The following is a 57,671-nucleotide window of genomic DNA, read 5'->3' as shown; positions in this document are numbered from 1 at the left end:
CTCAAGGATGTTTCCGGCTACAAGATCACTTACTACCTGGGAATCTGCACTTGCACCTTCATAGGCGAAACCGTATGTTTTTAAGTAGATCACTTTATCTGCCGCCTTCCAGGTTGCAAGATCATTTTTTGTAAACGGATTAACTCCACCATAATCCACCCAGGCAAGATAACCTTCCGGGGTTTGGATATAATACCAGCCGCCGTCTTTCTTGTAAACCTTCACAGGAGTTCCAAGAATTGCCTGTGTCACTAATTCTGAAGAATGCGAGGGTTTGGACCTTAAGTTGGCCACAGATATTTTTATCACCCCCTCTGTATTACCCTCCATTTCTGCGGAAGGAAGCATCTTGATACTGTCTGTAAACGCAATATTCTGAGACTGAAGTTTTTGTTTTAAAGCACTCACGGCCTCCGGAAGGTTGGACTCTCCTTTTAAAATATATCTTCCATTTTTATTATAAGATTCCACGTCAAATAATGCCACTCTTCCATCTGGTGCATATTCATTCTTTACGGCTTTAATATGTTGTTCAGATTCATTCACAGGTGTAGCCTGAGTGGTTTCAGGGGTACCAGATGAGTTTAATTCAGAGGTTTTACAGCCTCCTGCCATTAAAACAAGGCTAAGGGCCCCGATCTTAAAAATTCCTGCTCTGTTCATTTTATTCATTCTTTAATTCTTCAGTAAAAATAATCAATTTTGCGCCGGTCCCGTTTCGGTTTGGGAAATGTGTTTTTCCATCAGAGACCTTTACACCCTCTGCAATATCATTTTTGATAAGCAAGCCGCCATCCATATCCACGTAGTCAAGCAACGGTAGTAATTGGCCAATTGCAGAAATTCCCACAGTAGATTCTGTCATACAACCTACCATCACTTTCATTCCCAGTTTCCTTGCCTCCGCGATCATTCTTCTTGCGGGGGTTAATCCGCCGCATTTAGTCAGCTTTACATTCACCCCGTGAAAATATCCTGCACATTTGCTCACGTCAGCTTCTGTGATACAGCTTTCATCGGCAATTACCGGCAGGACAGATTCCTTATAGACTTTTTGCATTCCTTCCATATCCCCGGCCGGCAAGGGCTGCTCGAGGAATTCCACCCCCAGTTCCTTCATAATGGGTGCGTATTCGATGGTTTGATCTGCCGTCCAGGCGCAATTGGCATCCACCCGAAAAATTGCATCTGTATGTTTTCTAAGTTCCCGTATGATCTTCACATCTTCCTCTGTGCCCAATTTAATTTTGTAGAGTGGCCAGGGAAATTCCTTTATCTTTTGGACCATTACCTCAAGCGTATCAATGCCAATGGTATAATTGGAAAGCGGGAGATCCTTTAATTCCAGGCCCCACAGCTCATATAAAGGCTTTCCATTCCTTTTCCCGTACAGGTCGTGCATTGCGATATCAAGCGCACATTGGGCAAAGGAATTGCCTTTAAAATGCTTATTGGTGATCTCCCACAGTTCTTCGGGAGTTTTATGAATATTTTCGGCAATAAGAGGTTCAATGGCCTTTATTGAGGCACTCATACTTTCCACATCAACCCCGTAATAAGAAGTAGCTGCGGCTTCGCCATAACCCGTAAAACCACCATCTGAAAGTGCAACGATAAGAGTTTCCTGAAAATCCCTTGCAGTATGACTTATGCGGAAGGTATTCTTTAATTCTAATTTGTATTTATAGGTCTTCAGTTCCATTTTCTATTCGGCTTCAAATTCTTCGGAAATGATTTCCAATTTAGCAATTCCCTACAGATTTGGGAAACATAAATTCTTCAGATTACAAACTGCATAAACCGGACCAGCACTAAATTATTCGCTAACCTCCTCCGAAAACTGATCTCTTAAACACTGCCAGGTTTAAAAATTGCACTCAATTTTTCGGCAGGTTACTTACATTTCCGAATGTTATTCCGCAAATAATTTCTGGAAGAAATTATCTACACTTCTTTTACGGGTTGTTTACCTTTTAAAAGATATAACCCCAGGCAGGTTATGGCGGCATTTACTATTAAAATTTCAAATCCGAAGATATAACCATTGAACCAGGCGGCAGAATTGTAATCCAGGATCACAGATATGATTGGTGACAAAATAACTACCAGGGGGACATATTTATCATACACCGGCCTTTTGGAAAGCAGTCCAAAGGCAAATAATCCCAGCAATGGCCCATAAGTAAATCCCGCAACTTTAAATACCGCACTTACCACACTGCTGTCATTGAGGCTGTTAAAAATAATTATAACACAAAACATCAAGATGGTAAATCCTATATGCACCAGCATCCTTGTCCTGTTCTGGTTTTTTACTTCGTGCTTTTTTATATTCAAAATATCTACACAAAAGGAGGTGGTAAGAGAAGTGAGAGCAGAGTCGGCACTGGAGAATGCTGCCGCAATAATACCTAACAGGAAAACGATTCCCGCCAGCATTCCAAAATGGTTAAGTGCCAGCATAGGATAAAGCTCATCTGTCCTTGCCGGGATCCCAATTCCCTGTGCCAGGGCATATTGATATAAAAGAACTCCCAGGGCAAGGAACAGGACAGTTGCAATAAAAAAGGTGATAGAGAACCAAAGAATATTCTTTTGTGCATCGGCCGTATTGCTAATGGTAAGGTTCTTTTGCATGATATTCTGGTCAAGACCATTCATTGCAATGGTAATAAAGATTCCTGCCAGGAAAGTCTTAAAGAAATTTTGACCAGATCTCCAGTCCCATTCAAAAATGGTAGACATTTCACTTTCAGTAACAACAGTAAAGACCTGGGATATATTTAAGTCGAGGTGGTCAATGATCATTATAATACTTACTACCACCGCAAGCAAAAGAAAGGTAGTTTGAAGAGTATCTGTCCATACAATAGTCTTGATCCCACCCCTGAAGGTGTAAAGCCAAATCAATGAAATTGTGGTGAGGACAGTTACATAAAATGGAATTCCAAACGAGTCAAAGAATGCCAGTTGCAGGACAAGGGCTGCAAGAAATAACCTGAAGGAGGCTCCAATGGTTTGAGAGATAAGGAAAAAAGATGCGCCAGATAAATAGGAGTTTTGTCCAAACCTGTCCCGCAAATATTCATATATGGAAACCAGCTTAAGCCTGTAAAATAAAGGGATGAGCACCAGCGCGATAACTGCATAGCCCACCATATTTCCCATCACGAACTGCAAATAGGTCCAATTGGTGTTTCCCACTTCCCCGGGAACTGAGATAAAGGTTACCCCGGAGAGGGTTGCACCCACCATTCCAAAAGCCACCAGGAACCAGGGTGACTGCTTATTGGCAGTAAAAAAGGTATTGTTATCTGCTTTTCTTGAAGTGAAGTAACTTATTACCAGTAACAGGGCAAAATAGGCTATAATAACTCCAAATACCAGAAAAGGGCTCATAGACAGGTTATCTTATTTGAATTTCTTTTAGGTCACTTTCATTTCCACTCCTGTTCACAGCTGTTACTGCTATATGACTAATTGTTGCGCTGCGCCCTTCCTGCACTTTAGGTAATTCTACTGCACGTTCATTCTTACTAAGTACCTTATATTCCCAGGGACCGTTATCGTATTTGTAATACACCACCCATCTAAAGATATCCTGCGCATTATCGTGATTCCAGGAGACGTTCAGTTTGTTGACAACAAGTTGGGAATTTACAACCGGTACTTTAGGAACTTCTGCATCCAGCCAGGGGCTTGAAGGTACCAGGGCGGGTTTTTTATAAGCCGTTTCCAGAATTCCTTTGGATACATTTGGATATTTTAAAAGGGGACCAATGCTCCAGTGGATGGAACCTTTACTTTCAGGTAACATTCCCCTCGTGATCATAATTTGGCTTACCGTTTCAATAACGTTGGGTTCATCTCCCCCAAAATCTATATTTATACCGGGCCAGAGGTGACGGTTATGAGTATTTTCATTTTCCCACCAACCTAATAGAACAGGGAAACTTTGAGCAGTCTGGCCAATTTTCCAATATAGCTGGGGTGAGTAATAATCTATCCATCCTTTATTAAGCCACAAACGAGCATCTGCATAAAGTTCGCTAAACTGGTCCATTCCTTTAATAGATGCAGGATAACCCGGGCGGTAGATCCCGAAGGGGCTAATTCCAAATTTTACCTGAGGCTTTTCTGCCTTAATTTCTTTATATATCCTTTCTACAAAAAGGTTCACATTAGCCCGACGCCAGTCTCCCCGTGCAAGAGTGCCTCCCTTTGCTAAATAATCGTTATAACTTGCCGTATCCGGAAAATCTTCCCCTTTATTATAGGATGCATATGGGTAAAAATAATCATCGAAATGAACACCATCAATATCATACCTTTTAACAATGTCCATTACTACAGCAGCTGTGTGATCCTGCGTTTCCTGCAAAGATGGGTTCATCCACCACATTCCGTTCTTAAGACCGGTCATCAAATGAGGTTTTTGACTTACCAGAGAGGCTCCTGTTACTTTACCGCCGGTAGAATGATGAGCACGATATGGATTTAACCATACATGAAGCTCCATCCCGCGCTCATGTGCCGCGTGTATCCAGAACTGCAGGGGGTCATAAAAAGGTTCCGGGGCTTTGCCCTGCTCCCCGGTTAAATATATACTCCAGGGTTCAAGTATACTTAAATATAAAGCATCTGCCTGGGGTCTAACCTGGAAAATTACAGCATTATAGTTGTGCTGATGTAAGAAATCCAATAAAGCAATTGCCTCCCGTTGCTGTTCAGCAGTAGAAAGTCCCGCTTTACTGGGCCAGTTGATATTGGCAACTGTGGCGATCCATGCGGCACGGAATTCTCTCATAGCCGGGCTCTTTGGCCTTGTTATATACTCCTTTATATCTTCCGGCTCCGGGGCAGGAGGCGGCAGCGGACTTACAGGCGAAGCTTCTTCAACCACTACTTTTGGCATCTCAAGAGGTGCTTCAGGAAGAGATTCTTTTTTTTGATTTGTTACAGTCTTTTGGGAAGAACAGGCGGTGATAAAAGCAAGTATCACTAAAAAAATTGGCATCAATCTAAAAGGACGATACATAGGATGAAGGTATTATTGTTTGGATGCGTAATATTTAACTGTCAAAGATAAATGAGAAAAATGCACAAATACGCTTCTTGTGCAGGATGTTCATAAATATTCTTGCTTTCACGCAGGATCTTTAAAGTTTAATTTACGAATTCGTGTAAGAGCTTAACCTACAACGGAATTAATTTGTAGCCAGCTAAAATATAAACTTTAATAAATTTTTACCTTTAATTAGAACAAGATAGATGAATACAGCATTATTCTTTTATGTTGCTTATTTTTTTGAATGTAAAAAAATTACTTTTTTGCTCATTTATTTATATTGCTACCTCGCCTTCCATTTTAATCCGTTTTACAATCAATAATACTTTTTTAAAGCTAAAGTCATTTTTATTTGCTAATAAATATCATAACCATAAAAAACTTTTATAAAATTTTTAAAGAAGTTAGGAATGGTTTAATATTTTTTTATACATTTAAATTCTAAGCTTAACATTTAGTTAATATTCTGTTTCAATTAAGCCAAATATAAAATTTCAAACATTAATTCCGTATACAATATGCCGGTATTAAATTTTCTTGAGGAAACACGTTATGAAAAATTGTCTGTTGAAGTTTTTCCAGACAAAATTAAGGCATCTCAAAGAGTGGCTAGAGAGATTTCCCAAATAATCATTACAAAGAATTCAATAGGAAAAAAAACAGTTCTTGGACTTGCTACTGGTGCAACTCCTCTTCCTCTATATGAAGAACTGATCCGGATGCATAATGAAGAAGGATTGAGTTTTAAAAATGTAATAACATTTAATCTTGACGAATATTTTCCAATGCAGCCTACCTCTCACCAAAGTTATGTGTCATTCATGCATAAAAACTTATTCGACCATATTGATATTAAAAGAGAAAATGTTCATATTCCGGATGGAACTCTCCAAAAAGAAAAAATAGCAGATTACTGTCGCCAATATGAAAAATTAATTGAAGAGGTAGGGGGGTTAGATTTACAGATATTAGGTATTGGTAGGACTGGTCATGTAGGTTTTAATGAACCTGGATCTGCTCCGAATTCAGGAAGCCGCCTTGTAACACTAGATGATCTTACCCGCAGAGACGCTGCCAGGGATTTTGGTGGTAAGGAAAATGTCCCCACAAAAGCAATCACTATGGGAATTGGGACTATCCTAAAAGCTCGTAAAATAATTTTAATGGCTTGGAGTGGTAAAAAATCATCAATAATAAAAAAAGCTGTTGAAGGCGAAATAAGTAGTTCAGTTCCGGCCACTTTTTTACAATATTCAAATAAAGTTAAAATAGTTTTAGACAAAGAAGCTGCATCTGAGCTTACAAGGTATGATATACCTTGGCTAGTTAAGGATTGTTTATGGAATGAGCAATTAATAAAAAAAGCGGTGATTTGGCTTTCTTCAAAAATTGAAAAACCAATTCTAAAGCTTACAGACGAAGACTATAATAACAACGGAATGGCACAGCTAGTAACTGAACAAGGACCTGCCTACAATATAAATATTCAGGTTTTCAATACGCTCCAGCACACCATAACTGGATGGCCAGGAGGAAAGCCCAATTCTGATGATTCCCAACGCCCTGAGAGAGCACTGCCGACAAAAAAACGCAGCCTAATTTTTTCTCCCCACCCCGATGATGACGTTATTTCAATGGGTGGAACACTCATAAGATTAGTAGACCAAGGACATGACGTACACATCGCCTATCAAACCTCCGGCAATACAGCAGTTTGGGATAGAGATGTTTTAAGATATATGGAGTTTGCCATAGATTTCAACAAAAGTATCGGTGAAAATACATGTGAGTTAACATCTATTTACGATAGAACACGGAAATTTTTGAGTCAAAAAAAACCGAATGAAATTGACCCTTACGAAATTCAGAATGTTAAAGCCTTTATAAGAAAATCCGAGGCTTATGCAGCGGCCAGGTATGCTGGTGTCCAAGATTCTAATATCCATTTTTTGGAATTACCTTTTTATGATAGAGGTAAGACAGTAAATAATCCCAGTAAGGAAGAAGACATACTTATTACAATGGAAATATTGCAAAAAATAAAGCCTCATCAGGTATTTACAGCTGGAGATTTTGAAGATCCACATGGAACTCATATTGTATGTTTTGAAATTGTTTTAGAAGCTCTTAAAAGACTGAATAACAAAGAAACTTGGACAAAGGATTGTTGGTTATGGTTGTACAGAGGAGCCTGGCTTGAATTTAAAACGCATGATATTGAAATGGCGGTACCGTTATCTCCTCAGGAAGTAGAGTTAAAAAGAAACGCCATTTTTCAGCACCAATCTCAGAAAGACAAACCAGTGTTCCCTGGAGATGATGAAAGAGAATTTTGGTTAAGAGCACAAGAACGAAATAGAGAAACCGCTAGGAGTTATCATGAATTAGGCTTAGCAAACTATGAAGCTATGGAAGCATTCGTTAAATGGGAATTTCATTAATTTTTTTTGGAGATCCCTCATCTCAAATATTACTACCCATTTTTCGAACTGGTACAAAATTATAATTGAAAATTTTATTCATTAAATATAACCAATAGTCCACTTTATGAAAAATCAGATTTTAACCAAGTGCAGAACTATGAACTGCAGTTTCTGTCACAAAATTTTTATTTTGTCCCTCTTTTTATTCTTTTCATCTGAGAATTTTGCCAATGTGCCTCTTGTTGAAGAATTATTCATTGAGGATAAGCCTTATTTATCTCAACAAAGAAAAATTACTGGAACAGTTACTGATGAAAATGGAATGCCTTTACCTGGGGCAACTATTCAGGTTAAAGGAACTGCAATTGGAGCCATTGCAGATTTTGATGGTAATTTTGAATTGTTATTACCAGACAATAATAATATTTTAGTTATAACCTTTGTTGGATTCGAGTCTAAGGAAATTAATGTCACCGGTGAAACTGGAGTTAATATTATTTTATTACCTGATGCAGCTGCCTTGGACGAGGTAATCGTGATGGGTTATGGGACTCTTTCCAAAAGAAGGGTGACTGGCTCAGTAGCCTCAATCTCTCCTCAGCAAATCGCGGATATTCCTGTAACAAGTGTAGAAAACGCTCTTATAGGGCAGGTAGCAGGAGTTCAGGTTCAGGAAGTTACCGGCGAACCTGGTGCAAGTCCTAATATAAGGGTTCGAGGAGCGGGGTCAATATCAGCTGGTAATGATCCACTATATGTAATAGACGGAATCCCAATCTCAAGGAATTTGACATCTGTAGGTCTGCAAGGTGAATTAGCGAGACGTGGAGGTGCATTTCAAGAACCACCGGTAAATCCATTAGCTACAATAAACCCTAGTGATATTCTTTCAATGGAGGTTTTAAAAGACGCTTCAGCCGCGGCTATATACGGATCAAGGGGAGGAAATGGTGTAATTCTTATTACAACAAGAAATGGAGCTCCTGCTGAAAAGGGAGTTTTTTCTTTTAATTCATTTTATAGCTCTCAAAAAGTTGCAAATAAAGCGGATTTAATGAATGCTGAAGAGATCATTGATTTTACTAGAGACTCAAGAAACAATGCTTATTTGCAAGATGTTCCCGGGGCTTCTCTTTCAGATCCCATTGGTCCAGGACAAAGAGGAAACGGAAACTACGAACTACCCGAATCTTTTGTTAACTGGGATGGAACAGATACGGCCTGGCAGGATCTTATCTTTAGAACAGGATCAATTCAAAGTTACCATCTTTCTTATGCTTCACCTATAGAAAACAATACAAGCTTTTATGCTTCAGGAGCATATTTTACTCAAGAAGGTATAATTCCGGAATCCAATTTCGAGCGTTATACTTTTATGTTAAACGTGGACTCTCAGCTTTCCGACAAACTCAAATTGGATTTAAAATTCGCCCCAACCGTGACGGAAAATAATCGACAACCAGCCTCTGCCCCTACTTTGCCAGACCACCTGGTATTGTATACTCCGCCCTAGTTCATTCCCCTACGGTAAGACCTTTTAATGAGGATGGCACTATAAACCAGACAAATAATCAATCACATCTTGGTGCAGGGACAACTACTGCTAGTAACCCGTTAGCAATTATTCCAGCCATAGAGGACAAACTTTTTCAATTCCAAACAAGAGCTTCATTAGGTTTGTCTTACGAAATAATTCCTAATTTAACCTTTAAAACATTTGGTGGAACTTATATAAATTTATATAACCGTGATTTTTATCGAGCAAATTCTTTACTCTACAGAGATCAAACCGAAGGTGAGTCTTATGCCCAGGCCGCATCCTCAACAGATGTCAATTGGCTGTGGGAAAATACTGTAAACTGGGTCCAGGAATATGATGATCATTTCATAAACGCTGTTGCTGGAGTTTCAGTTCAAAAGGATAATCTTACTATTAAACAACTCCAAGCAGATAATTTCCCCGATGATCTAGTAACCACATTAAGTGGAGGCCAGGTTTTTGCCGGTACTTCTGTTAAAGAACAATGGTCACTAATTTCTGCTTTACTCAGGGTAAATTATAGCTTCAGAGACAAATATCTTTTTACCGGAACTATTCGATCAGATAAATCCTCCCGATTTGGAGCAAATAATCAAACTGGTTATTTTCCTTCTTTTTCCTTAGGCTGGAGGGTTAATGAGGAAGCGTTTTTAAATAATGTTGATGCCTTATCTGAATTAAAATTCAGATTTAGCTGGGGACAAACCGGGAATTTTGAAATTCCTAACTACGGTGCTATTGGTTTGCTGTCACCATCAAACTATAACTTTAATGGAAATATCGTAAATGGTCTTCTACAATCAACAATTCCTAACCCAAATTTGACATGGGAAAAAGCCACTCAAGCAAATTTTGGTATGGAATTAGGTTTATTTAATAATAGGCTATTCCTTCTAGCGGATTATTATAAAACAATTAATACAGATTTATTGTTAAATGTGAGCATTCCTTCTGTTTCTGGCTTTGAAACAACTCTTCAGAACATAGGAGAAGTTGAGAATAAAGGATTTGAAATTGCTTTAATAACCCGTAATCTCGTAGGTGAATTTCAATGGGATACTAATTTTAATTTTTCTACTAATAAGAACGAAGTTATTTCATTAGGAAATAATAATGAGCCTATTTATTCTTCCGGAAGTGCAGGAGTTAGGCATGTAACCCGTGTAGGTGATCCAATTGGAAGTTACTTCGGGTACGTAGTAGAAGGTATTTATCAATCTGAAGAAGATATTGCAAATTCTCCAAACGATACGCAAGCCCCAAATCCGGCTCCGGGTGATTTGAAGTTTAAAGATATAAACGGTGATGGTGTTATCACACCCGATGACAGAACAGTTACTGGTAGCTATTTTCCCGATTTTACTTGGGGTTTAACGAATACTTTTAGGTACAAAGGCTTTGATTTAAATGTTCTAATTCAAGGAGTAGAAGGGAATGAAATTCTAAATTTAACTTCAAGACACCTAAAAAACGGGGAAGGTAATTTTAATTCATATGCAATTTTTAATGACAGATGGAGATCACCTTCTGACCCAGGGAATGGGAATATTCCTAGAGCTGACCGTTTAACCGGTAACCATGGGAATAACAACCGGCCATCCTCATTTCAAGTAGAAGATGGATCTTTTATCCGCTTACGGAATGTTACATTAGGTTACACCCTACCAGAAACCTTTTTAGGAAACTCCTTTAATAAGGCCCGGATTTATTTAACCGGAACGAACCTCCTTACTATAACAGATTATTTAGGTTACAATCCTGAAGTAAGTAGTATTTCAATAAACAGTCTTACACCTGGTGAAGATTATGGAGCATATCCATTGACAACATCAATAACATTAGGTGTTAATTTAAACTTCTAACAAAAAAAATATGAAAAATATTAATATACTTTTCCTTTTAGGAATTCTTTTAGTTTCCTGTGAAGATTTTACAGAGCTAGCGCCCATTTCTAATAGAAATGAAGCTGAATTTTATCGTAATGCAGATGATTTCAATGTTGCTATAAATGCAAGCTATTCTGGGCTACAGGATAATGGTGTTTACGGTAGAGCTTATTGGACTATGTTCGAAATGAGATCTGAAAACACCGACCAAGGACCCGATGCTACTGGTTTGGCAAGACAATATACTGAAATTAATAATTTCACAGAAGATCCTTTAAATGAAACAGTTACTTCCGCTTGGGTAAACTCTTATAAGGTAATTGCCAATTCCAATGTCATCCTGAATAGGATTGAATCTGTTGAAATGGATAATTCTGTAAAAGAAAGAATTACAGGAGAAGCAATCTTCTTAAGATCTTTAATGTATTACCATTTAGCTGTTGCTTATGGAAATATACCCTTGCAATTAACACCATTTAACCCCGGAGATGAATTAGAACAAGTAAATGCTGACATCGTTTATTCTCAACTTATTACCGATCTGGAAAGGGCGGAAAATTTACTCCCGATTTCTTATCCGTCTTCAGAAAAAGGCCGAGCCACAAAAGGAGCTGCCGCTACTTTGTTAGCGAAAATTTTATTAACTGTAGACCAAAACAGTTCCGCGGAAGAAGTTTTAAGGCGGATTATTAATAATTATAATTATACGTTATTAGATAATTATGCAGATTTATGGGGCCCTCAGAATGAAAACAATGATGAATCAATTTTTGAAGTTCAATTTGTTAGTGGAGGTATTGGACAAGGAAGTTCTTTCACGAATGATTTTTCCCCTAGTGCCTTTTTACAAACTGGATCCGGTTTTGGGCGTAATAGGCCAACACCGGCAATAGTAAATTCGTTTGATCCCCAGGATGAAAGATTTCAGGTGTCTCTTGGCACTTCATATGAAAATGCCCAGGGAGAGACTGTAATGGCGAATTATATTCGTAAATACGAAAGTGATCCCCCTACCGAAAATGATTCAGATGTAAATTTTGTTGTTTTCAGATATGCTGATGTATTACTTATGCTTGCTGAAGCAATTGGAGAGTCTACCGAAAGTTATAATTTGATAAACCAGATAAGACAAAGAGCAGGTCTGGAGGGAATAGATGAAACTACTCCTGGTAGTTTCGAAGAAAAATTACTAAAGGAAAGACAACTGGAATTGGCTTTTGAAAATCACCGGTGGCCAGATTTGAGAAGATTTGGCTTTGAAAGAGAGGTTTTTGAAACAGCCGAACCTGTGGTTGATCCTTCTGACGTAAGGGAATTATTTTTCATTCCACAACGTGAAATGGACATAAATCCTAATTTCGTTCAAAATTAAATTCTAATTAGCCATATCACATCAGGACTTGTAACAAGTCCTGATGTGATATTTATTTTAATATTTAAGAAATATGAAAAAGCAATTTTTAAATATAATGGCAGGTACTTTTGTTTTTCTGATGGCAGTTAATGCAAAGGCACAACAAAAACCTGATCAACCCCTGAATATAATTGTTATTGGGGCCCACCCTGATGATGCTGATAACAAATTTGGAGGTACCGCTGTTCTATTTGCAGAAATGGGACATAATGTGAAATTTGTTTCTGTCACTAATGGCGATGCAGGGCATTATAATAAAGGTGGCGGAGCTCTGGCCAGGATTAGACGTAAAGAAGCAGAAAATTCAGCTAAAAAGCTCGGTATTAAGGAATATAAGGTCCTGGATAACCATGATGGGGAGCTATTACCAACACTTGATGTACGTCATCAACTAATTAGAGAAATACGAAACTGGAATTCAGATATTGTATTATCCCCCAGACCTGCAGATTACCACCCAGATCACAGATATACTGGAATATTGGTTCAAGATGCGGCTTACCTGGTAATAGTCCCTAATGTGACACCAGATACAGAGCCGCTTGAAAAAAACCCCGTATTCCTTTATTTGGAAGATCATTTTCAGAAACCATACCCTTTTCAACCAGATATTACAGTGGACATAACAAAGGTATTTGAGAAAAAACTTGATGGATTAGGTGCTCATCAATCCCAAATGTATGAATGGCTGCCTTGGACAGGAGGTAAATTAGAGGAGGTACCTCAACAAGAAGATAAAAGACGAGAATTTTTAGCTAAAAACTGGTCAGGGAGTATAACTCCTGCCGAGCGTGAGTCACTAAAAAAGTGGTACGGAGAAGAACATGCTACAAATGTTAAATATGCTGAATCTTTTGAAATTTGTGAATACGGTAGACGCCCTTCTACAGAAGAAATAAGAAATCTCTTCCCGATGTTAAGTAAGAAATTATAACTTATTATATGAAGAATTTTCTAATTCTATTTTTCCTGGCCAGTTTTGGAATATCCACTTATGGACAGAACAGTTTTGAGGAACCTTTGAGAATTATAGCTATAGGCGCTCATCCAGATGACACCGATCAACAAATGGGTGGTACAGCTGCTTTATTTGCTAAAATGGGTCACAAGGTAAAGTTCGTTTCTGTGACCAACGGCGATGCAGGTCATTTCAATAAAGGAGGTGGGCACCTGACTAAAATAAGAAGAGCCGAAGCCAAAGAGGCTGCAAAAAGACTTGGGATAGAAACTTATACCGTTCTGGACAACCACGACGGGGAATTATTACCCACTCTAGATATAAGACATCAGATTATTAGAGAAATTCGCAACTGGAATGCAGATATCGTTATAACTCACAGACCAGTTGACTATCATCCAGATCATCGTAATACTGGAATTTTGGTGCAGGATGCAGCATATCTGGTTATTGTCCCCAACATAACTCCGAACACGAAACCTTTAGAAAAAAATCCAGTGTTTCTGTACCTAGAAGATGACTTTGAAAAGCCATATCCTTTCCAGCCTGACATCGCAGTTGACATCACTTCGGTATTTGATTTAAAAATGGATGCGCACGATGCCCATACTTCTCAAATGTACGAATGGCTACCTTGGGTAGATAAGGAGCTTTCAGAAGTTCCGGAGAACATTAAAGAAAGAAAGGAGTGGCTTACAGACAGATGGACATTAGACATATCCTCTCAAGTCCGAAAGGCATTAAAAAAATGGTATGGGGAAGATAGGGGCGAAGAAATAAAATATGCCGAAGCTTTTGAAATATGCGAATATGGAAAACAACCAACTGAAGCAGAAATTTTAAGATTATTTCCAATGCTTAACAATAAAAAACAATGAAGAAAATCATACTATTAGCCGCCCTGCTAACCTTTGGAGTAACTATGAGCGCGCAAGAAAACGAAAAGAAAGTTTTAAATATCATCGCCATTGGTGCTCATCCAGATGACTGTGATTTTAAATTTGGGGGAACGGCCGCCTTATTTGCCAAAATGGGACACAAGGTCAAATTTCTGGCTCTTACAAACGGCGATGCCGGACACCAGAACATGGGGGGAGGTATTTTAGGTAAAAGACGCAGGGCAGAAGCAAAGCGTGCAGGTGAGATCCTGGGAATAGAATATGAGGTTCTTGATAATCACGACGGAGAGCTGATTCCTAACCTTCAGGTTAGACAGCAAGTAATAAGAAAAATAAGGGAATGGGATGCTGATATTGTATTAGGCCTACGCCCAAATGATTATCACCCGGACCATAGAAATGCAGGAATTGCTGTTCAGGATGCAGCATATCTGGTGATCGTCCCTAACGTAACACCAGACACTCCTCCTCTGGAAAAAAATCCTGTGTTTCTATATATGAACGATAACTTTCAAAAGCCAAATCCCTTTTCCAAAGATATAGCCATAGTCATAGATAATGTTTATGATCAAAAAATGGAGGCGCTGGCTGCCCATGAATCCCAGATGTTTGAATGGGGGCCATGGACAAACAAAATTCCAGAGTCTGAAATCCCTGAAGGAAAAGAAGAGAGGCTTACCTGGTTAAAAAATAATCGTTCTCCTAAAGCTTACAACGAATCAGAGGCAGCGGCAATAAATAAATGGTACCCAGGTATAAAAACCTCTGATGTTAGCCACGTAGAATTTTTGGAAATCTGTGAATATGGCAAACAGCCGACTGAAAAGGAGATTAAAGAATTGTTCCCAATGTTGGGAAAATTGTAAGCGAATTCTAACAAGAAAATTAATGAATAAAGTAAGCACCTCCCCTAAATATTATCACATTGTAGTACTGGTTATCGTGATATTCTTTGTAATATCCTTTATAACAAACATTCTCAATTCTATTATTGCAGATGTTAAAGAAAGTTTTGATCTAAGCCTAACTTTAACCGGGTTTTTACCATTTTCTTTTTTTATTGCCTATGGAGTGATGTCCATACCGGCCGGATTTCTTGCTGAAAAGTATAGCAATAAGATATTACTGTCTGCAGCATTTCTATTGATGGCGGTTACCTCTTTGAGTTTCGTTATATTTCCAGGGTATCTGGTCTTTTCTCTAACACTTTTTGTTTTAGGATGCTGTATGGCTGTACTACAAGTAATTATAAACCCTATGTTGCGAGTGGCAGGAGGTGAGGAACATTTTGCATTCAATTCTGTATTAGCACAACTTTTCTTCGGGTTAGCCTCTTTTGCAAGTCCTTTCCTTTACAAATATTTGGTCAATACCTCTGCTACGAACGTTGATAATACGGCAGCTTTATTAAGAAGCTTTGTGCCGGTGAACTTGCCTTGGGTAGCTCTCTATATCGTTTTTGCTGCAATTTCTTTGTGCTTATTGGTTATAGTATTAGTAACAAAATATCCAATTTTCATAAAAAATGAAGATGAACGGGCTGGGTCTTTTGATTCCTATCTGCAACTTTTAAAAAGCCGATGGGTACTGCTTTACTTTCTAGGTATCTTTTGTTATGTTGGCACCGAGCAGGGTGTCGGAAACTGGATCTCTCAGTTCTTATTGCAATATCACGATCTGGATCCAAGAACTGTAGGAGCTAATACAGTTGCATATTTTTGGGCAATGTTAACAGCAGGCTGTCTGCTCGGTCTCCTCCTTTTAAAATTTATGGATAGTAGGAAAGTATTAATTTTAGCTACTGTGATTACAATTCTAAGCCTAATAGCGGCCCTGACTGGCACAGCTAATATTGCACTCATTGCGTTTCCTCTAATTGGCTTTTTTATTTCTGTAATGTGGTCAATTATATTTTCTCTTGCCCTGAATTCAACCGCAAGTAATCATGGAGCATTATCGGGTATTCTGTGTACGGGTATTGCCGGGGGGGCAATCTTTCCATTTATTGTTGGATCAATTGGTGAAATTACGAGCCTCAAAACCGGGTTGTTTTTTCTAATTCTACCACTCATTTTTATCCTAACTATAGGTTTTTGGTCCAAACCTATCGTTAACAATAAAGTCTTCAGCTTTAAAAAACAAACAAAAACATTAGTATGAAAGTGATTGGGGTTGATATTGGAGGCTCAAATTTAAAAGCAGGAAGAGTTTCAAAAGGTATAATAGAGAAAAAATCATTAGTTCCTGTTAGGAAAGAAGCCTCTTCAAAACGAATATTGGAGGATCTGTATGATTGTATAGAGAGTGTTATAAACAAGGATTCAGAAAGCATTGGCATAGGAGTTCCTGGGGTTGTAGATCCGGTAACAGGGGTTGTTTATGATGTTCAGAACATTCCTTCCTGGAAAAAGATAGAATTGAAAGACCTTATGGAAGAGCGTTATAATTTACCGGTTTTTATTAATAACGATGCTAACTGTTTCGCCATGGGAGAAAAAATTTATGGAAAAGGCCGTAATTATAAAGACTTTATAGGCTTATCCCTTGGAACTGGCATAGGAATGGGAATTATTATTAATGAAAAATTGTACAGCGGGGTTCTTTGTGGGGCTGGTGAAATTGGCATGGTGACCTACAAGAATAGTATAATAGAGGATTATGCAGGCAGTTTTTTCTTTACCAACAATTACGGAATAAACTCTAAGGACCTTTTTTTTTCCGCCTCAAAAGGAGATTTATTTGCCATCCAAGCATTTAATGAATATGGTGCTCATCTTGGTGAGGTCATTAAAAATATACTTTATTTATATGCACCGGAAGCCATAGTCATTGGGGGTTCAATAAGTAAGGCTTATAATTACTTTCAAAAATCTTTGGAATTTTCACTCGAATCTTTTGCCTACCAAAAACAACTTGAAAATTTCAACATTAAAATATCAAATAAACCAGGATCTGCAATATTAGGAGCGGCATCCTTATGTTTTTAAAATTAAATTCAGAAAAATGAAGAATCTAATAATCATGATTGTTGCACTTCTGTGTGCAACTACTAATTTTGCGAAAAATATAAAACAATTACCTATAACAGTTGAAAATAATGTAAAAGGAGCCCCAATTACTATGGGAATTCCCTTTCCTCTAGGAGAATTATATTCAGTTGATAACATTCGGCTATTAAACAATCAAGGAAAAGAAATTCCCATTCAAACCACAGAAGTAACTACATGGTTACCGGCAGATGAAAGTGTAAAATGGATTTGGGTTTTCTTTTTCTCCGAAGAGTCTGCAAATTATACACTGGAGTATGGAGAGGGTATTTTACCCTCCAGGGTTTCCAATGGTATTATTTCCACCAACAACATGAGACCACAGGGCGGAATAACTGTCAATACAGGACCGCTTAAATTTTCGATTAATAAACAAGGTAATGGTTTTCTTGATAAGGTCTATTTAGATCAAAACGATGATGGAATTTTTGATGCTAATGAAATCATTGCATCAGCCCCAGACAAAAGAAGAGGGACGTTTTTGGATATTCTGGATGATAATGGGTTAGATATGTCAAAGGCTGTCATTCACGAGGTGTTTAGGGAAAAAGGGTCGGGTCCATTGCACACAATCTTTCGGATCGAAGGGACGTATGTCTATGAAAATGCCAATAACCCATCTCCATTTGAAATTCGTGTTCATGCTTATGCAGGAAAATCTTTTATTAGGGTGTTACACACCATTACCTATACCGGGAATCCTGACAAACATAAAAACCGGGAGGGAGATCATGCGAATATTGCAACGCAGAATAATATTATACTTTCTGAGGAAACTATGAACGATCCCGGATGGACTCAGCCCGATGACCAAATAGCAGGTTCAGGAATAACTTTCAACTACCACTTAGCTAATGACGTAAAGTTTATTACTTCCACTCATGAGGGTGATTGGTATAATAAAGCCTCTTCTAGCCTGTTTACACTTGATGATCCCGGAAATCAGAAAGTTGGTGTTTTACAAACGGGGCCTAAACAAAACAATCCGGAAAAAACTTCCTCCCCTACAAAAAGAATAGAAGGATTTAAATCTGAAATATATCGGGGGGGCCAATCTCTAAAAGATACACAAAGATCTAACGGATGGGTGGATATTTCAGATTTTTCAAAGGGCATAAGCCTTGGGATTAAAAATTTTTTCCAGGAGTATCCTAAGGAAATTCAAGTTGATCTTAAAACCAATTCATTAAATGGATATATCTGGCCTCCGGAAGTTGAGCCAATGAATTTTGCAAGAAAACATACGGAAAAGGATGGTGGGATGTTAGGAAATTTTGCGCAGGGAATCACGAAAACTACCGAATTCATATATTATTTTCATCAAGGATCTGATGCTGAAGAGATCGAAGCCATCATGGACTATTCGTTAAATTCTCCTGTGGCACATGCCGCGCCGGAATGGTACGCCGAATCAAAGGTTTATGGTAATATGGCTGCATACTCTTCAGCACATCAGGAATTTGAAAATGCATTACAATATAAATACGATTGGTGGTCTTTCAATCAGGATTGGGAGCCATGGTACGGGATGTTTGATTATGGAGATGGCAAGAACTATTATATTGCAGGAGAATGGCACCAGTGGAATAATAATGAACCCACTGTTGATTTTCAATTTTGGACCAACTTTATGAGAACAGGTAATCCAAAATATTATTATTTGGCAGAAGCAATGAGCAATCATACCATGGATGTTGATAATGTACACTGGCCAAGAAAGAGAACTTATTTAGGTCAAATAAATGATGCCATAGATTTCTGGAACTATGAGGATGAACCTGAATCAACACCTTACTTAGGTATAGGAAGAAGGCATGCGGAAGAGCATTGGTATTCTTTGCTAAGTGCACATGTATGGATTCAGGGTTGGATCGCTTCTTATTATTTAAGTGGAAATCACCGAGCTCTAGATGTAGCTAAAATGACTGGAGATACATATTTGAAACGTATTTGGGGAGATCACGATCTAAGGGGAAGAAGACTTTATCTTTCAGTTTTAAACCTTGTAGAATTATTTGATGCTACAAAATCAATGAAGTATGGAACAGAGTTAGATAAAAGAGTAGAAACAATGCTGGAGTTGCAAAAAGAACAGGGAGGCAACATCCTCATCGACAGGTATGGTTATAGCCAAACCTACGTTGCTCAAGGCCTGTATAAGTATTACCAGTTAACGGGTGATACCAGGATTAAAAAAGTTCTTGTAGACCACGCACGATGGGTTCTTAATGTGCCACCGTATAACCATGAGATGGAATCTTATTTAGCTACTATTCATCCACTATTGCTAGGTTATGAGTTTAGCGGTAATAAAATTTATCTAGAAGAAGCTTTAGAAAGAGCAGAGGTCCTAAAAGTTTCCAAGCTTTCAAAAAACAGTAGCGAATTTGAAAACCAGAAAGTGTACAGCGAAGCATTACTGGAGATTTCCAATTTACCAGAGAGCCAAGAGAATCCCCGGTTTACAAACTGGGAAATGAACCAAGGATTAAGAGTGTTCGGTTGGACCCATGCCTTCAATATTCCATACTTGCTTTACTGGCTTGAAAAAGAAAATTTAAAAACAGGTGACAATGTAGAAAATACGGAGACAAATAATTATAATGGAGCAAATTAGAAAAATAATCCCGCACTTTATCGAATTATCAAATTTTGAGAACGAAAAATGTCTTTAAACCAAAAAAACTTCTTCATTTTATTAGGTCCGGTTATATTTATAATTTTACAATTAAAAACTCCTGAAGCAATCCCACCAGCAGCTTATGATATGTTATGTATCACATTATGGATGGCAGTTTGGTGGGTTACAGAAGCTGTTTCGATAAGCGTGACGGCACTTTTACCAATTGTCCTTTTTCCCCTTACCGGAGCAGTTGATCTCTCAACAACAACCGCTGCATATGGAAATAAATATATTTTCTTATTCATGGGGGGATTTTTACTCGCAATTGCCATTCAAAAGTGGAATTTACACAAAAGAATTGCTCTTAACATTATTAGCTTGATTGGCACCAATATTTATAGGATTATATTGGGCTTTATGGTAGCAACAGCTTTCTTATCAATGTGGATTTCAAATACTGCAACGGTAGTGATGTTATTTCCTATGGGACTTTCTATTATTGCTTTAATGGAAGATAATCCTTCAACAACTGAGAACGAAACACAACGATTTGGAAAGGCACTTATGCTAGGCATGGCTTATGCTGCTTCTATTGGAGGTGTGGCTACCTTAATAGGTACACCTCCAAATTTAATTTTTGCAGGCTTTTTAAATGAGACTTATGGAATTGAAATAACCTTTTGGCAATGGTTCAAATTTGGATTTCCAATTTCTTTTATTTTATTGGGAATAGCTTGGATTTATTTAACTCGATATGCTTTTAAATTTAAGCGAAAAGGTTTTGCTGGAGGAAGAAAGGAAGTTAATGCCTTACTTGCTGAATTAGGACCTCTTAAAAAAGAAGAAAAATTAGTTTTGGTTGTTTTTACCTTAACTGCCTTTTTTTGGATTACGCGTTCTTTTATTTTTGTGCAGTTCTTTCCGGCCTTGGATGATACTATAATTGCAATGACTTTTGGAATTTTATTATTTACAATACCAGCAAATAATACTGGGGAAAGACTTATAGATTGGGAAGATGCAGTAAAACTACCTTGGGGAATAATAATATTATTTGGAGGGGGAATGGCACTGGCTGCAGGTTTTCAACATACGGGCTTAGCCGAATGGTTTGGCACTCAAATTTCTCTATTCCGCGACTTATCTTTATTTATACTGATTTTAATAATTGTGGCGGCAGTTAACTTTTTAACAGAGGTAACATCAAATACGGCCTCTACAGCAATGTTGTTGCCTATAATTGCTCCTATTGCCATTGCCTTAGGCATACATCCATTTATACTTTTGGTAGCAACCACTACGGCGGCATCCTGTGCCTTTATGCTACCCGTAGCCACGCCTCCTAATGCTGTTGTATTTGGTTGTAAATACTTAACCATTCCTAATATGGTAAAATCTGGTATCTTTATGAATCTAATTTCTATTATTCTCATTAGCCTAATTATTTATTTTTTGTTACCCTACCTTTGGAATTTTGATCCATTGATGGAGAATGGTAAAAATTTTATCCCAAAGTAAATTTGGATAATTGACAATTTAAATTCCTTATAAAACCGGTAATATCTTAATAATTGGATACCATTTTAAAATAAGGTTTTATTTTCTTCCTCTAGTTAGTAGTTACTCTTTCTTATATTTAATCATTAAATTAATGAAGTTTATAAATTTTATCTTAATAGTTTTCCTTTTGGTTTCCTGTGATAAATCAGAAAATCAATTTAATACCAATCGCATTATTCATAAGACAATTAAAGTCGCGGGAGGTGATTTATACGAAAAGGCCACTATAAATTTTATATTTAGAGGCGAAAAATATAAAAGTAGCAGAAATATTGGGAATTTTTATTATGATAGAATAGTATTAGATACTGCTGGAGTAAAAATGCAGGATATTATTACTAACAAAGGTTTCCAAAGATACAAAGATGGTAAAAATGTGACGGTCCAGGATTCTATTAAACAAATCTATAAAAATGCCTTAAATTCAGTGCATTACTTTGTTTTATTGCCATATGGTTTGCATTCCGAAGCGGTAGACAAGGAATTAATTGGAATGGATAGTATTGGTAACGATGAATATTATGAAATTAAAGTAACCTTTAATCAAAATGGAGTTGAAATGGAGCACGAAGACGAATATGTATACTGGATTAATTCCGAAAGCTATAAAGTTGACTATATAGCGTATAAATTTAAAACAAATGGCGGTGGAATTCGCTTTAGAAAAGCCTTTAATGAAAGGTATATAGGAGGAATAAGATTTGTAGATTATAAAAATTACAAATTTGAAAAATTATCTACTCCTCTAAAATTATTGGATTCTCTTTATACGAATGGAGAGCTTTCTCATGTTTCCACAATTAAGTCTGAAGATGTTAAGGTGAAGATAGAGAAACCGGATAGGTAAAATTTTAAATTGAATTTTATTTCTAATACATTACATAAAATTTATTGTGTGCCGTTTTTTAAGGCTTTTACCCTATTTGAAAAAAATCCTTCCATAACTGCTAATGTTACACCTAACAAGCTGGATTTCTTTCCTAATTCAGAAAGAGTTATAGCTGCATCCTCCTTAAGTTGAATTTTACAATACATGTTAATAGATTGTTGTACTGGAGTGGTGATAAATTGCCTAGCTTCTGCAATCTGTCCTCCTAAGATTATTTCTTCAGGATTGAAAATCTGAATTAGTATTGCTAATCCTTTACCCAAGTTAGTCCCAATTTCGGTAAGAAGATTAATGGCAAATTGGTCTCCCTCGTTTGCCGCTTTAATAATTAGACTGGGCTCCAAACTAATAAACTCATCACGAAAATTGCTTCCTAAAACAGATCCATGCCCAGCTCTTAATTTTTCTTCAGCTTTTTTAACAAGAGCAATTCCTGATGCTATAGTTTCCAAACAGCCAGTTTTACCACAGTAACATAATGCACCATTCTCTACAACTGGTATATGACCAAATTCACCGGCAAATCCAGATGTTCCTGTTTGAAGTTGGCCTCCCATTATTATACCTAATCCTATGCCCCAGTCCATTGAAACAACTAAAACATCCTTTTTATTTTTAGCAAGACCAAACCTAAATTCTGCGAGACAGGCGCTATTTGCATCATTAAATATAACTACAGGTTTAAAAAATTTTTTCTCCAAACAACTTTGCAACGAAGCAGTTTCTTGATCCTTAAGGAAATAAGTCAGGTTTCTTCCTTCCTCTATAGAAATTAATCCAGGCATACTAACTCCTACTCCCATAAGAATGTCAGTATCTATTTCAGATTCTGAAATCAAATCTTGGGCATGTCTATGCAACATATCTACAATTTCGGAATTTGCCGAAATAACAATAGGAATTGTTTTTTCAAATAGAATTTGATGAGTATTATTTATAATAGCCATTCTAATCTTAAACCTCTCAATATGAATACTAAGAACTAAGAAGGTGTTATCATCTAAACCGAAAAGATCCGGTCTTCTCCCTCCTGCTGAATTTCCTAAACCTTTTTTTACAACTAACTTTTCCTTTTGTAGCTGATTAAGAAGATTCATTGAAGTAGGTAAACTCATCTTAAAAACATTACAAATATCTGAATTAGTTCTAGGCCCATTAAAATAAAGGTACTTCAGAATTTTTATTTTTTGTAAGAGATTTTTCCTTTCTACCTTATTAATAGTGACAGTTAATTTTTTTTTAAACAAAAAACTTTGTATTACACCCATTTAAAATTTTTAACTAAAATTAATCTTTTTTTTTTTACTCCCACCCTATTCCTGTTAATGTAAACTTTCACATCATAATGCAATTTTTCATTTAGGAAAGAATTTACGATAATCCTGATTAAACGAGAGGTTAGAGAAAATTGGTCATTCAAATTCTTTAAGAGATTTATTATTATTCATTTGGTAAGAAAAATTTTCAATAAAATTAAAAAAATCTAAGAGATAATGGCCCTGATAAATTCTATTCTCTGTTTACCACCTCATTAAAGATAAAGCCAATAGGTTACCTTAAGAGTGATACTTCTATACCTTGGAATGAGAACATCATTGGTGAAGTAATTGTCATTATAGATAAGGAACATATCTGAAAGGGGTGCAAAACGCCACTGCAGCCTAGAATTGATCCCAAAGTTTTGCTCCTGATTACTGTACTGAACGATAGTCGCCCAAAAAAGTGATCGGGTGAAAGTTATGTCCACCTTGCTTCCCAGTAACCAGATGTCATTTGTTGCATATGGTTTAGGAAGCTCTACTTTATCATATCGCGCCTGCACCGAAAATAAATACTTCGGCTGCAAACGTATGTTAAAATCTAAGTTGGGTGTTAAAACCGTTCCATTAAAGAATTGTCCATAGTTGACTCCTAAATTATATGAAAAAAAATGTCGATTATCACTACTGTACCTCAACTGACCACTTGTATAATAATAATCTGTATTTGCAGGGAGAGGAGTTCCTTTGGAGCGTGTAGGTTCAAAATCTTCGAAGAGAAAGGTGTAGCGGTTAAAAAGGCTTGCCGTAACTTCTGAAGTGTTTTTAAATCCGATTTTCCAGGTGGAAATAATATTATAATCTGCCAACTGAAAATTCGACTTCGGTTTCCAAAAAAACTCCGGAACAATGCTGAAAATATGTGCATTTACGGAGCCTTTAGACGGGAAAAGCAAATATTCCATTTGGGGGTCAACTTTTAAAACTCCTTTCCTCGGGATAAATCCCAGGTCGCTTGTAAAATTATCTTGAAGCAGAAGTCCGCTCCCCCGAAATCTCCAGTGCTCACCGTTATAAGTAAGGTTGACTCCTGTGGAGAGATCATCTTCCAACACACCTGGGCTGAAGGATTTGTGAAGGTAAAATTTTCCATTCCAGCTGTTATCCAGATTGGCAAGGTTATAATCCAGGCCTACCACCCGATTAAATGTATTTGAGGTATGCTGGCGGTTTACTAAGACTGCACTTATAGAGGACCTGCTAAAAATTCTGTACTGTAAAGCAATTACCATATTATTGGTAGCTTCAATATCGTATTCCTCATCATTTCCCGTTTGCACGTTCAGCACTCCAATTCTAAAGTTATTATTAACTTTTCCGCTTAATCTTGCTCCTGCAATGATCTGGTTGGGACGATTGATTCCATCTCTATCCTTTGCTATTCCTATGCGGCGGGAGAAAAATGGATTGGCATCACTAAGATGGCCGAAATCTGAAAAAAGATCACTATTTTCAATAAAAAACTGCCGCCTTTCCGGTAGATTTATTTCGAACCGGGTAAGGTTTGTAACCAAGTTGTCAACTTCTACCTGAGAAAAATCAGGATTAAATGTGAGATCCAGATTTAGGCTGTTCCCTATTGCAAATTTGGCATCGCCACCCATTTTAAACTCATTTATTTCACTATGGAATTCATAATCCCTCTCTAAAGTGCCATTAACGTAAGGTATTATCGAAACAGGCGTCCTGCTTCTTTCAAGAGGTCTTTCAAAAATCATATCACCCATGAAAGCTAGATTAAATATAAATTGACTGCGTGGGATCCTCATCCAAGTATTCTGTTCATTACCCTGAGTATCGAAGTGGTAAGAATTAAATCTCCATTTAGTTGCTCCAGGCCTAAATTTAAAAGCTGAAAGAGGAATTACCCATTCACTTATATAATAACCATCATAGATTTTTGTCTCGGCATACCATTTAGTATCCCAGCTGGTAGTAAAGCCGCTAAGATCTGTTCCGCCTCCAGAAACAAGTGCTTCCCGACGCACCCCCCAAGGATTCACTCCGAAAAGAAAAGCATTATTCCCATCGTTAAAAGTATCAAACATAAGCGTAATGTTATCGCTTCCCCCTGCTCTAAAATCTCTCCTTAGGGATGGGATTACATACTTATCTCCTATGGAATTCACTTTGATTCCAATATAAAGATTTTGCTTATCGTACAGCATTTTAATAGTGCTTTGATTGCTGGACTGGACAGTATCTTCAGGAAAATATTGCCAAAAATCTGTTGCAGAGTCGGCCCGGCTCCATGCCGGCTCATCAAGGATGGCATCAGCCTGTATGGGTTCAGAAATAAATTTAACTACAAATTCTTTTTGCTGAGAGAAAAGATTTTGAAAGGAAATATAATATATCAAGAAAAGAACATATTTGGTCATAAGGCTTTCGGAAGAGCTAAAAGTTTTAAGGAGCTAATTTTAAATAAATATAAGATTTACAATTCATATTTATTAAAATTTATAAGAAGTATTCATATTAATCAAAATAAAAACAAAAAGTAACTTAACTTTTGTATTTTTATTTTTTTATTGAAAATTCAATTGTACTAAGTTTCTTAATAAGTTAAACTTTTATTTTTCATATCTATGGGCGAAGTGTATCTTGATAATGCGGCAACAACAAAACTTGATGACGAAGTTATCTTCCAAATAACTACTGTAATGAAAAGGTTTTATGGCAACCCATCCTCCATACATTCCTTTGGTAGATCCTCGAAAGAATTAATTGAAAATACGAGGAAATTAATTGCTGAAAATTTAAATGTTTCAGCATCAGAAATTATATTCACTTCTGGTGGTACTGAAGCAGATAATCTTATATTAAACTCAGCAGTTCGTGATTTGGGTGTAAAATGTATAATTTCTTCAGAAATTGAACATCACGCTGTATTAAACACAATAAAAAAATTAAGTGAAATTAAATCGATTAAGGTGGTTAATGTCCAATTGGATGAGAAAGGAGGCATTAACCTTGATCATTTAAATTATCTATTGGAAACTTCTAAACTCAAGACGTTGGTAAGTTTGATGCACGTGAATAACGAAATAGGAAATATTACAGATATTGAAAAGATTGGAAAGCTGTGTCAAAAATGGAATTCCTTATTTCATTCTGATATGGTTCAATCTATTGGACATTTTAATTTAGACTTTTCTAAAATACCAGTAGATTTTACTGCTGCAAGTGCACATAAATTTCACGGGCCAAAAGGTATCGGTTTTGCGTATATAAAAAAGGATAGAAATCTACAGCCACTTATTTTTGGCGGCTCACAGGAACGTGGAAAACGGGCAGGAACAGAAAGTCTTCAGAATATAGTAGGTATGGGAGTAGCACTGGAGAAGGCGGAGGCTAATCTTAAATCAGATCAAGAGTACATACTATCCTTAAAAGCCTACTTTATCACTATTCTAGAAAAGAATATTTCGGGAATTAAATTTAACGGATATTCACGAGATCTCGAAAAAAGTACGTATACCATTGTAAATATTTGTCTCCCTCTATCGGAGGAAAAAGCTTTGTTACTTCTATTTCACCTGGACTTAAAAGGAATTGCCTGCTCGTCTGGAAGTGCATGTCAAAGTGGGAATGATAAAAATTCACACGTTTTAACTGCTTTTCTATCTGACGATGAATTAAAAAAGCCTTCTCTCAGGTTTTCATTTTCCAAATACAACACAAAAGAAGAATTGGATTATGTTGTTCGGGTATTAAAAAACTATATAAAAGAACAATAAACCTTTTGATATATTTTTGATCACTCCATAGTGTTTAAATAAAGCAGAATAATCTTTGAAAATTTTTATTTAAAATTTTGTAAAACAGCACGGACACTTTTATACTCCAGGAGTAATTTTTCCGCAAACTTTTGGTCGATTCCCAGTTCCTCCATGATCATCCTGGTACCCCGACCCACTAATTTTTGATTGCTAAGCTGCATATCTACCATCTTATTTCCTTTTACTCTACCCAGTTTGATCATTACAGAAGTAGAGATCATATTGAGTACCAGCTTTTGAGCTGTTCCGGATTTCATGCGGGTACTACCGGTAACAAACTCCGGCCCCACCTCAATTTCTATGGGATATTTAACTGCCCTGGCCAGAGGTGAATTTTTATTATTGGTTATACAACCGGTTATAAGCCCATTCTTTGCAGCATCTTCTACCCCTCCAATTACGTAAGGTGTAGTACCTGAAGCAGCGATACCTATGAGCACATCTTTTTTATTAATTCCAAATTGCTGAAGGTCTTTCCAGGCCCGGGTAGTGTTATCTTCAGCATTCTCAACAGCCTTTCTAAGCGCGACATCGCCCCCTGCTATAAGTCCTATTACCACATCATCACTTACTCCAAAAGTCGGCGGACATTCTGAAGCATCAAGTACACCCAGCCTTCCACTGGTGCCGGCCCCTATGTAGAACAATCTTCCCCCCAATTCAATTTGACGAACTATAACATCTACCAGGGCTTCAATAGCGGGAATCTCCTTTTCGATAATCTCAGGAACTGTCTTATCTTCCCTGTTCATGTTTCGCAGCAGTTCCTCCGTGCTCATATGTTCCAGATCGTTATATCTGGAGCTTCTTTCTGTTGAGGGTTTGTTTTGATCTTCCATATTTCTTTATAGAGAGGTATTTTTTTTAACGGGCATAAACCCTTTAAAAACATTCATCCTTTTTTTATTAGTATTTTCTTTCCAACCAAGCTCTTCCGCGGGAAAATAATTGATCCCCATATTGATAAGTCTCTCTTCATGTTTTTTAAGTCGGGAAATAAAGTCGGTATAATTTTTTGTGGTATCCTCACTCCAGGCGAGTTCTGCCACTGCTATAATACGTGGCCAGAACCTGTTGTCCAGATCCTCATCTGTATGAACAAACTCTGTCCAAACCGGGGCTTCCAGCCCAAGGACATTATTATTTTCACTTTGAAAATTATATACTTCTTCCAGAGTCACCCCGCTTTTCTTGCACCAGTTGTTTGTCTTCTCCTGCCCCGGGATATTGGCGTGGTCAAAGTAAAAGCTGGTACAAATTGACTCAATCACCTTCACATCCACAACACTTTCCACCTCTCCATGCCATTGCTGACTAATAAGGGAACTATTGACCGGGGCTTTAGTTACTTCTTCCCATCCTATCGTAATCTTTCCTGTACTTCGCACAAGAGAATCGGCCTTTACCACAAATTCCTCGTACAGGTCGTCCTCGATTTCATCCCCTCCTATGTGTATCCAGGGGCCGGTGGTAATGGCTGCCATTTCTTCAATTACATCGGCTACAAAATCATATATTTCAGGTTTTGTAAGGCAGAGTTTGCTCCAGCCAACCTTAGTACCAGAGAATAATTGGGGAGGTGTGGCCATCTTGGGTTCAATATTCGAAAGATCATCGCAGCTCAATTCCGGGTAAGCCAGCAGTGCTGAATATATATGGCCGGGCATATCAATTTCCGGAATGATTATAACATTCCTTGCTGCGGCATAGGTTTGCAGCTCCATGTACTCCTCTTGTGTAAGGTAACCTGATCTTCCACCCTCCACTGCTCCTCTGGAACCCAAGTTGGTTAGTTCCGGTTTGCTTTTTATTTCAATTCTCCACCCCTGGTCATCTGTAAGATGAAGGTGCAGGCGGTTCATTTTATATAGCGCCATGCGGTCCACGTGATCTTTAAGATATTCCAGGTCAAAAAAGCTTCTTGAGATATCTACCATAGTCCCACGCCAGCTGTAGCGGGGGATATCCTTAATATAAAGTTGTGGTAGTTGAATCCTGTTAGTGGCCGCTGTAGCATTCTCAAGTGCTGCAGGAAGAATTTGCCTAAGGGTTTGAATTCCATAGAAAAGTCCGCTTTTAGTGGCGGCTTTTAAAAAAATTCCCTCATTGTTTATTTCCAGAATATATCCTTCTTCTCCCAGGCTTTGATATAAAGCAGCATCTGTATACAGGTTCCAAAATCCACAGGAGATACCTTCTGAAGGCTTCACCCGGAGATTTGCTTTCTGCAACATACCCAAAAGCCAGGAGGCAGCTTCTCCTGCTTCTGCTGTATTATAACAAACACTGCTTAATTCGGGAAGTTCAAGCGTGCTATCACTAATTTTTATTTCTGATGGTTTGGGTATTATGGAAAAATCCTTTTCTTCTATGACCAAAACATCTTCAGAAGTAGTTCCTTCAAAACCTTTGCAGGAACTAATAATTAAAACAAGAAACAACAATGAAAAATTCTTCATTTTAATTATTCATTTAAGATTTAAATACGACGTCCTATCGTATGCCCTTTAGTAGCAAAAAACAGGATGTATAGGTAACAAGGTATCAGGACCCAATAGGCCAGTTGCGGATCCCAGTCGGCGAAATAGCCATATACCGGTGGAAGTATAGCGCCACCTGCAATAGCCATTATTAAAAACGAGGATCCAACCTTGGTAAATCTGCCCAGTCCTGCAAGGGCCATAGGCCAAATTGCCGGCCATACAAGAGCATTGGCAATTCCTAGCAGGGCAATGGCCATTACTGAAATAAATCCGTCCCCAAATATTGCTATAAATCCAAAAAGAAGTCCCAGAATAGCGGAAACTTTGAGAGCGTTTTCCTGACTTATGTATTTTGGAATTGTAAAAATCCCTATAACATATCCCACGATCATAGCTCCCAGTGTAAAACTTGCAAAGAATTTAGCTTCATTAAGCGGAATGCCGTGTGCCTCATTGGCATAACTTATAATTGTATCTCCTGCAATTACCTCAACACCTACATAAAGAAATAAAGCAAACGTGCCCAGGAAAAGATGTGGGAACTGGAAAATACTTGTTTTATTTAGGTTTGCCTTTGCCAGTTCTTCATCTTCAGCATCTGCATCAACCTCTGGCAAAGATGAAAAATATACCAGGGCACTTAGGAGAAGAAGTATTGCCATCATCGCCAGGTAAGGAGTGATCACTCTTTGCGCGAGTTCATCCAGTGCCGCAATCTTTTCTGTTCCCTGTAAAGCATCAATGGTATCAACCAGGTTGTCACCTGTAGTAAAGAGGATAGCGCCCAGTACAATTGGCGCCAGTACCCCGGCAACTTTATTACAAATCCCCATAATGCTTATCCTCTTCGCTGCACTCTCTGCAGGCCCAAGAACAACCACATATGGATTGGAAGCTGTTTGAAGAAGCGCCAGGCCGGTTCCCTGCACAAATAGCCCAAGCAGGAATAATTCGTACGCCCTGGAATAGGCAGCGGGAATAAAGATGACTGCTCCCACCGCCATCACTATAAGCCCCAGGGACATCCCCTTTTTATATCCGGTTTTTTGAAGTACCCAGGCAGAGGGCAGCGCCATGACCAGGTAGGAAATATAAAAGGCCGTAACCACAAAATAGGACTGGAAATTATTGAGTTCACAGGCAATTTTTAAATAGGGTATCAAAACCGAATTCAACCAAGTTACAAAACCAAAAATAAAAAACAGGGCGCCAATGATAATAATCGAGCGCGTGGTTTCTCCCGGAGTTGTGGCAGGTCCAGTTGTAGTGGAAGGGTTTTTCATATATTCAGGGAATAGGGAAAGAAAAAGTACTTAAATAATTCTTTCTGCTTTACAAAGAAGGTGTGTTTTTTTAGAATTTCCAAATACTTCCATGCGAAGTAGAAAAAATTATTGGGGAAATCTTCTATAAATAACCGGCACCTATATACTGGTATAAAACAGCAAAGCAGCCCATAAAGAATATTTCTTCAATCCCTTTTAAAAAAACTATATTTGTAGCCTTAATTGAGATGGATTTTTACAGCTGCCATCTACTTTGAAAATGACAGATGAAGAACATACGTAACTTTTGTATAATCGCCCATATTGACCACGGAAAAAGTACCCTGGCCGACAGGCTGCTGGATTTTACGGGCTCTGTGACAGACCGTGAAAAGCAGGAGCAACTATTGGACAGTATGGACCTGGAACGGGAGCGTGGGATCACTATTAAGAGCCACGCCATCCAGATGAATTATACTTATAAGGGCGAAGAATATATTCTTAATCTTATTGATACCCCGGGCCACGTGGATTTCTCTTATGAGGTATCCCGTTCAATTGCAGCCTGTGAAGGGGCGTTACTGGTAGTTGATGCTGCACAAAGCATACAGGCCCAAACAATTTCCAATCTGTATCTGGCACTGGAGAATGACCTTACGATCATCCCGGTACTGAATAAAGTAGATCTTCCAAGTGCAAACCCTGAGGTTGTAAAGGATGACATTGTTGACCTATTAGGTTGTGATTATGAGGAGATCATTCCTGCCAGTGCAAAGACAGGTTTGGGCATTGAGGAAATACTTTCAGCAATTATAGAAAGGATACCGGCTCCTACAGGAAAAGTAGATGCACCTTTACGTGCCCTTATTTTTGATTCGGTTTACAACCCTTTTAGAGGAGTGGAAACTTATTTTAGAGTGATCAATGGTTCGATTAAAAAAGGCCAGAATATTAAATTTGTCGCTACAAATAAAGACTATTTTGCAGATGAGGTTGGTACCTTAAGATTAAAACAATTCCCACGCCAGGAGATCAAAACCGGGGATGTGGGCTATCTTATTACGGGGATCAAAGATGCCCGCGAGGTGAAAGTGGGTGATACCATAACAGATGCGAAAAATCCAACAACAGAAGCGGTAGCAGGTTTTGAAGATGTGAAGCCTATGGTATTCGCGGGAATTTACCCTGTGGATACAGAGGATTATGAAGACCTAAGGTCTTCTATGGAAAAACTCCAGCTTAACGATGCTTCGCTGGTGTTCACCCCGGAAAGTTCTGCCGCGCTTGGATTCGGTTTCCGTTGCGGATTTTTAGGAATGCTCCACCTGGAGATCATCCAGGAAAGGCTGGAAAGGGAGTTTGACATGACCGTAATTACCACGGTTCCAAACGTATCTTATCACGCTTATACCCATAAAAACCCAACAGAGGCCATCCTCGTAAATAACCCTACGGACCTTCCTGAACCATCTCGCCTGGAAAGAGTAGAAGAACCATTTATTAAAGCCAGTATTATTACCAAATCAGATTTTGTAGGCCCCGTGATGTCCCTTTGTATTGAAAAACGCGGACAAATCACTAATCAAACCTATCTTACACCTGAAAGGGTAGAACTCAATTTTGATATGCCCCTGGCAGAGATCGTTTTCGATTTCTATGACAGGCTAAAAACCGTTTCAAAAGGTTATGCATCCTTTGATTATTCCCCAATAGGTATGAGGGCTTCCAAACTTGTTAAGGTAGATGTACTGCTTAACGGAAGTGTAGTAGATGCACTTTCAGCTTTATTACACGTTGACAATGCCTACGATATTGGGAAAAAAATGTGTGAAAAACTGAAGGAGTTGATCCCCAGGCAACAATTTGATATTCCTATACAGGCAGCGATTGGCGCCAAGATCATCGCAAGAGAAACTGTAAAGGCTTTAAGAAAGGATGTTACAGCCAAATGTTACGGGGGAGATATTTCGAGGAAAAGAAAACTTCTTGAGAAGCAGAAAAAAGGAAAGAAAAGAATGCGCCAGGTTGGAAATGTAGAGATCCCGCAGGAAGCATTTATGGCGGTACTTAAACTTAATGATTAAAAGATAGAATCAATTTTAAAAATAAAAAAACACCGCAGGAGACTGTGGTGTTTTTTGTTTAACAATTTTCTAAATTAGCTCTATTGCGGGAATACCATGATCTTGGTATTTTCCCTGAAATAGTTTTCAAGTTTAATAGGAATTTTATCCAGTATTGGCTGGTGGGCTATAGATCCTTTTCTTGCCGTAATGAGCATTACAATATCCTCAGGCTGGATATTCTTGGAAATTATGAGGAAATCTTCCCAATCTGTAAATTCATTGAATTCAAAGGGTGCCCTTAGATTTAGTTTATCAACCAGTTCCTCAATGGCGGCCTGAGTTTCCTTGCCGCAATTCACAAGGATTGGTACGCTAAGTTCTTCAGCGATCTTAATCACTTTTTTCACCCACAATTCAAAACTTTCCATTTTTTCTGAATTGGGAGGTACGGCAAGGATAAGTTTTTGGTGAGTCGCCCATGGCCTTTCCACTCGGCAAAGGAATACTGTTTTCGGGGTTTTATTTATGATCCCGGCCATTTTATCACCAATAACAACCTCATCGCCGGAGCTTGTTGGCCATCCCATTACCAGGAAGTCGGCAATTAATTCCTTGGATTTTCTCGAAATCCCACTTGCGATATCTTTATCTATCGTGGCAGTAACATCTACAGAGGTTTCTGTGGCCGAGGCCTGTTTTACAAAATCCTCCAGTCTGGTCCTGGCCTGTGCAATATTGAGTTCTGCCTGTTCGTCATTGGGTACCACCGTAAGGATAGAAACGGGATTCTCTGAGCTTTTATCCTTTATCAACACTGCAAATTCCAGCAAATCTTCCAGGTTGACCATATTGGCCAGGGGCAACAGGATGCTTTCCATCTTGAAACTTTCAGATTTTTTGATCTCTTCAGGATCCACTTCCTTAGCTTCAGCAAGCATATTTTTAGCGGCATTCTCTGTCGCCAGGGTGGCCACGATCGAGGTGATGAGGATAAGGATGATCGTTCCGTTAAGTATATTTATATCAATTATCCCGGCATTGTAACCTACAATAATAACCGCAAGGGTAGCAGCAGCATGCCCACTGCTTAATCCAAAGATCACCTTACGTTGTGAGGCTGTATATTTATATACCAACTGGGTAAAGAAAGCAGCCAGCCATTTCCCTGCTATTGCCACTACAGAAAGGGTTATAGCTACAAGAATAGCCATATAGCCACTAAATATCACCCTGATATCTACCAGCATTCCCACACTTATAAGGAAGAAAGGAATGAACAGGGAGTTTCCCATAAACTCAATTCGGTTCATAAGGGCCGAGGAATGAGGAATAAGCCTGTTTAACGCCAGCCCCGCAAGGAATGCACCTATTATATCTTCAACCCCTGCCAGCTCTGCCATAAACGCTGCAAGAAAAACGACAGTAAGAACAAAGATGTAATGAGAGTGTTTCTCCTTTTCCATGGTTGTAAAGAACCATTTGGCTATTCTGGGAACGATAAAGAACATGATAGCCACAAAAATACTAAGAGAAATTACCAGCCTCACCCAGAAGTCATACGTAAGGCCACCTTCCTGGGCATTACCCATTATCACAGCCAGGATAATAAGTACCGCAGTATCTGTCAAAATAGTACCTCCCACAGTGATTGCTACAGCTTCGTTCTTGGAAACCCCCATTTTGCTAACAATTGGATATGAAATTAGAGTATGGGTAGCAAACATACTGGCTGTTAGAAAGCTGGCATTAAAGTCATATCCCAGCAGGTAAAAACATACAGGGAAACCTATTGCAAGCGGTAAAATAAAAGTGAAAAATCCAAACGTAAAACTCTTGTTCCTGTTAACCTTGAATTGGTTCATATCCAGCTCTAGCCCGGCAATGAACATAATGTATAATAAACCTATTTTAGAAAAAAGATCTATTGCGGCATTCTGTTCAAGTAAACCAACCCCAAAAGGGCCAATGATTATACCCGAAATAATGAGAACAATTATCCCGGGAATATTTATTCTCCTGAACAGTATTGGGGATATTAAAATGATAAGGAGGATGAGGGAAAATACCAGGACCGGATTACTTAACGGCAATTCGAATTCGTGGTATAAAATTTCGAGAAATTCGTTCATATAACTATATTTTGACCCCGAAGGTTTAGACCGGTTGTCAAAGTTAAGTTTTTAATTATTCTTGCTCCTGTACAATAAATGAAACCCTTAAAAAGAGGTGATTTTTAACTTTTTATACAGATTTGTATGACCATAAAACGGAAATATAAGTATTTTGAAGAAATAATTGATTAGCGCTTAATGAAGTTTTCGAGGATCAAAAAAGACCAATACTTTTAGTAATTTGCAGAAGACTTTTTTATCCCTCTTACAATCGGGTTTCACAGAAGGTAGGGGATCATAATAAAGCAGGTTTATTGAAGTGAGACCTTCCTTCAATAAGCTATAGGAGTAACAATTTAAATTATAATGTAACCATGAAAATATATCCTATTGAGGCCGGCAATTTCAAACTGGATGGCGGCGCCATGTTTGGCGTAGTTCCAAAAACGATATGGAATCGTACCAATCCCGCAGATGATAATAACCTTATAGATATGGCAGCACGTTGCCTCCTGCTGGAAGACGGCGACCGCCTTACCCTAATTGATACAGGAATGGGGGACAAGCAAAGTGATAAGTTCTTTGGGTATTATAACCTTTGGGGTGATGAATCCATCGATAAGTCCCTTAAAAAACATGGTTTTCACCGGGATAATATAACAGATATTTTTATGACCCATCTTCATTTTGACCATTGCGGCGGGTGCATAAAATGGAATAAAGAACGCACAGGATATGAGCCTGCATTTAAAAATGCAAGATTTTGGAGCAATAAAGAACACTGGCTCTGGGCCACACAGCCCAATGCACGGGAGAAAGCATCTTTTTTAAAAGAAAATATAATCCCTATGGAGCAAAGCGGGAGGTTGCATTTTATTGAAAGAGAGAAAGACCAGATGTATGTAGAGCCCGATCATTTTGGGTTTGGTGTATTTTTTGCAGATGGGCATACAGATAAACAAATGATCCCGCATATTAAGCATCTGGACAAAACTTTCGTTTTTATGGCAGACTTGTTACCAACTGCAGGTCATATACCTTTGCCATACGTTATGGGATATGATACAAGACCTTTGATAACCCTAAGTGAAAAGGAAAAGTTCCTGGATACAGCGGCTACAAAGGGTTATTATCTCATCCTCGAACATGATGCTCATAATGAGATCATTACCGTAAAGCATACTGAAAAAGGCGTTCGCCTTGACCAGGTTTACACTTTTAATGAACTTTTTAATTGATATAAAACTATGAGAATACCATTTCTTAAACCCCTTGTACTATCTGCTCTTGCCATAAGCCTTGCAGGATGTTCCAGTACAGCACCTACCATTGTTTCCACTCCTATTGAAAATATAGACGAAATACCCCTCAAGGTCTCAGATCTCACAGATGTCCAGCTACAGGGATGGGGTGGAGCCGACCTTGTGAATGACACTATTCCAGGGATGAGTGTTCAAAAAGCATATGACGAGATCATTAAGGATCAAAAAGGTCAAAAGGTGATTGTGGCCGTCATAGACAGTGGAGTAGATATTGACCACGAGGACCTAAAATCTGTTGTATGGGTGAACCGTAAGGAAATTCCCAACAACGGTATTGATGATGATAATAACGGGTACGTAGATGATATCCACGGTTGGAATTTCCTTGGAGATGCGGTAAAGGAAAATATGGAATATACAAGGATCTATAAGAGACTAAGATCCAAATATGAAGGAAGATCTGCCAGCAGCCTTAGCCAGCCTGAAAGGGAAGAATTCATCCTTTACCAGGAGGCAAAAGCTGAGTATGAGAAGGAATACCGGGAAACCGTTCAAACCCGTGACCAGTACATCCAAATTAAACAACAGCTGGTAGCGGCACATGCAGCCGTTTCCTCCCAGTTAGGAAAGGAAGATTACACCAAAAAGGAACTATCTGCAATGACTGCCACAACAGATCAAATGAGGCAGTATAAAATGATGCTTTCTCAAATCCAGAACAATGTAAATGAGAATATTCCAGAAGCGCTCAAGGAACTGGATGAAGCAATTGAATATTATGAAGACAGATTAGCTTCGCATTTTAACCTGGACCTTGATGGCCGTGCAATAGTGGGGGATGACCCTTATAATATCAATGATACAGATTATGGTAATAATAATGTAAAAGGACCAAGTGCAGATAAGGATGACATAAAACACGGTACCCACGTAGCAGGTATTATTGGTGCAAACAGAAATAATAATATTGGGATCCAGGGAGTGGCCAATAACGTGGAAATAATGGCTATTCGAGCTGTGCCAGATGGCGATGAGTATGACAAGGATATTGCACTGGCTATACGCTATGCTGTTGATAATGGCGCTACGGTAATAAATACAAGTTTCGGAAAATATTTCTCTCCAAATCCTGAATGGGTGAGAGAAGCTATAGAATATGCAGCCAAGAATGATGTTCTTATTGTCAATGCTGCCGGGAATGATGGACTAAATCTCGATGAGACCACCGTTTATCCCAATGATCAAACGCACAAGGAAACCAGGGAATTCGTTAATAATTTTCTTACAGTAGGTGCCCTTAATTTTGAATATGGATCTGGTTTAATAGCAAGTTTTTCCAATTATGGTAAAACAAATGTAGATGTGTTTGCGCCGGGTACTAAAATATGGTCTACAACCCCCAACAATCAATATGAGTTCCTGCAGGGAACTTCCATGGCTGCCCCTGCTGTAGCGGGAGTCGCTGCAATGATTAGATCATATTTTCCAAAATTAACCGCTGTACAGGTAAAACAAATTATAATGGACAGCGGCCTTACTACCAATGCTTCTGTATTGGTGGGAGAGGAGCAGGTTACAAGAAAATTTAGTGATCTTTCCACCTCCGGAAAAATGGTCAATTTATATAATGCGCTTATTTTAGCCGACAAAGTTTCAAAAAACAGATAATTATGAAGAATATTTTAGTAGCCCTTACCTTACTATCAGGCTGTTTTATTACAGCACAAAACAATACCGCTTACTGGCAACAGCATGCGGATTATAAAATGGAGGTAGATGTTGACGTGAAAAAGTTCCAGTACACGGGAAGCCAGGAACTGGTTTACACCAATAATTCGCCCGATACTCTTAGCAGGGTTTTCTATCATTTATTTTTCAACGCTTTCCAGCCTGGGAGTGAGATGGATATTAGACTGCAAAACATTGCAGACCCAGACAGGCGTATGGTTGTCAATAAGGGTACCAGGGAAAATCCTGAATATGAAAGCCGCATTGCCGTTCTTAATGAGGACCAAATTGGCTACTTAAGGGTAAATTCGCTTACCCAAAATGGTAATGCCGTAAACTTTGAGGAAGTTGGGACTGTGCTTGAGGTAGATCTTGCTCAGCCAATTCTACCGGGGGAAAAAGCTACCTTTAAAATGGAATTCCAGGGGCAGGTTCCCGAGCAAATTCGAAGATCTGGAAGAAATAGTGCAGAAGGCGTAGCCCTTTCTATGAGCCAGTGGTATCCAAAACTTGCAGAATATGACTTTGAAGGCTGGCATGCAGATCCTTATATTGGCCGGGAATTCCACGGGGTATGGGGAAATTTTGATGTAAAAATATCCATTGACAGGAATTACATTCTTGGAAGTACAGGCTACCTGCAAAATCCCAATGAAATTGGGTATGGTTATGAAGATAAAGGAGCCAGGGTTAACCGCCCAAAAGGTGACAAATTAACATGGCATTTTGTTGCACCAAAAGTCCATGATTTTACCTGGGCTGCAGATCCTGATTATATCCACACCACCCGTGTAGCAGAGGATGGTACTACCTTACATTTCCTTTATAAGAATAATCCCGAGATTAAAGAAAACTGGGAAAAACTTCCAGAAAAGACAGAAGAACTACTATTGTTCTTCAATGAGCAAATAGGGCCTTACCCATGGGACCAATATACAGTGATCCAGGGAGGAGATGGAGGAATGGAGTATGCAATGCTCACCTTGATCACCGGTGAGAGAAGTTTTGGCAGCCTCGTAGGGGTAACCGCCCATGAACTTGCACACGCCTGGTTTCAGCATTTACTTGCAACTAATGAAAGCAAGCACGAATGGATGGATGAAGGCTTTACCTCCTATATCTCAACCCTGGCGATGAATGAAGTAATGAATGAAAATAAGGAAAAACCATTCGAAAGAAATTACCAGGGCTATGTAAATCTTGCTACTTCTGGAGTGGAAGAGCCGCTTTCAACACATTCAGACAGGTATGATCTTAATTACGCTTACAGTGTGGCAGCTTACACCAAGGGATCGATATTTCTTTCTCAATTAGGTTATCTTATAGGGCAGGAAAACCTTGAAAAAACAATAAAGAGATATTATCACGACTGGAAATTTAAACATCCAACTCCCAATGACTTTTTAAGAGTTGCTGAAAAAGTATCGGGCGCTGAGCTGGACTGGTATTTAAGCGACTGGACACAAACCACAAAAACCATTGATTATGGAATTGGGGAAGTTTCAGGAGATGGAGATGCAACCCGGCTTAACCTTGAAAGAATTGGATCCATGCCTATGCCTGTGGATATTACAGTTGAGTATAGGGATGGAAGCAGGGAGAATATTTATATTCCGCTGCAAATGATGCGTTGGGAAAAGCCTGCTGAAGGCCTTGAGAACAGGAAGGTTGTTCAAAGATGGCCATGGGCGTACCCTACCTATGAGTTGGTAATAAACAAACCTTTATCTGATATAAGCCGAATCACTATTGATGATAGCGGATTAATGGCCGATGTTAACAGGGCTAATAATGTTTATAATGCTGAAGCTGAAAGAGTGAATTAACAAGAATCAATTTCAGAAAAAGTAAAAGATCCGTTTTGGGAATTCCCGAAGCGGATTTTTTTATTTTAGCCTTTTATAATCTATCTATGACAGAGAAGTTTCCTTCAGCAGAAAAATTGAAAAGCAAGATCCTTATAGATCGATTGTTTGCTGAGGGTAGATCACTTTTTAAATATCCCATAAAGCTTATCTATATCCCGGTAGCAGATAAGGAACTTGCCAATCATAAAACCGGTGTCTCTGTTCCAAAAAGGAATTTTAAAAAAGCCGTGGACCGTAATTATCTCAAAAGATTAATGAGAGAAGCTTACCGAAAAAATAAGTATCTTGTAAATGATAATCTTCCAGCTTATTACGCGTTCATGTTCATCTATACAGGAAAAGAAAGAATCTCCTATTCCCAGGTAGAAAACAGCATGATCTGGATGATGAAGAAGTTGAATGAAAAGGAAAAAAACCATGAAAAATCTGCTACTTAAAAAAATATCCATCATTGTTCTTGGAGCAGGGTTGTTGGTGGGCACAACAGGCTTTGTAAAATCAGATTTTTTTGCAATAGCAAAGCAACTGGAGATCTTCACTACCCTGTTCAAGGAACTGAACATGAATTATGTTGATGAGACAAATCCTGCTGCACTTATGGACACAGCCATAAAAGCTATGCTGGAGGACCTGGATCCCTATACGAATTACTGGAATGAACAGGATGTGGAGGCTGCAAGAATGAATACCGCGGGAGAATACCAGGGAATAGGCGCAGCAGTTAAGATCACCCGGGAAAAATTTATTATCCTAGAAGCCTATAAGGATTTTCCTGCAGATAAAGCCGGTTTGAAGGCCGGTGATGAGATTATAAAGATTGGAGGACTTCCTGTGGCTGATTATCGAGAGGATGCGGGAGAATTGCTTAATGGAGCTCCAAATTCAACAATCGATATTACCTACCGCAGGCAGGGAAAACTGGAAAACACAACAATTACCCGGGGGACCATAGAATTAAAAGCGGTTCCTTTTTATGAACTTTTAGAGGATAATACGGGTTATATTGTGCTGTCAAGGTTTAATTCCAACGCATCTTCAGAGACTATTCGGGCTCTAAAAGAATTGCAGGGCAGGGGAGCAGATAAAATAATCCTGGACCTAAGGGGTAATCCAGGCGGTTTGTTGAGTGAAGCTATTTTAGTGAGCAATATCTTCATCAATAAGGGACAGCTCATAACCTCCACCAAAAGCGTCATTGAAAAATATAATCAGCAATATTTTACACCTAATGAGCCTATAAATACCAAAATTCCCCTGGCTGTTTTAATTGACGGGCGCAGTGCTTCTGCCAGCGAGATCGTTGCAGGGGCCATACAGGACCTTGACCGGGGAATAGTAGTGGGAGCCCGTAGCTTTGGGAAAGGCCTGGTGCAAAGACCAAAGGAACTTGTTTATGGCACCCAGCTTAAACTAACTATTTCCCGTTACTATACACCTAGTGGGCGCTGTATACAGGCTTTGGATTACAGGGAAAGGGATGAAGAAGGAAATGCTGTGCGAATAGGTACAAATGATTATAATGAATTTAAAACGAAAAGTGGGCGCAGCGTCTATGATGGTGGTGGTATCCTGCCAGATATAACTTTAAAGACCTCTGAGTACAGCGCAATTACCAATGCCCTGCTGGCACATAATGCCATATTTGATTTTGCAACCAATTACTACTATTCTAATAACCTTGAAAGGCCCGAAGATTTTACTTTCACAGATGCCGACTTTAATAACTTTAGGAATTTTCTTGAGCAAACAGATTTTAGTTATGAAACCAGGACAGAGGCAGAATTGAGTGAAGCTATTGCTACGGCACGTAAAGAAGGTTTTGACCAGGATATCATAAGTGGTTATAAACAAATGATGGATGGAATTGAAAAAGCCAAAAAAGCAGAGGTAGAAAGTAAAAAAGAAGAAATTTCCAGTTTATTGACAGATGAGATCATCAAAAGATATTTCTACCAGGAAGGTCTTTACAACTATTACCTTCAAAATAATCCTGAGATCCTGGAAGCACAACAGGTACTGAACAATCCCGGTAAATATTCTGCTATCCTTAGGTAATTTATCTCTTGATCATGGCTATATGAGGTATTCCATCTTCTAAATATCCCTCGCCTGTTTGCTCGAACCCATGGGATTCATAGAATTCTGTAAGATATTGCTGGGCAGAGAGTTTAATTTTTTCAGTTTTATAGAATGTTTCAATGGCCTGTATTGAAGCTTTCATTATTTCATGTCCATATCCATATTTCCTTTGGCCTTCCTTTACTATCACCCGTCCTATTGCTGCTTCTTCAAAATAATCTCCAGGCTTAAAACACCTGGTATAGGCCACCAATTGGTCTCGATCTTTCCCCAGCACATGCAGGGCTGTGTCATCCTTTCCATCTATATCCTGGTAGACACAATCCTGTTCTACAACAAAAACCTCACTTCGCAATTGAAGAATACTGTACAATTCCTTAAGGCTTAATTCATTAAAGTTCTTCGTAATTATTTCCATTCAAATACTAGTTACAAAATTAATCCTGTACAATAAGGTCTTTACTGTCACATTTTCCAAATTCTGGCTGGATATTCACGTGGTTTATTCCAAATTCATGGTAGACCAGTTCCTCAATATCTACGAGAATGGCGTCAAACTGCGATAACTTTATATCATTGTTGAAATCTATATGTGCTTCCAAATGAGTCTCATCTTCATTAAGCTGCCAAACATGGATGTGATGTACATTGCGAATCGCAGGTAGCTGTGTGATCCTTTCGGCTATCTCTTCCAGCGCTAAATCTGTTGGTGTGAATAACATAAGAACCCTGGTGGAAGTTCTTAAAAGGTCATAGCCAACAATAATGAGATAAATAGCTATGGCAAGAGTTAATAAACTATCCACCCAATAGAATTGATAGAACTTCATTAATAGTCCCCCAATAAGGACCGCAACAGAGGCCATAAAATCTGTAATAAGATGTAAATAAGCAGAACGCATATTCATATTAGCCTTGCTATCCCTTTTAAGCAACAACACACTAAAGCCATTTCCAAGTATTGCTACAATAGATAACCAAATAACCAGCCCCGAGTCTATTTCTTGTGGAAATCTAAAACGTTCCACGGCCTCAATGATCAAAAGAACAGCTATGATTATAAGAGTAGCTGCATTGACAAACGCGGCAATAATTTCTGCTCTTTTATATCCAAAAGTCCTTTTTAGGGAGGCATCCCTTTTTGCGAGTTTATTTGCCACATAGCTTATGGCAAGAGAGATAACATCGCTTAAATTATGGAGGGCATCAGAGAGTAAAGCTAAACTACCACTCAGGAATCCACCTATGATTTGAGCCAGGGTAATCCCAATATTAAGAATAATAGCTATAAGAAGATTTTTTCCTCTTACCTGGCTGGAAGAATGATGATGGTGATGCCCCATAAAAGATCTAGACTGGAATTTTATCTACTCTTTTTTGATGTCTTCCACCTTCAAAAGCAGTATTTAAAAATACATCCACCATGTCTACTGCCTGTGGTTGAGAAACGAACCTGGCCGGGATACTAAGAATATTTGCATTATTATGTTCCCTGGCAAGTTTTGCAATTTCTCCAGTCCAGCACAGGGCACATCTTATTCCCTGGTGTTTATTCGCTGTCATAGAAGCTCCATTTCCACTTCCACAAATTATTATCCCAAGATCCACATTCCCGTTCTCAACATCATTGGCAACAGGATGGACAAAATCGGGATAATCTACGCTATCAACAGAGTTGGTTCCATGGTTAATAACTTCAATACCCTTTGATTCTAAATGCTTTACCACTGCATTCTTGTACTCTGTACCTGCATGGTCATTACCAATTGAAATTTTCATCTTTAAATATATTAGGTTTTGACAAAGGTAAAAAATGGCTTGTTAACTGTTATAATTAACGTTGTTAATTACTATTTGCAACAGCCTTATTTTAAAGGGATTGATAATATTGATAAAATGTGGATAAGATAAAGTGAGAATCTAACAACGCAATTTGCATATGTGAGGAATTTACCGAATAGAAAAATTTAGCCGAGTAAATCAAATTATAACTCCTGTATTTTTGTAGGAGTTATAAGCAGCTAAAAAACGCTTGTAAACATCCGAAGATTTTATAGTTATCAAACTTTTGTATTAACATTCCCTTATTAACTTCTGTTAAGTAAATCTTAAAACCCTATAGAATTCAAGGACTTGCGAATTTAAGCTTTTGTTAACAACTCGTTATTGAGTGTTCGTAGTGAGAAATACAAATTTTTCTAAAGAAAGTTATGCCACAAATTAACAAGCAATAATAGACATCAGTTTTAATTTTTTAAAAAGAATAAAAAAGAAAATAATATAATAAGTGTTCATAAGTCTAAATTGGAATAGGGGAAAATAAAATGATTTGTTTTGTTTGGGAAAAGAGATATCATTGATTAGGCTGCAGGTTTTTGCCTTTCCAGGTACCGGAAATACTGGAGTTAAGGAATACTTATAACTGGAAGGCCCTATGAAGGAAAGTGGAGTACAGCTCTTGTTTGGACGTTTGCCCAGTCACCTGAGAGTGAGTATTCTATAACGGTGTTCTTATTTAATGTCCTATTGACATACAGGATCACCCCCAGGATCCCTCCTAGAAAAATAAGAAAAAATAATAGCGAAATGCGGTTGGACCTACTCATAGCATTACGAATTAATATTAAAAAATAGGGGGATGTTTGTGGGGAGATTTTGAGACAAAATTATGAAAACTTTAATATTAACCTAACAATTATTTAATTTTTTTTCTCTTAACTATTTGTTAATCAGTTTAGAGTATCTAACTTAGGACATCCAAGCCTTTATTTACGCTTAACAAAACTTTAGCCCCTTATAATTTCTAAGTCAGTTTTTAGCCGTAATTTTATCATTTAAATACGTATATGAGTAAAAAGAATAAGAATAAAAGTGGTGCAGGAGCCCAGGGAAATTTATCAAAAAGTATTAAAGATATCCTGAGGAAATCCCCGGATGCTACTTTTAACTATAAACAAATAGCAGCCAAACTGGGAGTTGAAGATGCCAATACCCGTAATAAGATCATTCGCACTCTTGCACAGCTGGCAGCAAAAAAGGAAATTGAAGAAGCAGAAAGGGGAAAATTTAAAATTGTAGCCAATTTAGATTATTACACCGGTACCCTGGATATGACCACAAAAGGTTTTGGTTATGTTGTGGTTGAGGAACTGGATGATGATGTATTCATTCCTGCCAATTCCCTTAATAAAGCTCTTGATGGCGATGAAGTAGAAATTTATATCTATAATCGCAGGAGAAAGAGAAAATCTGAAGGAGAAGTTGTAAGGATCATAAATAGGAAACGCACTGAATTTGTTGGAGTTCTTCAATTACAGCAAAATTTTGGATTCGTAGCAATACAGGATCCTAAGATGTATACAGATATATTTGTTCAAAAGAACAAGATCCTCGATGCCCAGGATGGAGATAAAGTAGTAGTTACTATGGAAGAATGGCCCGAAAAAGCCGATTCTCCTTTTGGAAAAATAACCCAGGTTTTAGGAAAACCGGGAGAGCATCATACAGAAATTCATTCTATTCTTGCACAATATGGCCTTCCTCATGAATTCCCAGAGGAGGTAGAAGAGTATGCTAATAACATTGATACTTCCATAAAGGAAGAAGAAATAAGCAAAAGAAGGGACTTAAGGGATGTGCTAACTTTCACAATAGATCCTGCAGATGCCAAGGATTTTGACGATGCTTTGAGCTTTAGGGAATTGGAAAACGGCAATATTGAGATTGGGATTCATATAGCCGATGTTTCGCATTACCTCGAACCAGATACTATCCTGGATGAAGAAGCTTATCAAAGGGCTACTTCCATATATCTTGTAGATAGGGTAGTACCTATGTTGCCTGAAGTCCTTTCCAATAATGCCTGTTCTTTGCGCCCGAATGAAGAAAAATATACCTTCTCTGCTATTTTTGAACTGGATTCAAAAGGACATGTTAAGCAGCAATGGTTTGGAAGGACAGTTACCAATTCAAATGTACGTTTCGCCTACGAGGAAGCACAACATATCATAGAAACGCAGAAAGGTTTTATTCCGCAGGAGGTTTCTATACAGGAGCGGGAATATACGGTAGAGGACGATGTTGTAAATGCTGTGGTTAAACTTAATTCCCTTGCGCAAAAAATGAGGTCTAGGAGACTTCGGGAAGGTTCTATTTCATTTGACAAGGTGGAGGTGAAATTTCAGCTAAATGAGGAAAACGAACCTACAGGAGTTTATTTTAAGACTTCAGAGGATGCAAATAAACTTATAGAGGAATTCATGCTTCTGGCAAACCGAAAGGTTGCTGAATTCATTGGAAAAAAATCGCCTAAAAAAACATTTGTCTATCGTTGTCATGATGAACCCGATGAATCCAAGCTTGCTGCCTTACAAACTGTGGTATCTAAATTTGGTTATAAGATCAACCTAAAGGATAGAAAATCTGTAACCTCTTCCCTTAACAGTCTTCTTAGCGATGTACAGGGAAAAAAAGAACAGAACCTTGTAGATACACTTACAATACGTACAATGAGCAAAGCTTATTACAGTACAGAGAATATAGGACATTATGGCCTTGCATTTGATTACTATTCACATTTTACCTCGCCAATACGCCGTTATCCAGATGTTATGACCCACAGGTTGTTGCAAAGGTATCTCGATGATGAAAAATCGGCTATAGAGGAAGAATATGAGGAAAAATGCAGGCATAGCAGCAATATGGAAAGTCTTGCCACAAGTGCAGAGAGGGATTCCATTAAGTATATGCAGGTCAAATTTATGATAGATCACCAGGACGAGGAATTCCTTGGAGTAATCTCAGGGGTGACAGAGTGGGGAATCTATGTAGAGATCATTGAGAACAAATGTGAGGGAATGGTGAGACTTCGTGATATTAAAGATGATCATTATGAATTTGATGAGGAACAATACGCAATAATTGGTAAAAAAACCCAAAAGAAATATACATTGGGAGACGAGGTGTATGTTAAGGTCAAAAATGCCGACTTAGTGAAAAAGCATCTTGATTTTACACTTATTGGAAAAGAAAGCCAGGGCAATAATTAATTACTTTTGCCGTATCTGATAATTGGAGATCTACTTAAGATTTTTATTGATGATGAAGCATTTATTACTAATTTCTACCTTATTCCTGGGGTTAAGCGCCACCGCCCAGGAGATCACTATTGAACTTGAAAATTTTTCCGATGTCGAGGTCACGCGCGGCCTAAAGGTAAATTTCACCAAAGCTGGTGAGAACAAAGCTATAATTACAGGTAATAGCAGGGATAAGGTCCAGGTTAGGGTTGAAAAAGGTGTGTTGGTGATAAAAACCAGCCTTAATCAATTATTAAAAGTGGACAATACTGTGGTAGAGGTCTTCTATAAACAAATAAATTCCATTACCTCAAGACAAAATTCCTCTGTGGAGTTTTGTGGCAAGATCACGCAACCCATTTTAAGGGTGCGAGCCAGTGAAGGCGCACAGGTCCTGGCAACCATAGATGTTGAAAATCTCATTGCCTTAGCCAGTACAGGAGGAACTGTAAATCTTATGGGTAAGGCTCTTGTTCAGGAAATTGATGTACGTGCTGCAGGAGAATTCAAAGGAGAGAATTTGAAAGGAGATAATATCAATGTAGACCTTAATGGAGGTGGAAATGCAAATGTTTTTGCAAGGAAATATGTGAATGCAACTGTTAGGGCTGGAGGTAATATTTATATCTATGGAAATCCTGAAAGGGTGGAGGAAAAGACCAGTTTTGGTGGTAGCATCAAAAAGATAAACTAAAAACTTATCTTTGTCCAAATAAACTTGAGTATGATTCAAGATATTTTGGCGGCAATTCCCCTCGGTTTTTTTTTGGCATTCCTATTGGGACCTGTATTTTTTGTCTTACTTGAGACTGCTGCCATAAAGGGTTTTAGGGCGGCATTTTTTTTTGACCTTGGCGTTATCGTTGCCGATATTGTATTTCTTTTCATAGCATATCTTAGTACATCCAAGCTTCTTGCCCGTCTTAAAGATGATCCTGCGCTTTATATTTTCGGAGGAGTGATTCTTGCTACCTACGGGGTGATGACCTTTATACGCACAAAAAAATCCCTGACCCTCGAAGATGAAACGCCCGAAGTTAGGAAACTTAGCCGTAATGACTACCTGGGCCTTGCAGCAAAGGGGTTTTTGCTCAATTTTATCAATATAGGGGTATTGGGTTTTTGGTTGGGATTGATCATTGTATTTGGTCCTACCCTTGAAATGGATACCAACAGGATCACTGTTTTCTTCTCATCTGTCCTTATAACCTATCTTATCCTGGACATATTTAAGATCCTCCTCGCTAAAAAATTGAACCGAAAGCTTACTCCTGAAAGAATTTATACAATGAAAAAGGGAATAAGCATTGTGATGGTAATTTTTGGAGGTATCCTTATAGGCAGAGGAGTATTTCCGAAGAAAATAGAACGCTTACAGGATCAAATTGAGATCATTCAACCCGAGAATGTGGTATATGACCTGCAGGATTCACTTAAAAGGAATTGAAGAAATAATGGTTTAATCTAATTTCCAGAATTTCAAAATGGGTAAAAAAGAAAAAGCTCCCTTAAAATTAGAGGGCACTGAAAAAGTCCTCTAAATAATTACATTTTAGGATAAATAAAAAGGAGCGAAATCATAATGGTTTCGCTCCTTTTTTGTATTTTCATGACTGATTTCTAATGTCTCCCATATGTTGTTACCGCAGCAAAAAATGCAATTAAGTGCATATTCTGATTTATATGCTTTAATTATACCCAAAGATAATCTTCTTAGAAAAATCAACGAATTAATAGATTTTACTTTCATCTACGATGAACTAGTGAACAACTATTGTTTAAATAATGGGCGTAACGCAGAAAGTCCTATCCGGATGTTCAAGTATTTACTATTAAAAACGATCTATACCATTTCAGATGTTGATGTAGTTGAACGTTCCAGATATGATATGTCCTTCAAATATTTCCTTGAAATGGCACCCGAGGATGCAGTCATAAACTCCAGTTCATTGACTAAGTTTCGTAAGCTGCGTTTAAAAGATACCGATTTATTGAATCTGCTTATAAATAAAACTGTCTCAATATCCATTGAAAAGGGAATCATTACATCTAAATCCCTTATTGTTGATGCCACACATTCTCTATCCAGATCAAATCCATATTCAGCACTTGAGGTCCTGAGAGAGCGTTCAAAGCTGCTTCGCAAAGTGGTTTACGCTGTAGATGAAAATATGAAAGAACGCTTCCCGGAAAAGAACGCTTCGGGTGAGTTGGAAAAGGAACTTGCTTATTGCAAGGAACTGGAGAAGTGTATTGAATCAGACCAAACATTAAGTTTAATTCCTGCAGTCAAAGAGAAGTTGAACCTGTTAAAGGAGACTGTGGAAGATACCCAGGAAAACTACATTCTTTCTAAGGATACAGATGCCAAAACCGGCCATAAATCAGCTGACAGTAAATTCTTTGGTTACAAGACCCATCTGGCCATGACAGAGGAACGCATTATTACGGCTGCAGTTGTCACCTCGGGTGAAAAAGGTGATGGTCCTGAGTTGCCAATGCTTGTAAAAATAAGCCAGAACAATGGAATTCAGGTGGATACAGTAATTGGTGATAGCGCATATTCAGGTAAGGAAAACCTTAAGCTCAAGGATAAAGATGATCAGAATATTAAAATCGTAGCAAAGCTGAACCCTGCAATCGCACAAGGCTCTAGAAAGAATGAGGATAAATTTGATTATAACAAGGATGCTGATATGTTTGTGTGTCCGGCAGGACACCTGGCCATCAGAAAAGCACGACAAGGGAAAAAGGAACGAGGCAAGAACCAGGTAGATACTTATTATTTTGATGTAGAGAAATGCAAGACCTGTCCATTACGAGATGGCTGTTATAAACCGGGAGCTAAAACTAAAACTTATTCGGTCTCTATAAAGTCAAGCTTACACCAGGAACAGATAGTGTTTCAGGAGTCTGAATATTATAAAGAAAAATCTAAACACCGCTATAAGATCGAGGCTAAAAATAGCGAACTAAAAAATGTTCACGGTTATGATCGTGCTATAGCATATGGCATTAATAGCATGCAAATGCAGGGGGCTTTGGCAATATTCACCGTAAACCTTAAGAGAATCCTTAAATTAACCATATAAGTTTCAGATTCGAAATAAAATGAGCTTTAAGAGCTCAGATTAATCATCCTAAGGGATTGGTCATCAATAAAAAAACCGCCACCGGAAATCCTAAATAAAAAAGCGATCGAGTCAAAAATAGATTTTTGCTTGATCGCTTCAATAAGTTCATCTCAAAAGAGATAGTTTTTCAGTGCCCTCTAAAATTAAGGAAGCTTTTTTGAGGCATCGAGCGGATTCGAACCGCTGTACAAGCTTTTGCAGAGCTCTGCCTAGCCACTCGGCCACGATGCCAGTAAAACTGGTTGGCAAATATAATAAAGTTTTCCAGTTAACGAAGAAAATTTCTACCGTGATTTGCTCCTGGAAACAGTCACCATTCCTACATCTCCACCAATGGGAGGGTTAATTTTTGAGACATCAACCCTAACTTTCTGTACCAGTTGAAGTTCCTCCAGGACACGGTTTAAAATTCGTTCTGCCACTGTCTCCAGTAACTTTGATCGAATAGACATTTCCTCTTTTACGATCTTGTTGAGATGTACGTAATCTATGGTATCCCCCAGGGTATCAGTCTTTGCTGAATGTGACAGGTCGCCCTTAACAGTTAGATCTACCCGGTAATCGCTCCCAATCTTGCCTTCTTCAACAAGACAACCGTGGTAGGCAAATACTTTGATGTTATGAAGTTTGATCTTTCCCATTAATTAATTTTTCAGCAAAGTTAAAATAGCTGGAGAAATTATAAGTCAAAAAAGGCCTTTAATAAGGAAATACTGGAAATAATGGGGTAGTAAAAATTAGCTTCCAGCCGTAAATTCATATATTTTTCTCCTTTCCCTGCTTCTCCTTGGCGATCCCTTGGTGTCCCATTAATATAATGTGAATTTAAGCCAGGACTTATATATAGTTTGAGATAATGTCAATCAGAAATCTGGGGTGATTTTGAATCTAAAATAGTTTGGGTAATTCCACCTTTTTTTGAGAATTGGGTAAAGCGCTGTTTTGCATTGACGTGGATTTGAGTCTGGGTTCTATATTCTAGCAGAGAAAGGGGCCTAGTCTCTTTAACCGGACAACAATGGTTGGCGTTCTTATTTTTGGTAACTTTGCAGGATATTTTTTGATTATAAAAAGATTATGGCCGAAGTAAAGAAATCACTCAATTTCATTGAGCAGATCATAGAAGAAGATCTAAAGAACGATTATAAAAGAGAAGACCTCAAATTCCGTTTTCCACCCGAGCCCAATGGCTATTTACACATAGGACATGCCTCTTCCATTTGCCTTAATTTTGGACTTGGTGAAAAATACAATGCCCCTGTTAACCTTCGGTTTGATGATACCAATCCTATTAAGGAAGAGCAGGAGTATGTAGACGCTATTAAGGAAGATGTATTATGGCTGGGCTTTAAATGGGAAAAAGAGTGTTATGCTTCAGATTATTTTCAGCAATTATACGATTGGGCTGTTGAATTGATAAAAAATGGCTATGCTTATGTAGATAGCCAGGCTTCAGCAGTGATCGCCGAACAAAAAGGAACTCCAACCCAACCGGGAAAAAACAGTCCGTACAGAGATCGCTCTGTTGAAGAGAACCTCGAACTTTTTGAGAAAATGAAAAATGGGGAAACTACTGAAGGGGCCCATGTGCTGCGGGCTAAGATAGATATGGCTTCCCCAAATATGCTTATGAGGGATCCAATTATGTACAGGAGCCTTCATAAAAAACATCACAGGACCGGCAATGACTGGAATATTTATCCAATGTATGACTGGGCTCACGGGGAGAGTGATTTTATAGAAAATATTTCACATTCCTTTTGTACCCTGGAATTTCTTCCTCACCGTGAATTATATAACTGGTTCCTGGAAAAGGTGAGTAGGGAAGGCGAATTTTTACCTAAGCAAAGAGAATTTGCAAGGCGTAATTTAAGCCATACAATCGTGAGCAAGCGTAAATTACTTCACCTGGTGGAAAAAGAGATCGTAGCTTCCTGGGATGATCCAAGAATGCCCACCATAAGTGGTCTTAGAAGAAGAGGATATACTCCCGCTTCTATAAGGAAGTTTGCAGAAACTATTGGGATCGCTAAGAGAGAAAATGTTATCGATGTTTCCCTTTTGGAATTTTGTATAAGGGAAGATCTAAATAAAACTGCACCACGGGTCATGGGGGTGCTTGATCCCGTTAAACTTGTAATAACCAATTATGCTGAAGGTAAGGAAGAATGGCTCGAAACAGAGAATAATCCTGAGGATGAGGAAAGCGGTACAAGGGAAATTCCATTTTCTAGAGAACTTTATATTGAAAGAGAAGATTTTAAAGAAGAGGCAAACCGTAAATTCTTTAGACTAAGCCTTGGAAAAGAAGTGAGGTTAAAAAGTGCTTATATTATTAAAGCTGAAGAGGTTGTAAAGGATGAAAATGGAGAGATAATAGAGATACATTGTACTTATGATCCAAAAAGCAAGAGTGGGAGCGGGACAGAGGAATCCCTGCGGAAGGTAAAAGGTACCCTTCACTGGGTGTCAGTCCCACATTCTGTTGAAGCAGAGATAAGGCTTTATGACAGGCTTTTTACTGAAGAGACCCCAGATGCCGATAAGGAAAGGGATTTCACCGATTTTATTAACCCCGATTCCTTAAAGATAATCAGGGGCTTTGTGGAACCCGGCCTTAAAAATGCAGGTGTGGCAGATAAGTTCCAATTCCAGCGCATAGGATATTTTTGTGTTGATAAAGAGAGTAGCAAAGACAATCTTATATTTAACCGTACGGTTACACTTAGAGACTCGTGGGCTAAGAAAGGCCAGTAAAATAAGGGCTTTTAAGAATATTTTGGCAAAGCATATTAACATATTAACCGGTTATTAACAGGGACAGGCTGCAGTTTAAAGTATATTTGATAGAATATTTAACTAATAAAATTAAATTATTATGGCAAATACTGGAAGCACATTACTGGCTTTAATAACTGGTGCCGCGATTGGTGCCGCAGCTGGATTGTTATATGCACCCGATAGCGGTGAAAAAACCCGCAAAAAATTGAGTGAAGATGCCCGTAAGGCGCAGGATCAATTCAATAAAAAATATCAGGAAACCAGTTCAAATTTAACAACCAAGGCTAAAAAAGCCCGTACGGATTTTGAGACCAGGCTGGAAGAGACATTATCTTCTGCAAGCTATAAGGCCGATGAGATCCTTGCTGCTATGGAAACAAAGCTGGAAGAGTTGCGCAAGCAAAATGCCAAATTACAGCGAGATGCTAAAGCTGATTCCGGAGAGACCACCAGAGAACAAACCGGCGGTAAAACAGGAAACCAAACAACAGGAAAAGCGGTAATATAACAAATGGCTTTTGAGAAACTAACCAACAGTATTAATGATCTAAAAGAGAATATACAGGCTTTTAAACAAAGTAGTGCAGAGTACTATAAGTTAAGCCTGTATAAAGGCATTGTAAAAGGTGCTATCTCTGCCGTCAATGCGGTGTTGATTGGTTTTTTTGGGCTTTTTGCTTTGTTGTTCCTTTCTATTGCAGTAGCGGTCTACTTAAGTAATCTCCTGGATTCACCTAGCGCAGGTTACTTTATAGTAGGTGGTTTCTATCTGCTTCTCCTTATCCTTATCTTGGTTATAGGAAGAAAGTATATCAAGAAGACCATTCTCATTAAGTCTTCCAGAAGTTTCTTTAACGACTAAGCCTATATTATGAAACAATACAGCTCATTCGAAGAAATTGACCGGGACCTTAAGATCCTTAAACTGCAAAATGAAATAGACAAGGAAGAGATCAAATTAAGCATACAGGAGACAAAGGATAATATGTCTCCTCTTTCCCTTGCAGGAAGCCTTATAACCTCTGCAGTAAAAAAAGCCATCGCACTTAAAGCGATAGCCAAGCTGTGGGGAAAAAAGCTTAAAGACAAAAAATAAAACAGCCGGGAGCTTTTTAATATATTCCATTGTATATGGAAATATCTAAAAACTCCCGGCATTTTTATACCTATAGATTAAATATCCTTATCCCTGTTATCGTCTTTTTTTCTTGGCTTTCTAACCATTCCTGCTTTTTCATTCTTTTCTCTCATAGCTTCCCCTATTTGATTGGAAGCAGTAAATGAAGCTATCATATTGTTCAACATATCACTGCCCGCCTGGGGTGAGTTTGGAAGCAGGATAAGGTTCGTATTGGTTTCTTCTCCTATAGCCTGTAAGGTGTCGTAATGCTGGGTAACCACAATCAAGGCTGAGGCCTCCTGGGAATTGATCCCTACTTTATTCAGGACATCCACACTCTCTTCGAGTCCCCTTGCTATCTCGCGTCGCTGGTCGGCTATACCCTGCCCCTGTAATCTTTTGCTCTCTGCCTCTGCACGTGCTTTAGCTACGATCTTAATTCTTTCAGCTTCTGCCACATACTCTGCAGCCACTTTCTCGCGTTCTGCTGCATTTATTCGGTTCATGGCACTCTTTACCTGTGCATCTGGATCAATGTCTGTTACAAGCGTTTTAATGATGTCATAACCATAGTCAGACATCGCCTGGTTCAATTCTCTTTTGACTGCAACAGCTATATCATCCTTTCTCTCAAATACATCATCCAGTTTCATTTTTGGAACTTCTGCACGTACCACATCAAATACATAAGAGGTAATTTGATCATGTGGGCTTTCCAATTTATAAAAAGCATCATAAACATTGGTTTTGATAACCTGGAACTGTACAGAGATCTTCAGCTTCACAAAAACATCATCCTTTGTTTTGGTCTCTACAAGTACATCCAGTTGTTGTACTTTTAAATTGATCCTGCCGGCAATTTGATCTATTATGGGGATCTTAAAATGCAATCCCGAATTGCGTATACTCATAAATTTCCCGAACCGCTCAAGTACTGCAGAACTTTGTTGTCTAACCGTGAAAATCCCCGAGAATAGTATTATCAAAGCCAATACTATAAAAATGGGAAGGAGAACATAACCTATCATATTTTTTGCTTAAAAATTAAGAACTTCAAGATACTGATAAAATAGCTACTTTTATCTTTTATAAACTTTTGAAATATGATGCTGAAAAGAAGTCTTTTTCTATTGGCCTTTTTCCTGATTTTCGGGGAGGCCTTTTCTCAAAAAAGATATCCCAAGGATGTTTATAATACCCTGGGAATACAAGCAGGCATCAATTATGGAGGACTTAGCAGTGACAATTTAAGTTTGTCTCCCGGGGTGGGTTTTTCTGCCGGCCTGTCGACCCGCGCAAATGTTTACAATAATTTTCTTTTTTTATATGGTATTAAATACTTTCAATATAACACAGGAATAGACGTAAGGCAAGAGGGGAGGAGTGAACTTTCACAAATTAATTTGAGGACCAATGGTGTACAACTTAACTTCTTTGGAGGGCATAAAATAATAGGGGACCACCTAAGTATTGAAGCCGGTCCTGTAATACAGATCAATAGTAAATTATTGACAAATGAGGGCTATGAGAATGCTATGGTTGACGGGTATCTTTTAACTGCTGAAAGCCTTGAGGACATTTCAAAGATCAATTTTGCTCTTGCCGGGCAGGTCTCAGCAGGACTTCGCCGATTAAAAGTATGGGCTCAATACCAGTATGGTTTGTCCAACATGTTCAGAAATCTCGAGCCTGAAGAGGAAGGAGGAAACGGTTCCCGGGTCACAGACCTACAGGGGGTAGTAAGACTTGCTACCGCGGGAATCGTATTTTATTTTTAACCTAAAGTATTTTTAGCAAATTCCAGCCTTCGTACTGTTTCCAGTTTTCCAATTAAAACTGCGATCTCAAAAACATCGGGGCCCTGCATGGCTCCAACCAGGGAAAGGCGCAGGGGCTGCATAACCTTTCCAAAGCCTATATTATTAGCTGTGATCCATCCTTTGATCTCCTCCTGCAAATTTTCTGTAGTATAAGGTTCTGTTTCAGAGACTTTTTCAATAAGTTCGTCAATGATCTCTCCTGTATCTTCTTTCCAAACCTTTTTAGCCGCTTTTTCTTCAAAACTTTCCGGGGCCTTAAAGAAATAGCTTCCCAAATCCCAAAGATCATCCACAAAAACAGCCCGTTCCTTGAGAAGGGATACGATCCTGGTAGTATAATCAACATCTGTCCTTACACCTTTTTCTGCAAGAATGGTCATAAAGTGTGCTGCAAGGGTTTCATCCCTTTGTAACTGGAAATAATGCTGCTGGAACCATTTGGTCTTTTCGGGGTCAAATTTGGCACCAGATTTATGTACCCGTTCCAGTTCAAAAGCTGCTACAAGTTCTTCCAGGTTGAAAAACTCCTGTTCAGTCCCGGGGTTCCATCCAAGGAAGCTTAGCATATTCACAACAGCTTCAGGAAGGTAATTTTCCTCACGGTATCCTACCGATATTTCTCCTGTCTTTGGATCTTTCCACTCCAGCGGGAATACCGGGAAGCCCATTTTATCTCCATCCCTTTTGCTAAGTTTTCCTTTACCCTGTGGTTTTAGGATAAGTGGTAAATGTGCAAATTTGGGGATTTGCCAGTTAAAGGCTTTATATAGTAAAACGTGTAGAGCTAGAGAGGGAAGCCATTCTTCTCCACGAATCACGTGGGTGATCTCCATAAGGTGGTCATCAACAATATTAGCCAGGTGATAAGTAGGCATCCCGTCACTTTTGAAAAGCACCTTATCATCCAGGATATTTGTATCAATCTCCATCTCCCCCCTTATTTCATCCTGTAATTGCAGGGTTTCTCCTTCTGGTGACTTAAATCTTATTACATAAGGTTCATTAGCCTGTAATTTTTTATCTGTCTTTTCTTTAGAGAGGGCAAGGGAGTTCTCCAGCTTTAGCCGGTTATGCCAGTTATATATGAATGTTTTACCTTTTTCCTCGTGATCCCTGCGATGATCATCCAATGCTTCAGCAGTATCAAATGCATAGTACGCATTGCCACTGGCTATAAGTTCATCGGCATATTTCCTGTAAAGATTTGCCCGGTCACTTTGGCGGTAAGGCCCATATTTTCCTTCCTTGCCGGGACCTTCGTCAAATGGGATCCTGCACCAGTTTAAGGATTCAATGATATAATCTTCAGCTCCTTCCACAAATCGGTTTTGGTCTGTATCCTCAATGCGCAAAATGAAATCTCCATTATGCTTCTTTGCAAACAGGTAATTATATAATGCGGTCCTTACGCCTCCTATATGTAAAGGCCCTGTGGGGCTGGGTGCAAACCTTACTCGTACTTTAGCTG

General features: G+C 38.4%; 45 protein-coding genes and 1 tRNA gene (2 of these 46 running past the window's edge). 28 read left to right on the top strand and 18 right to left on the bottom strand.

Translation table 11 applies throughout. The annotated features are described in order from the left end of the window. The 4 genes from FHG64_RS09735 to FHG64_RS09720 form a co-directional block, all read right to left on the bottom strand. On the bottom strand, window positions 1-663 hold the 5' portion of the coding sequence (locus tag FHG64_RS09735) for a C40 family peptidase (protein ID WP_246054059.1). 579 nt of this gene lie to the left of the window's left edge; the window shows 663 of its 1,242 coding nt (coding positions 1-663); its start codon is at window positions 661-663; the stop codon falls past the left edge of the window. 1 nt (window position 664) lies between these two features. Next, on the bottom strand, window positions 665-1,702 hold the full coding sequence (locus tag FHG64_RS09730) for a dipeptide epimerase (RefSeq protein WP_139066220.1): 1,038 nt from the start codon (window positions 1,700-1,702) through the stop codon (window positions 665-667). Between the two features lie 242 nt (window positions 1,703-1,944). Continuing rightward, complete coding sequence (locus FHG64_RS09725) at window positions 1,945-3,399, bottom strand: sodium:solute symporter (protein WP_139066219.1); 1,455 nt, start codon at window positions 3,397-3,399, stop codon at window positions 1,945-1,947. A 7-nt stretch (window positions 3,400-3,406) separates the two neighbouring features. Beyond that, window positions 3,407-5,038 (bottom strand): glycoside hydrolase family 10 protein, encoded by a 1,632-nt coding sequence (locus FHG64_RS09720; RefSeq protein ID WP_139066218.1) that lies wholly within the window; start codon window positions 5,036-5,038, stop codon window positions 3,407-3,409. A gap of 548 nt (window positions 5,039-5,586) precedes the next feature. On the opposite strand from FHG64_RS09720, the gene nagB reads away from it, so the two are divergent. From nagB to FHG64_RS09665, 12 genes are all read left to right on the top strand, one after another. Then, window positions 5,587-7,509 carry a glucosamine-6-phosphate deaminase gene (gene nagB, locus FHG64_RS09715; RefSeq protein ID WP_139066217.1) on the top strand — a complete coding sequence of 641 codons (1,923 nt, stop codon included), beginning with the start codon at window positions 5,587-5,589 and terminating at the stop codon, window positions 7,507-7,509. Between the two features lie 106 nt (window positions 7,510-7,615). After that, window positions 7,616-9,004: a SusC/RagA family TonB-linked outer membrane protein gene (locus FHG64_RS19800; protein WP_262710261.1), complete on the top strand. Its 1,389-nt coding sequence runs from the start codon at window positions 7,616-7,618 to the stop codon at window positions 9,002-9,004. Continuing rightward, on the top strand, window positions 8,986-10,893 hold the full coding sequence (locus tag FHG64_RS19795) for a SusC/RagA family TonB-linked outer membrane protein (protein ID WP_317133602.1): 1,908 nt from the start codon (window positions 8,986-8,988) through the stop codon (window positions 10,891-10,893). The genes FHG64_RS19800 and FHG64_RS19795 overlap by 19 nt, the downstream gene beginning before the upstream one ends. 10 nt (window positions 10,894-10,903) lie before the next feature. Next, on the top strand, window positions 10,904-12,289 hold the full coding sequence (locus FHG64_RS09705) for a RagB/SusD family nutrient uptake outer membrane protein (RefSeq protein WP_139066216.1): 1,386 nt from the start codon (window positions 10,904-10,906) through the stop codon (window positions 12,287-12,289). A 121-nt stretch (window positions 12,290-12,410) separates the two neighbouring features. Beyond that, on the top strand, window positions 12,411-13,265 hold the full coding sequence (locus FHG64_RS09700; RefSeq protein ID WP_246054368.1) for a PIG-L deacetylase family protein: 855 nt from the start codon (window positions 12,411-12,413) through the stop codon (window positions 13,263-13,265). Between the two features lie 8 nt (window positions 13,266-13,273). After that, window positions 13,274-14,167 (top strand): PIG-L deacetylase family protein, encoded by an 894-nt coding sequence (locus tag FHG64_RS09695; protein ID WP_139066215.1) that lies wholly within the window; start codon window positions 13,274-13,276, stop codon window positions 14,165-14,167. Next, entirely contained in the window at window positions 14,164-15,054 is an 891-nt protein-coding gene (locus FHG64_RS09690; RefSeq protein WP_139066214.1) for a PIG-L deacetylase family protein, read from the top strand. The genes FHG64_RS09695 and FHG64_RS09690 overlap by 4 nt, the downstream gene beginning before the upstream one ends. Window positions 15,055-15,076: 22 nt before the next feature. Further along, complete coding sequence (locus FHG64_RS09685) at window positions 15,077-16,348, top strand: MFS transporter (protein ID WP_139066213.1); 1,272 nt, start codon at window positions 15,077-15,079, stop codon at window positions 16,346-16,348. Beyond that, window positions 16,345-17,175, top strand: coding sequence for an ROK family protein (locus tag FHG64_RS09680; protein WP_174760401.1), 831 nt, complete (start codon window positions 16,345-16,347; stop codon window positions 17,173-17,175). The genes FHG64_RS09685 and FHG64_RS09680 overlap by 4 nt, the downstream gene beginning before the upstream one ends. A gap of 16 nt (window positions 17,176-17,191) precedes the next feature. Next, entirely contained in the window at window positions 17,192-19,852 is a 2,661-nt protein-coding gene (locus FHG64_RS09675; RefSeq protein WP_139066211.1) for an exo-rhamnogalacturonan lyase family protein, read from the top strand. Window positions 19,853-19,900: 48 nt separating this feature from the next. Further along, window positions 19,901-21,376, top strand: coding sequence for an SLC13 family permease (locus FHG64_RS09670; RefSeq protein WP_139066210.1), 1,476 nt, complete (start codon window positions 19,901-19,903; stop codon window positions 21,374-21,376). A gap of 133 nt (window positions 21,377-21,509) precedes the next feature. Next, window positions 21,510-22,265: a DUF6503 family protein gene (locus tag FHG64_RS09665; protein WP_139066209.1), complete on the top strand. Its 756-nt coding sequence runs from the start codon at window positions 21,510-21,512 to the stop codon at window positions 22,263-22,265. A gap of 41 nt (window positions 22,266-22,306) precedes the next feature. Here FHG64_RS09665 and FHG64_RS09660 read toward each other — a convergent pair whose 3' ends face one another. Both FHG64_RS09660 and FHG64_RS09655 read right to left on the bottom strand, forming a co-directional pair. Continuing rightward, a complete protein-coding gene (locus FHG64_RS09660) occupies window positions 22,307-23,575 on the bottom strand; it encodes an ROK family transcriptional regulator (protein WP_139066208.1) in 1,269 nt (422 codons plus the stop codon). Window positions 23,576-23,838: 263 nt separating this feature from the next. Further along, window positions 23,839-25,986 (bottom strand): DUF5916 domain-containing protein, encoded by a 2,148-nt coding sequence (locus FHG64_RS09655; RefSeq protein ID WP_317133563.1) that lies wholly within the window; start codon window positions 25,984-25,986, stop codon window positions 23,839-23,841. Between the two features lie 228 nt (window positions 25,987-26,214). Between FHG64_RS09655 and FHG64_RS09650 the strand changes: the two genes are divergently transcribed. Further along, the gene (locus tag FHG64_RS09650; protein ID WP_139066206.1) at window positions 26,215-27,366 is read left to right on the top strand and encodes a cysteine desulfurase family protein; all 1,152 of its coding nucleotides are present in this window, start codon (window positions 26,215-26,217) and stop codon (window positions 27,364-27,366) included. A gap of 65 nt (window positions 27,367-27,431) precedes the next feature. Here FHG64_RS09650 and murQ read toward each other — a convergent pair whose 3' ends face one another. Genes murQ through FHG64_RS09635 form a run of 3 tightly spaced genes read right to left on the bottom strand, consistent with a single transcriptional unit; the run spans window position 27,432 to window position 31,174 of the window. After that, entirely contained in the window at window positions 27,432-28,247 is an 816-nt protein-coding gene (gene murQ, locus FHG64_RS09645) for an N-acetylmuramic acid 6-phosphate etherase (protein ID WP_139066205.1), read from the bottom strand. A gap of 6 nt (window positions 28,248-28,253) precedes the next feature. Continuing rightward, on the bottom strand, window positions 28,254-29,867 hold the full coding sequence (locus FHG64_RS09640) for a beta-N-acetylhexosaminidase (protein ID WP_139066204.1): 1,614 nt from the start codon (window positions 29,865-29,867) through the stop codon (window positions 28,254-28,256). Window positions 29,868-29,887: 20 nt separating this feature from the next. Further along, window positions 29,888-31,174 carry a sugar MFS transporter gene (locus FHG64_RS09635; protein ID WP_139066203.1) on the bottom strand — a complete coding sequence of 429 codons (1,287 nt, stop codon included), beginning with the start codon at window positions 31,172-31,174 and terminating at the stop codon, window positions 29,888-29,890. 269 nt (window positions 31,175-31,443) lie between these two features. Here FHG64_RS09635 and lepA point away from each other — a divergent pair, with 269 nt between their 5' ends. After that, entirely contained in the window at window positions 31,444-33,240 is a 1,797-nt protein-coding gene (gene lepA / locus FHG64_RS09630) for a translation elongation factor 4 (RefSeq protein ID WP_139066202.1), read from the top strand. An 80-nt stretch (window positions 33,241-33,320) separates the two neighbouring features. Here the strand turns inward: lepA and FHG64_RS09625 are convergent, their stop codons facing one another. Next, on the bottom strand, window positions 33,321-35,351 hold the full coding sequence (locus FHG64_RS09625) for a cation:proton antiporter (protein WP_139066201.1): 2,031 nt from the start codon (window positions 35,349-35,351) through the stop codon (window positions 33,321-33,323). Between the two features lie 356 nt (window positions 35,352-35,707). On the opposite strand from FHG64_RS09625, the gene FHG64_RS09620 reads away from it, so the two are divergent. The 5 genes from FHG64_RS09620 (at window position 35,708) to FHG64_RS09600 (ending at window position 42,246) form a co-directional block, all read left to right on the top strand. Then, window positions 35,708-36,571, top strand: coding sequence for an MBL fold metallo-hydrolase (locus tag FHG64_RS09620; protein WP_139066200.1), 864 nt, complete (start codon window positions 35,708-35,710; stop codon window positions 36,569-36,571). A 9-nt stretch (window positions 36,572-36,580) separates the two neighbouring features. Continuing rightward, window positions 36,581-38,263, top strand: a complete 1,683-nt coding sequence (locus tag FHG64_RS09615; RefSeq protein ID WP_139066199.1) for a S8 family peptidase — start codon at window positions 36,581-36,583, stop codon at window positions 38,261-38,263. A 2-nt stretch (window positions 38,264-38,265) separates the two neighbouring features. Beyond that, window positions 38,266-40,149, top strand: a complete 1,884-nt coding sequence (locus FHG64_RS09610) for a M1 family metallopeptidase (RefSeq protein ID WP_139066198.1) — start codon at window positions 38,266-38,268, stop codon at window positions 40,147-40,149. Between the two features lie 86 nt (window positions 40,150-40,235). Then, on the top strand, window positions 40,236-40,628 hold the full coding sequence (gene rnpA, locus FHG64_RS09605; protein WP_139066197.1) for a ribonuclease P protein component: 393 nt from the start codon (window positions 40,236-40,238) through the stop codon (window positions 40,626-40,628). Further along, entirely contained in the window at window positions 40,609-42,246 is a 1,638-nt protein-coding gene (locus tag FHG64_RS09600) for a S41 family peptidase (protein WP_139066196.1), read from the top strand. The genes rnpA and FHG64_RS09600 overlap by 20 nt, the downstream gene beginning before the upstream one ends. A 1-nt stretch (window position 42,247) precedes the next feature. On the opposite strand, the gene FHG64_RS09595 is transcribed toward FHG64_RS09600, so the two are convergent. From FHG64_RS09595 to FHG64_RS19190, 4 genes are all read right to left on the bottom strand, one after another. Beyond that, window positions 42,248-42,688: a GNAT family N-acetyltransferase gene (locus tag FHG64_RS09595; RefSeq protein ID WP_139066195.1), complete on the bottom strand. Its 441-nt coding sequence runs from the start codon at window positions 42,686-42,688 to the stop codon at window positions 42,248-42,250. 19 nt (window positions 42,689-42,707) lie between these two features. Further along, window positions 42,708-43,613, bottom strand: coding sequence for a cation diffusion facilitator family transporter (locus tag FHG64_RS09590; protein ID WP_139066194.1), 906 nt, complete (start codon window positions 43,611-43,613; stop codon window positions 42,708-42,710). Window positions 43,614-43,620: 7 nt separating this feature from the next. After that, window positions 43,621-44,049: a ribose 5-phosphate isomerase B gene (gene rpiB, locus FHG64_RS09585; protein WP_139066193.1), complete on the bottom strand. Its 429-nt coding sequence runs from the start codon at window positions 44,047-44,049 to the stop codon at window positions 43,621-43,623. 653 nt (window positions 44,050-44,702) lie between these two features. After that, the gene (locus FHG64_RS19190) at window positions 44,703-44,876 is read right to left on the bottom strand and encodes a hypothetical protein (RefSeq protein WP_168191345.1); all 174 of its coding nucleotides are present in this window, start codon (window positions 44,874-44,876) and stop codon (window positions 44,703-44,705) included. A gap of 240 nt (window positions 44,877-45,116) precedes the next feature. On the opposite strand from FHG64_RS19190, the gene rnr reads away from it, so the two are divergent. The 4 genes from rnr (at window position 45,117) to FHG64_RS09565 (ending at window position 50,440) form a co-directional block, all read left to right on the top strand. Next, on the top strand, window positions 45,117-47,318 hold the full coding sequence (gene rnr / locus FHG64_RS09580) for a ribonuclease R (RefSeq protein ID WP_139066192.1): 2,202 nt from the start codon (window positions 45,117-45,119) through the stop codon (window positions 47,316-47,318). A 49-nt stretch (window positions 47,319-47,367) separates the two neighbouring features. Next, window positions 47,368-48,042, top strand: coding sequence for a head GIN domain-containing protein (locus FHG64_RS09575; RefSeq protein WP_139066191.1), 675 nt, complete (start codon window positions 47,368-47,370; stop codon window positions 48,040-48,042). A 30-nt stretch (window positions 48,043-48,072) separates the two neighbouring features. After that, window positions 48,073-48,795, top strand: a complete 723-nt coding sequence (locus FHG64_RS09570; protein ID WP_139066190.1) for a LysE family translocator — start codon at window positions 48,073-48,075, stop codon at window positions 48,793-48,795. Between the two features lie 187 nt (window positions 48,796-48,982). Next, window positions 48,983-50,440, top strand: a complete 1,458-nt coding sequence (locus FHG64_RS09565; RefSeq protein ID WP_139065236.1) for an IS1182 family transposase — start codon at window positions 48,983-48,985, stop codon at window positions 50,438-50,440. Between the two features lie 202 nt (window positions 50,441-50,642). On the opposite strand, the gene FHG64_RS09560 is transcribed toward FHG64_RS09565, so the two are convergent. Both FHG64_RS09560 and folB read right to left on the bottom strand, forming a co-directional pair. Then, window positions 50,643-50,713, bottom strand: a tRNA-Cys gene (locus tag FHG64_RS09560). Between the two features lie 53 nt (window positions 50,714-50,766). Continuing rightward, complete coding sequence (folB, locus tag FHG64_RS09555; RefSeq protein WP_139066189.1) at window positions 50,767-51,123, bottom strand: dihydroneopterin aldolase; 357 nt, start codon at window positions 51,121-51,123, stop codon at window positions 50,767-50,769. Between the two features lie 436 nt (window positions 51,124-51,559). Between folB and FHG64_RS09550 the strand changes: the two genes are divergently transcribed. From FHG64_RS09550 to FHG64_RS09535, 4 genes are all read left to right on the top strand, one after another. Continuing rightward, entirely contained in the window at window positions 51,560-53,239 is a 1,680-nt protein-coding gene (locus tag FHG64_RS09550; RefSeq protein ID WP_139066188.1) for a glutamine--tRNA ligase/YqeY domain fusion protein, read from the top strand. 121 nt (window positions 53,240-53,360) lie between these two features. After that, window positions 53,361-53,771 (top strand): YtxH domain-containing protein, encoded by a 411-nt coding sequence (locus FHG64_RS09545; protein WP_139066187.1) that lies wholly within the window; start codon window positions 53,361-53,363, stop codon window positions 53,769-53,771. 3 nt (window positions 53,772-53,774) lie between these two features. Further along, window positions 53,775-54,125, top strand: coding sequence for a phage holin family protein (locus FHG64_RS09540; protein WP_139066186.1), 351 nt, complete (start codon window positions 53,775-53,777; stop codon window positions 54,123-54,125). 9 nt (window positions 54,126-54,134) lie between these two features. After that, a complete protein-coding gene (locus FHG64_RS09535; RefSeq protein ID WP_139066185.1) occupies window positions 54,135-54,359 on the top strand; it encodes a DUF6327 family protein in 225 nt (74 codons plus the stop codon). Between the two features lie 77 nt (window positions 54,360-54,436). On the opposite strand, the gene FHG64_RS09530 is transcribed toward FHG64_RS09535, so the two are convergent. Next, a complete protein-coding gene (locus tag FHG64_RS09530; RefSeq protein ID WP_139066184.1) occupies window positions 54,437-55,411 on the bottom strand; it encodes an SPFH domain-containing protein in 975 nt (324 codons plus the stop codon). A gap of 75 nt (window positions 55,412-55,486) precedes the next feature. On the opposite strand from FHG64_RS09530, the gene FHG64_RS09525 reads away from it, so the two are divergent. Then, entirely contained in the window at window positions 55,487-56,161 is a 675-nt protein-coding gene (locus FHG64_RS09525) for an outer membrane beta-barrel protein (RefSeq protein ID WP_139066183.1), read from the top strand. Here FHG64_RS09525 and gltX read toward each other — a convergent pair. Next, window positions 56,158-57,671 carry the 3' portion of a glutamate--tRNA ligase gene (gene gltX / locus FHG64_RS09520; protein ID WP_139067942.1) on the bottom strand. It continues 4 nt past the right edge of the window, so 1,514 of the gene's 1,518 nt are visible here — the last part of the coding sequence; the start codon falls outside the window, past its right edge; the stop codon is at window positions 56,158-56,160. The two genes, FHG64_RS09525 and gltX, sit on opposite strands and share 4 nt — an antisense overlap.

Source organism: Antarcticibacterium flavum (genome assembly GCF_006159205.1).
Classification (GTDB): domain Bacteria; phylum Bacteroidota; class Bacteroidia; order Flavobacteriales; family Flavobacteriaceae; genus Gillisia; species Gillisia flava.
Note: the sequence above shows the minus strand (reverse complement) of the source record. Positions and strands in the feature narration are given on the sequence as shown.

Excerpts from the sequence above, each read along its gene's own strand:
- FHG64_RS09730 (WP_139066220.1), bottom strand. The coding sequence starts at position 1,702 with ATGGAACTGAAGACCTATAAATACAAATTAGAATTAAAGAATACCTTC.
- FHG64_RS09725 (WP_139066219.1), bottom strand. The coding sequence starts at position 3,399 with ATGAGCCCTTTTCTGGTATTTGGAGTTATTATAGCCTATTTTGCCCTG.
- FHG64_RS09720 (WP_139066218.1), bottom strand. The coding sequence starts at position 5,038 with ATGTATCGTCCTTTTAGATTGATGCCAATTTTTTTAGTGATACTTGCT.
- nagB (WP_139066217.1), top strand. The coding sequence starts at position 5,587 with ATGCCGGTATTAAATTTTCTTGAGGAAACACGTTATGAAAAATTGTCT.
- FHG64_RS19800 (WP_262710261.1), top strand. The coding sequence starts at position 7,616 with ATGAAAAATCAGATTTTAACCAAGTGCAGAACTATGAACTGCAGTTTC.
- FHG64_RS09705 (WP_139066216.1), top strand. The coding sequence starts at position 10,904 with ATGAAAAATATTAATATACTTTTCCTTTTAGGAATTCTTTTAGTTTCC.
- FHG64_RS09700 (WP_246054368.1), top strand. The coding sequence starts at position 12,411 with ATGGCAGTTAATGCAAAGGCACAACAAAAACCTGATCAACCCCTGAAT.
- FHG64_RS09695 (WP_139066215.1), top strand. The coding sequence starts at position 13,274 with ATGAAGAATTTTCTAATTCTATTTTTCCTGGCCAGTTTTGGAATATCC.
- FHG64_RS09690 (WP_139066214.1), top strand. The coding sequence starts at position 14,164 with ATGAAGAAAATCATACTATTAGCCGCCCTGCTAACCTTTGGAGTAACT.
- FHG64_RS09685 (WP_139066213.1), top strand. The coding sequence starts at position 15,077 with ATGAATAAAGTAAGCACCTCCCCTAAATATTATCACATTGTAGTACTG.
- FHG64_RS09680 (WP_174760401.1), top strand. The coding sequence starts at position 16,345 with ATGAAAGTGATTGGGGTTGATATTGGAGGCTCAAATTTAAAAGCAGGA.
- FHG64_RS09675 (WP_139066211.1), top strand. The coding sequence starts at position 17,192 with ATGAAGAATCTAATAATCATGATTGTTGCACTTCTGTGTGCAACTACT.
- FHG64_RS09670 (WP_139066210.1), top strand. The coding sequence starts at position 19,901 with ATGTCTTTAAACCAAAAAAACTTCTTCATTTTATTAGGTCCGGTTATA.
- FHG64_RS09665 (WP_139066209.1), top strand. The coding sequence starts at position 21,510 with ATGAAGTTTATAAATTTTATCTTAATAGTTTTCCTTTTGGTTTCCTGT.
- FHG64_RS09660 (WP_139066208.1), bottom strand. The coding sequence starts at position 23,575 with ATGGGTGTAATACAAAGTTTTTTGTTTAAAAAAAAATTAACTGTCACT.
- FHG64_RS09650 (WP_139066206.1), top strand. The coding sequence starts at position 26,215 with ATGGGCGAAGTGTATCTTGATAATGCGGCAACAACAAAACTTGATGAC.
- murQ (WP_139066205.1), bottom strand. The coding sequence starts at position 28,247 with ATGGAAGATCAAAACAAACCCTCAACAGAAAGAAGCTCCAGATATAAC.
- FHG64_RS09640 (WP_139066204.1), bottom strand. The coding sequence starts at position 29,867 with ATGAAGAATTTTTCATTGTTGTTTCTTGTTTTAATTATTAGTTCCTGC.
- FHG64_RS09635 (WP_139066203.1), bottom strand. The coding sequence starts at position 31,174 with ATGAAAAACCCTTCCACTACAACTGGACCTGCCACAACTCCGGGAGAA.
- lepA (WP_139066202.1), top strand. The coding sequence starts at position 31,444 with ATGAAGAACATACGTAACTTTTGTATAATCGCCCATATTGACCACGGA.
- FHG64_RS09625 (WP_139066201.1), bottom strand. The coding sequence starts at position 35,351 with ATGAACGAATTTCTCGAAATTTTATACCACGAATTCGAATTGCCGTTA.
- FHG64_RS09620 (WP_139066200.1), top strand. The coding sequence starts at position 35,708 with ATGAAAATATATCCTATTGAGGCCGGCAATTTCAAACTGGATGGCGGC.
- FHG64_RS09615 (WP_139066199.1), top strand. The coding sequence starts at position 36,581 with ATGAGAATACCATTTCTTAAACCCCTTGTACTATCTGCTCTTGCCATA.
- FHG64_RS09610 (WP_139066198.1), top strand. The coding sequence starts at position 38,266 with ATGAAGAATATTTTAGTAGCCCTTACCTTACTATCAGGCTGTTTTATT.
- rnpA (WP_139066197.1), top strand. The coding sequence starts at position 40,236 with ATGACAGAGAAGTTTCCTTCAGCAGAAAAATTGAAAAGCAAGATCCTT.
- FHG64_RS09600 (WP_139066196.1), top strand. The coding sequence starts at position 40,609 with ATGAAAAATCTGCTACTTAAAAAAATATCCATCATTGTTCTTGGAGCA.
- FHG64_RS09595 (WP_139066195.1), bottom strand. The coding sequence starts at position 42,688 with ATGGAAATAATTACGAAGAACTTTAATGAATTAAGCCTTAAGGAATTG.
- FHG64_RS09590 (WP_139066194.1), bottom strand. The coding sequence starts at position 43,613 with ATGGGGCATCACCATCATCATTCTTCCAGCCAGGTAAGAGGAAAAAAT.
- rpiB (WP_139066193.1), bottom strand. The coding sequence starts at position 44,049 with ATGAAAATTTCAATTGGTAATGACCATGCAGGTACAGAGTACAAGAAT.
- FHG64_RS19190 (WP_168191345.1), bottom strand. The coding sequence starts at position 44,876 with ATGAGTAGGTCCAACCGCATTTCGCTATTATTTTTTCTTATTTTTCTA.
- rnr (WP_139066192.1), top strand. The coding sequence starts at position 45,117 with ATGAGTAAAAAGAATAAGAATAAAAGTGGTGCAGGAGCCCAGGGAAAT.
- FHG64_RS09575 (WP_139066191.1), top strand. The coding sequence starts at position 47,368 with ATGATGAAGCATTTATTACTAATTTCTACCTTATTCCTGGGGTTAAGC.
- FHG64_RS09570 (WP_139066190.1), top strand. The coding sequence starts at position 48,073 with ATGATTCAAGATATTTTGGCGGCAATTCCCCTCGGTTTTTTTTTGGCA.
- FHG64_RS09565 (WP_139065236.1), top strand. The coding sequence starts at position 48,983 with ATGTTGTTACCGCAGCAAAAAATGCAATTAAGTGCATATTCTGATTTA.
- folB (WP_139066189.1), bottom strand. The coding sequence starts at position 51,123 with ATGGGAAAGATCAAACTTCATAACATCAAAGTATTTGCCTACCACGGT.
- FHG64_RS09550 (WP_139066188.1), top strand. The coding sequence starts at position 51,560 with ATGGCCGAAGTAAAGAAATCACTCAATTTCATTGAGCAGATCATAGAA.
- FHG64_RS09545 (WP_139066187.1), top strand. The coding sequence starts at position 53,361 with ATGGCAAATACTGGAAGCACATTACTGGCTTTAATAACTGGTGCCGCG.
- FHG64_RS09540 (WP_139066186.1), top strand. The coding sequence starts at position 53,775 with ATGGCTTTTGAGAAACTAACCAACAGTATTAATGATCTAAAAGAGAAT.
- FHG64_RS09535 (WP_139066185.1), top strand. The coding sequence starts at position 54,135 with ATGAAACAATACAGCTCATTCGAAGAAATTGACCGGGACCTTAAGATC.
- FHG64_RS09530 (WP_139066184.1), bottom strand. The coding sequence starts at position 55,411 with ATGATAGGTTATGTTCTCCTTCCCATTTTTATAGTATTGGCTTTGATA.
- FHG64_RS09525 (WP_139066183.1), top strand. The coding sequence starts at position 55,487 with ATGATGCTGAAAAGAAGTCTTTTTCTATTGGCCTTTTTCCTGATTTTC.